This window comes from Acidobacteriota bacterium (assembly GCA_003225175.1).
In the GTDB taxonomy this organism is placed as follows: Bacteria; Acidobacteriota; Terriglobia; order Terriglobales; family Acidobacteriaceae; genus Gp1-AA112.
The window spans coordinates 57,672-115,342 of the sequence record QIBA01000037.1; the positions used below are offsets into that span (position 1 = coordinate 57,672).

At 55.3% G+C, this 57,671-nt stretch carries 49 protein-coding genes (1 of these 49 only partly in view); 20 read left to right on the top strand and 29 right to left on the bottom strand.

Annotated features, from left to right (window positions below):
• Positions 1-1,037 carry the 5' portion of a hypothetical protein gene (locus DMG62_07495; protein PYY23504.1) on the bottom strand. It extends 322 nt beyond the left edge of the window, so 1,037 of the gene's 1,359 nt are visible here — the first part of the coding sequence; it begins with the start codon at positions 1,035-1,037; its stop codon lies beyond the left edge, outside the window.
• A gap of 297 nt (positions 1,038-1,334) precedes the next feature.
• The gene (locus tag DMG62_07500; protein ID PYY23505.1) at positions 1,335-2,987 is read right to left on the bottom strand and encodes a polynucleotide adenylyltransferase; all 1,653 of its coding nucleotides are present in this window, start codon (positions 2,985-2,987) and stop codon (positions 1,335-1,337) included.
• 277 nt (positions 2,988-3,264) lie between these two features.
• Here DMG62_07500 and DMG62_07505 point away from each other — a divergent pair, with 277 nt between their 5' ends.
• From DMG62_07505 to DMG62_07545, 9 genes are all read left to right on the top strand, one after another.
• On the top strand, positions 3,265-3,756 hold the full coding sequence (locus DMG62_07505) for a hypothetical protein (protein ID PYY23506.1): 492 nt from the start codon (positions 3,265-3,267) through the stop codon (positions 3,754-3,756).
• A 33-nt stretch (positions 3,757-3,789) separates the two neighbouring features.
• A complete protein-coding gene (gene lpxD / locus DMG62_07510; protein PYY23507.1) occupies positions 3,790-4,821 on the top strand; it encodes a UDP-3-O-(3-hydroxymyristoyl)glucosamine N-acyltransferase in 1,032 nt (343 codons plus the stop codon).
• Positions 4,822-4,899: 78 nt separating this feature from the next.
• Positions 4,900-5,700 carry a response regulator gene (locus DMG62_07515; protein ID PYY23634.1) on the top strand — a complete coding sequence of 267 codons (801 nt, stop codon included), beginning with the start codon at positions 4,900-4,902 and terminating at the stop codon, positions 5,698-5,700.
• A gap of 23 nt (positions 5,701-5,723) precedes the next feature.
• A complete protein-coding gene (locus tag DMG62_07520; protein ID PYY23508.1) occupies positions 5,724-6,083 on the top strand; it encodes a hypothetical protein in 360 nt (119 codons plus the stop codon).
• A gap of 20 nt (positions 6,084-6,103) precedes the next feature.
• Positions 6,104-7,333 carry a hypothetical protein gene (locus DMG62_07525; protein PYY23509.1) on the top strand — a complete coding sequence of 410 codons (1,230 nt, stop codon included), beginning with the start codon at positions 6,104-6,106 and terminating at the stop codon, positions 7,331-7,333.
• A 234-nt stretch (positions 7,334-7,567) separates the two neighbouring features.
• Positions 7,568-8,761 carry an aspartate aminotransferase gene (locus tag DMG62_07530; protein ID PYY23635.1) on the top strand — a complete coding sequence of 398 codons (1,194 nt, stop codon included), beginning with the start codon at positions 7,568-7,570 and terminating at the stop codon, positions 8,759-8,761.
• 3 nt (positions 8,762-8,764) lie between these two features.
• Complete coding sequence (locus tag DMG62_07535; GenBank protein ID PYY23510.1) at positions 8,765-9,871, top strand: D-glycerate dehydrogenase; 1,107 nt, start codon at positions 8,765-8,767, stop codon at positions 9,869-9,871.
• 109 nt (positions 9,872-9,980) lie between these two features.
• Positions 9,981-11,462: a glutamate formimidoyltransferase gene (gene ftcD, locus DMG62_07540; GenBank protein PYY23511.1), complete on the top strand. Its 1,482-nt coding sequence runs from the start codon at positions 9,981-9,983 to the stop codon at positions 11,460-11,462.
• A gap of 103 nt (positions 11,463-11,565) precedes the next feature.
• Positions 11,566-12,498, top strand: coding sequence for a hypothetical protein (locus DMG62_07545; GenBank protein ID PYY23512.1), 933 nt, complete (start codon positions 11,566-11,568; stop codon positions 12,496-12,498).
• Between the two features lie 560 nt (positions 12,499-13,058).
• On the opposite strand, the gene DMG62_07550 is transcribed toward DMG62_07545, so the two are convergent.
• The 4 genes from DMG62_07550 to DMG62_07565 all read right to left on the bottom strand — a co-directional run bounded on the left by DMG62_07550 (position 13,059) and on the right by DMG62_07565 (position 17,267).
• Positions 13,059-14,273, bottom strand: coding sequence for a penicillin-binding protein (locus DMG62_07550; GenBank protein ID PYY23636.1), 1,215 nt, complete (start codon positions 14,271-14,273; stop codon positions 13,059-13,061).
• A gap of 826 nt (positions 14,274-15,099) precedes the next feature.
• On the bottom strand, positions 15,100-15,309 hold the full coding sequence (locus DMG62_07555) for a hypothetical protein (protein ID PYY23513.1): 210 nt from the start codon (positions 15,307-15,309) through the stop codon (positions 15,100-15,102).
• A 598-nt stretch (positions 15,310-15,907) separates the two neighbouring features.
• A complete protein-coding gene (locus DMG62_07560) occupies positions 15,908-16,309 on the bottom strand; it encodes a hypothetical protein (protein PYY23514.1) in 402 nt (133 codons plus the stop codon).
• A gap of 76 nt (positions 16,310-16,385) precedes the next feature.
• The gene (locus DMG62_07565; protein PYY23515.1) at positions 16,386-17,267 is read right to left on the bottom strand and encodes a hypothetical protein; all 882 of its coding nucleotides are present in this window, start codon (positions 17,265-17,267) and stop codon (positions 16,386-16,388) included.
• A 267-nt stretch (positions 17,268-17,534) separates the two neighbouring features.
• Here DMG62_07565 and DMG62_07570 point away from each other — a divergent pair, with 267 nt between their 5' ends.
• The 4 genes from DMG62_07570 to DMG62_07585 all read left to right on the top strand — a co-directional run bounded on the left by DMG62_07570 (position 17,535) and on the right by DMG62_07585 (position 19,921).
• Positions 17,535-18,047 (top strand): sulfopyruvate decarboxylase, encoded by a 513-nt coding sequence (locus DMG62_07570; protein PYY23516.1) that lies wholly within the window; start codon positions 17,535-17,537, stop codon positions 18,045-18,047.
• Positions 18,048-18,626 (top strand): thiamine pyrophosphate-binding protein, encoded by a 579-nt coding sequence (locus DMG62_07575; protein ID PYY23517.1) that lies wholly within the window; start codon positions 18,048-18,050, stop codon positions 18,624-18,626.
• A 65-nt stretch (positions 18,627-18,691) separates the two neighbouring features.
• Complete coding sequence (locus tag DMG62_07580; GenBank protein ID PYY23518.1) at positions 18,692-19,477, top strand: cyclase; 786 nt, start codon at positions 18,692-18,694, stop codon at positions 19,475-19,477.
• Positions 19,478-19,540: 63 nt separating this feature from the next.
• Positions 19,541-19,921, top strand: coding sequence for a hypothetical protein (locus tag DMG62_07585; GenBank protein ID PYY23519.1), 381 nt, complete (start codon positions 19,541-19,543; stop codon positions 19,919-19,921).
• A gap of 49 nt (positions 19,922-19,970) precedes the next feature.
• Here DMG62_07585 and DMG62_07590 read toward each other — a convergent pair whose 3' ends face one another.
• Entirely contained in the window at positions 19,971-20,699 is a 729-nt protein-coding gene (locus DMG62_07590; protein PYY23520.1) for a hypothetical protein, read from the bottom strand.
• 197 nt (positions 20,700-20,896) lie between these two features.
• On the opposite strand from DMG62_07590, the gene DMG62_07595 reads away from it, so the two are divergent.
• Positions 20,897-21,049, top strand: coding sequence for a hypothetical protein (locus tag DMG62_07595; GenBank protein PYY23521.1), 153 nt, complete (start codon positions 20,897-20,899; stop codon positions 21,047-21,049).
• A gap of 154 nt (positions 21,050-21,203) precedes the next feature.
• Here the strand turns inward: DMG62_07595 and DMG62_07600 are convergent, their stop codons facing one another.
• Positions 21,204-22,538 carry a hypothetical protein gene (locus tag DMG62_07600; protein PYY23522.1) on the bottom strand — a complete coding sequence of 445 codons (1,335 nt, stop codon included), beginning with the start codon at positions 22,536-22,538 and terminating at the stop codon, positions 21,204-21,206.
• 301 nt (positions 22,539-22,839) lie between these two features.
• Here DMG62_07600 and DMG62_07605 point away from each other — a divergent pair, with 301 nt between their 5' ends.
• The 3 genes from DMG62_07605 to DMG62_07615 all read left to right on the top strand — a co-directional run bounded on the left by DMG62_07605 (position 22,840) and on the right by DMG62_07615 (position 26,533).
• Entirely contained in the window at positions 22,840-24,015 is a 1,176-nt protein-coding gene (locus tag DMG62_07605) for a hypothetical protein (GenBank protein PYY23523.1), read from the top strand.
• Positions 24,016-24,287: 272 nt separating this feature from the next.
• Positions 24,288-25,427 (top strand): thiol-disulfide isomerase, encoded by a 1,140-nt coding sequence (locus tag DMG62_07610; GenBank protein PYY23637.1) that lies wholly within the window; start codon positions 24,288-24,290, stop codon positions 25,425-25,427.
• A 245-nt stretch (positions 25,428-25,672) separates the two neighbouring features.
• Entirely contained in the window at positions 25,673-26,533 is an 861-nt protein-coding gene (locus DMG62_07615) for a hypothetical protein (protein PYY23524.1), read from the top strand.
• A gap of 472 nt (positions 26,534-27,005) precedes the next feature.
• Here DMG62_07615 and DMG62_07620 read toward each other — a convergent pair whose 3' ends face one another.
• Entirely contained in the window at positions 27,006-27,284 is a 279-nt protein-coding gene (locus tag DMG62_07620) for a hypothetical protein (protein PYY23525.1), read from the bottom strand.
• Here DMG62_07620 and DMG62_07625 point away from each other — a divergent pair.
• The gene (locus DMG62_07625) at positions 27,263-27,571 is read left to right on the top strand and encodes a hypothetical protein (GenBank protein ID PYY23526.1); all 309 of its coding nucleotides are present in this window, start codon (positions 27,263-27,265) and stop codon (positions 27,569-27,571) included. The two genes, DMG62_07620 and DMG62_07625, sit on opposite strands and share 22 nt — an antisense overlap.
• A 58-nt stretch (positions 27,572-27,629) precedes the next feature.
• Here DMG62_07625 and DMG62_07630 read toward each other — a convergent pair whose 3' ends face one another.
• The 15 genes from DMG62_07630 to DMG62_07700 form a co-directional block, all read right to left on the bottom strand.
• On the bottom strand, positions 27,630-30,962 hold the full coding sequence (locus tag DMG62_07630) for a TonB-dependent receptor (protein ID PYY23527.1): 3,333 nt from the start codon (positions 30,960-30,962) through the stop codon (positions 27,630-27,632).
• Positions 30,963-31,403: 441 nt separating this feature from the next.
• Positions 31,404-32,750 carry a cell division protein FtsZ gene (locus tag DMG62_07635; protein ID PYY23528.1) on the bottom strand — a complete coding sequence of 449 codons (1,347 nt, stop codon included), beginning with the start codon at positions 32,748-32,750 and terminating at the stop codon, positions 31,404-31,406.
• Positions 32,751-32,867: 117 nt separating this feature from the next.
• Entirely contained in the window at positions 32,868-34,085 is a 1,218-nt protein-coding gene (gene ftsA, locus DMG62_07640; GenBank protein PYY23529.1) for a cell division protein FtsA, read from the bottom strand.
• A gap of 40 nt (positions 34,086-34,125) precedes the next feature.
• Positions 34,126-35,118: a peptide ABC transporter permease gene (locus tag DMG62_07645; GenBank protein PYY23530.1), complete on the bottom strand. Its 993-nt coding sequence runs from the start codon at positions 35,116-35,118 to the stop codon at positions 34,126-34,128.
• 115 nt (positions 35,119-35,233) lie between these two features.
• Positions 35,234-36,700, bottom strand: coding sequence for a UDP-N-acetylmuramate--L-alanine ligase (locus tag DMG62_07650; protein PYY23531.1), 1,467 nt, complete (start codon positions 36,698-36,700; stop codon positions 35,234-35,236).
• Positions 36,701-36,755: 55 nt separating this feature from the next.
• Positions 36,756-37,820, bottom strand: coding sequence for an undecaprenyldiphospho-muramoylpentapeptide beta-N-acetylglucosaminyltransferase (gene murG, locus DMG62_07655; GenBank protein PYY23532.1), 1,065 nt, complete (start codon positions 37,818-37,820; stop codon positions 36,756-36,758).
• A gap of 3 nt (positions 37,821-37,823) precedes the next feature.
• Positions 37,824-38,915, bottom strand: coding sequence for a putative lipid II flippase FtsW (ftsW, locus tag DMG62_07660; GenBank protein ID PYY23533.1), 1,092 nt, complete (start codon positions 38,913-38,915; stop codon positions 37,824-37,826).
• Positions 38,915-40,303, bottom strand: coding sequence for a UDP-N-acetylmuramoyl-L-alanine--D-glutamate ligase (locus DMG62_07665; protein ID PYY23638.1), 1,389 nt, complete (start codon positions 40,301-40,303; stop codon positions 38,915-38,917). The genes ftsW and DMG62_07665 overlap by 1 nt, the downstream gene beginning before the upstream one ends.
• A 36-nt stretch (positions 40,304-40,339) precedes the next feature.
• The gene (locus DMG62_07670; GenBank protein ID PYY23534.1) at positions 40,340-41,473 is read right to left on the bottom strand and encodes a phospho-N-acetylmuramoyl-pentapeptide-transferase; all 1,134 of its coding nucleotides are present in this window, start codon (positions 41,471-41,473) and stop codon (positions 40,340-40,342) included.
• A gap of 57 nt (positions 41,474-41,530) precedes the next feature.
• A complete protein-coding gene (locus tag DMG62_07675) occupies positions 41,531-42,928 on the bottom strand; it encodes a UDP-N-acetylmuramoyl-tripeptide--D-alanyl-D-alanine ligase (GenBank protein PYY23535.1) in 1,398 nt (465 codons plus the stop codon).
• Complete coding sequence (locus DMG62_07680; GenBank protein PYY23536.1) at positions 42,925-44,445, bottom strand: UDP-N-acetylmuramoyl-L-alanyl-D-glutamate--2,6-diaminopimelate ligase; 1,521 nt, start codon at positions 44,443-44,445, stop codon at positions 42,925-42,927. Before DMG62_07680 ends, DMG62_07675 begins: the two co-directional genes overlap by 4 nt.
• Positions 44,446-44,512: 67 nt before the next feature.
• Positions 44,513-46,678, bottom strand: a complete 2,166-nt coding sequence (locus DMG62_07685) for a penicillin-binding protein (GenBank protein PYY23537.1) — start codon at positions 46,676-46,678, stop codon at positions 44,513-44,515.
• A 234-nt stretch (positions 46,679-46,912) separates the two neighbouring features.
• Entirely contained in the window at positions 46,913-47,401 is a 489-nt protein-coding gene (locus DMG62_07690; GenBank protein ID PYY23538.1) for a cell division protein FtsL, read from the bottom strand.
• Positions 47,402-47,792: 391 nt separating this feature from the next.
• Positions 47,793-48,734, bottom strand: a complete 942-nt coding sequence (locus DMG62_07695; GenBank protein PYY23539.1) for a 16S rRNA (cytosine(1402)-N(4))-methyltransferase — start codon at positions 48,732-48,734, stop codon at positions 47,793-47,795.
• Positions 48,735-48,736: 2 nt separating this feature from the next.
• Positions 48,737-49,180 carry a division/cell wall cluster transcriptional repressor MraZ gene (locus DMG62_07700; GenBank protein ID PYY23540.1) on the bottom strand — a complete coding sequence of 148 codons (444 nt, stop codon included), beginning with the start codon at positions 49,178-49,180 and terminating at the stop codon, positions 48,737-48,739.
• Between the two features lie 373 nt (positions 49,181-49,553).
• Here DMG62_07700 and DMG62_07705 point away from each other — a divergent pair, with 373 nt between their 5' ends.
• Complete coding sequence (locus tag DMG62_07705; protein ID PYY23541.1) at positions 49,554-50,420, top strand: hypothetical protein; 867 nt, start codon at positions 49,554-49,556, stop codon at positions 50,418-50,420.
• Between the two features lie 55 nt (positions 50,421-50,475).
• Here DMG62_07705 and DMG62_07710 read toward each other — a convergent pair whose 3' ends face one another.
• Positions 50,476-51,882, bottom strand: a complete 1,407-nt coding sequence (locus tag DMG62_07710) for a dicarboxylate/amino acid:cation symporter (GenBank protein ID PYY23542.1) — start codon at positions 51,880-51,882, stop codon at positions 50,476-50,478.
• Between the two features lie 462 nt (positions 51,883-52,344).
• Here DMG62_07710 and DMG62_07715 point away from each other — a divergent pair, with 462 nt between their 5' ends.
• Entirely contained in the window at positions 52,345-52,683 is a 339-nt protein-coding gene (locus DMG62_07715; protein ID PYY23543.1) for a hypothetical protein, read from the top strand.
• 70 nt (positions 52,684-52,753) lie between these two features.
• On the opposite strand, the gene DMG62_07720 is transcribed toward DMG62_07715, so the two are convergent.
• The 4 genes from DMG62_07720 to DMG62_07735 all read right to left on the bottom strand — a co-directional run bounded on the left by DMG62_07720 (position 52,754) and on the right by DMG62_07735 (position 57,456).
• Positions 52,754-53,917, bottom strand: a complete 1,164-nt coding sequence (locus DMG62_07720; protein PYY23544.1) for a cystathionine gamma-synthase — start codon at positions 53,915-53,917, stop codon at positions 52,754-52,756.
• Positions 53,918-54,205: 288 nt separating this feature from the next.
• Positions 54,206-55,153, bottom strand: coding sequence for a cysteine synthase A (gene cysK / locus DMG62_07725; protein PYY23545.1), 948 nt, complete (start codon positions 55,151-55,153; stop codon positions 54,206-54,208).
• A 40-nt stretch (positions 55,154-55,193) separates the two neighbouring features.
• Positions 55,194-56,366 (bottom strand): VWA domain-containing protein, encoded by a 1,173-nt coding sequence (locus tag DMG62_07730; protein ID PYY23546.1) that lies wholly within the window; start codon positions 56,364-56,366, stop codon positions 55,194-55,196.
• Positions 56,350-57,456: a VWA domain-containing protein gene (locus DMG62_07735; protein PYY23547.1), complete on the bottom strand. Its 1,107-nt coding sequence runs from the start codon at positions 57,454-57,456 to the stop codon at positions 56,350-56,352. Before DMG62_07735 ends, DMG62_07730 begins: the two co-directional genes overlap by 17 nt.
• Between the last annotated feature and the right edge of the window lie 215 nt (positions 57,457-57,671).

Consider the following 57,671-nt stretch of genomic DNA (forward strand, 5'->3'; position numbering starts at 1 on the left):
GTGACGTCCTGGAAGCCTCCACCGAACAGTCCGGGAGAAATCCAGCTCGCGTATTCTCCGACGAAGCGAGGCTGGGGAACTGCACTCAAGTCGCGGAAATAGGTATGGAAACCGAGGACGCAGCAACTTCCTGGAGTTAGGGGCTTATTTGCATTAAACGAGTACAGGAAGGTGTTGGGCAACATCAGCGTGCTCAGGGCATCAGTGGTGAAGGTTCCGTTGTTGATTTCATTGATGAACCCGCTGCTGAACAAAGAGTTGAACAGCAGATCCAGCATCAGGACGAACCTGCTGCCATCAGGGGCAGTTCCGCTCGCATAGCCGAGTGCCTGAACGACATTGCCATTCGCGAGACGGACGTTCACAAATTTAGGAATCGTAAAGGTTACTCGGTCTACGATGTTGGGAACCAGCGTCGTGTTCCAATTCGGAGCCATTCGGTTGTAGAACTGAGCTCGATGTATAGCGTCGGCATACTGAATCTGATTTCCCGAGCGGTAGTTTATGAAGTTGAAGTTTGGCGACTGGAGCGTGAGGCTCTCGAAGGGAGCGAACGGTACAGTCGCGAAAAGGGCGCCGTCGGGATTGAGTAAATTTAAAGAGACGGTTGCGATCGGTGCCGGAATGTGGGTTGTCCCGCCCACGAGAGGGTGATTCCCCATCATCGTGAATCGAAACAACCTGCCAAGACTTGGTCCTGCCTGGGTAATAAAGGCGCCATCAAAAGTAACCAGGCCATCCATTCCATCAATTGTGGAAGTGTTGCTTCGAACAGCTCTGGCGCTGCTGCCCGGGCCGGGACCCTGCCCACCAGCGGCGTTGTTTTCGACGAGTCCTGTAGTTGCGTCGAAGACTACATCCGACGTAATGGTCACCTGTGAAACTTGATTAATGTCAATTGGGCCCACGTCACCATAGCCAGCTGTGCCACTTGCCAAGGCCGCTGCGGCTACGGGGTCGTTGGTTTGCGCGACACCAGCCATAGTCAAAGCTAGTACGGACAAAGACGAAGTGAGAAAACGTACAGAAAGTTTCATCCATTAGCTCCAAAGCTCAGATTCAGAGCTGAATCTGGCCGAAGCAAGATACGCTACTCTGCCTGGAGTGTAAACAACGCCGTTACTGGAATTCGACTTTTATCCCAGTTTTCTGCGTTTCGTGTCTTGGCGGGTGTGATCTGCTCTTGGACCGCGCGAGAGACTGCGCGCCATCAAGGTGATCATCAGGAGAGGTTCTGCGTTCAATAGCGAGTTAAGGAGTGGTTTTTCCGATCGCTCGGCCTCGCGCCCAGCGCTCCGAGCAATTGAATCCGCAGATGAACTATGAGGAACGTGCTATTTCCGTTTCTTACCCGGCGGTTTCTTGGCAGCGGACTTCGCCTTTGGTCTTGCTTTGGCGGGCGCTTTGACTGTCTTCTTTGCGGGCGGCTTCTTTGCTTCGAGCTTAATGTGGCCTTTGGTGGGTTTCTCTGCGGGTTTCGCAAGTGCTTTGGGAGGCGCCGCTTTCTCCGCCGCAACCTGCGGAGCAAGTATCTTCGTAGGCGCAGCCTGTTGCTTCGGCGCCTTCGACTTAACAAGCGCTTGGCTTTCGGGTGCGCGAGCTGGTGACGGCTGAGCGGCCCGATCCGTGGGTGCTGACGCAGCAGCAGCCGCTGCAGCGGCCGCTTTCTTCTTACCTCGGCCACGGCGTGTAGGCGTCGGTGGTGCAACCGGAAGCGGCGGTGAGTGTGGCTCGAGGTACTTCACAATCTCGGCTTCGGTCTTGAGCTTGCCGTCCAGCATCATTAGAAACATTTCCTCGAGCAGCTTCTGGTATACAGGCAGCTCGGGAGTAATGCGCATCTCGGCCATCTTCTGCAATGGCATCTTCTGACGGTACTGCGGCCACTTGGTCAGGAACGCTTTGATTTTCTGCTCGACTGCCGACTGGCGGGTGGTCACATCAAGGAACAGAATCAATTCGGGACGCGTCGACATCAGCAACTTCCATGTAGCGGACGGCGCTGCATACTCCTTCGATAACAACTGCTTGGCCAGATCCTTAGCATCGTTTTCGATGTTGAGCCATTGCTCGACGAAGTGATGTCGTGGCAGAAGCTTTTGCATCGCGTGCACTTCTTTCTCGGAAATCTTGCGCGTCAGGAAGTACATGCGTGCGGCCGCAGGATCAGATTGCACCCCAATATCAGTCAGCTGCTGGCGGGTTTTCTGCAATGCCGTGAGTCCGGCGACATCGACCTTAGCCGTGGTCCAGGCTGGGAAAAGGATCTTCATCCAGCCTTCTTTCTCGAAGGCTCTCATCACTGCTAGCGGATCATCTTCATGCGCGATCTGCTCGATCTCGTAGCCAATCGCGCGATTGGCGATGTTCTCGAGGTAATTGCCTTCTTTCGCCGCGTCGAAGCGGGCTTGCGTACGCTCTTCGAGAGTCCAGTGGAAACGCGTCATCAGGCGAAGCGCACGCAGCATGCGCGATGGCTCTTCCAGAAAGGCGTAGTTCTGCAAAATGCGCAGGTGCTTGGCTTCGAGATCGGCGACTCCGTTGAACGGATCCATCAATAATCCCCGAGAACCGGGATTGAGCGAGAGCGCCATCGCATTCACCGTGAAGTCGCGACGGCGGAGATCCTCATTGATTGTGTCGAAGGTTACTTCCGGCTTGCCCGGTTTGGGATAGCTCTCGGAGCGAGCACTTGCTATCTCTGTCCGAACATGGTTTGGGAAAAGGACGTAGAGGATGCGAAGCTCCTCATCCTCGCCTTGGATGATCGCGCCGACTTTCTCGAAATCCTTGCGGAGCTTGTGGACATTTCCCTGGATGGTGAAGTCTAGATCTCGGATGGCGAATCCGCTGATAATGTCACGCACGGCGCCGCCCGTGAGATAGACGTTCATCTCGTGCGAGCGGGCGATTTCCTGCACTTGTCCAACGACTTGGAGCTGCGCCGGAGATAACCGGCTCTCCATCATGTATATGTAATCAGCCATTCGGGTGTTCTAGCTTGTCCTTGGACGGCAGGATGTGCACAGCGAGCCAAGAGCCCAGACAATCAACCCGGGAGGGACATGCGTGGGCTGGCCGGCCCGGATACCGGAAGCCAATAACTATCTCCAATACAGGTACTTAGCCTGAAGCAGGCCTTGAAAGGTCACGGCAAACCTAGAACAATATCACAGCAGTTGACAAGTTGGCTACTGCTGAAGCCGTAACTCCAAACCAGAGTGGTAAACATGCGAGAATCGCGGTTCCAGAGCTGACGTTCTCATGCCATCGACGCACAAAAAAGTCATCGTCCGCAAGATGGATCGCGATAGCCTGACCGGCTACGTGGCCCCAAAGTTCCTCGCCGACGGCAAGCTGGAGCTGCTCACGCAGTCGGGCAAGGTGATCTTCATCGACCTACGCGAGGTGAAAGGCGTGTACTTCGTTCGCGATTTTGGCGATGCGGAGTCGCTAGGCCGCAAGACGTTCACAAGTCGTCCACGCAGCGAGGGGCTCTGGGTACGCATTGAGTTCGCTGATAATGATGTCTTGGAAGGCTTGATGCCCAATGACCTCACCCTGCTCGAAGGAGACGGCTACTTCATCATTCCGCCTGACACGCGATCCAATACTCAAAGAATCTTCGTGCCACGTTCGGCGCTGACTTCACTCACTGTTCTTGCCGTCATTGGCGGAGGCGTGCGGCGAAGAAAAGAGGAGAGAGATACCGGCCAAGTACCGATGTTCGACGAGGAAGCTGCTGGCTCGCAGTAGCTACTAACCAGTACTCCTACTAAAATTACGCGCATGAAACTGCATGAGCTTGCGCAGCGTCTTGGGGGGAAGCTTGAGAACGCCACCGACAACACTGTTGTAACTGGCGTCACTGGAATCGAAGAGGCTGTCCCGGGAGAGATCACGTTTGTCTCGAATCCCAAATATGCAGGCATGGCGCGCTCCACGCGAGCGTCACTGATCATTGTCGGAAACGACTTCCCTGACCTGCCTCGTCCTTTGCTCCGCCATGAGAATCCTTATTTAGCGTTCGCGCGAGCCATCGAGTTGTTTCATCCCCAGCACGAGCATGTTCCGGGAATACACAAGACTGCCGTAATTCATCCATCCGCCCAAATTGGCAAGGATGCCTCAATAGCTGCCTATGTTGTTGTGGAGCATGATGTGCAAATCGGGAACCACTGCACCTTGCTTCCCCACGTCGTCATTTACCCGGGCGCCCGGATTGGCAACAATTTCTTCGCTCATGCCCACGCTGTCGTTCGCGAGAACTGCATCCTGGGAGAAAACGTAATTCTTCAAAACGGCGCAGTGATCGGCTCCGATGGATTTGGCTTCGCGAAAGATGACAAGGGAGAGTGGCACAAAATCATGCAGTCCGGACCAGCTGTGATTGAAGATGAAGTAGAAGTGCAGGCGAATGCCTGCATTGATCGCGCGAGCGTCGGCGAAACCCGTATTGGACGCGGATCGAAAGTCGACAATCTGGTCCAAGTTGGTCACGGATCAAAGGTCGGGAAGCGAACCCTGCTTTGCGCGCAAGTCGGACTGGCAGGATCCACCCAAGTTGGTAATGATGTGATTCTCGCCGGACAAGTCGGTGTCGCCGGTCATTGTTCGATCGGCGACAAAGTAATCGCCACGGCTCAGACGGGTATTCCAAATGACGTGGAATCGGGAAAGATCATGAGCGGATATCCTGCAATCGACAATCGCCAATGGCTGCGGGCTGTCGCGGTCTTTAGTCGCTTGCCGGAACTGGCGAGAAGTGTTCGTCTATCAGGCAGAAAGAGCCCTGCTCGTGAAGGGACCCCCATCGAATAGACTCCTATCCCGGCGCTCGCATCCAACTCTGCTGAGGCAGGTAGCGGAATGGATGGGCCGGGACAATCCCTCACGATCATGGACGAAAAAAAGCCAGTAGCCGAGCGAGCTCCGATCCGTGTGCTTCTCCTCGACGATCACGTCGATAATCTCATCCTGCGGTCGGCGATCTTGCGTAAACATGGCTACCAGGCGATCAAGGCCGCAACCATCGAAGAGGCTGAGGCTCATCTGCACGAAGCCGATATAGCGGTACTCGACTACCATCTCGGCGCCGGTCAATTTGGGACTGAGGTCGCCAGTACTCTGCGCGAAAAACGGCCGCAAGTACCGATCATTATTCTTTCGGCGACGCTCGAGCGTAAGTTTGGCGGCGTCGAAGATATGCACCTGCTCAAAGGCTACAGCTCGGTCGACGATCTGCTCGCAGCGCTTCGTTCGTTTGAAGCAAAACGGCGAGGCAAGCCGGTGGTGGTCGATGCGCGCGACTTCTACTACTCACGCATCAACATGGCGATGGGAGACGATGTCGTGCTGGAGATCATGGATCGTGAGGGCAATTGGCAGTACGTAAACGAGACTCTGGCCAAGTTGCTCGAGAAAAAGCGTTCATGGTTTTTGGGTAAGAACATGTTTCAGGAGTTCCCCGAACTTGGGGAGGACTGGCAGGAGATCATCCGCACCGTGGCTGATACGCGCGAAACTTATATTGACCGTACATTTCGCGGGCTGCCCTTGCCGAAGAAGAGTCCGCGCTATATCTGGAACGTGCTGGTCTTCTCGCTGAAACTGCACGACAATCGCAACGGCGCAGTGCTGAGTGCGCGTATTCTCGAACGCAAAGATCCGCTGAAAATGCCGGATCCAACTATCGCCTGATCGAAGCTATTCGGAATGAACATTTGAAATCGAAGATCCTGACAGCGGTAGTTCTCTGCACCATAGCTGCGAGCACAACGACGTGTCGCTCGCACGGAGTTGACGTTACAATTCGCAACCACGGCCAGAGCGCAATCCATAACCTGGAGTTTGATTATCCTGGCGCGGCTTTTGGCACCGGCAGCCTCGCACCGGGCGCTTCATTTTCGTATCACATCAAACCTCTCTCCCGTGGTGAGGTTGGGGTGAGCTTTGAGCAAGAAGATGGGAAAATGTTCAGGCAGAAAGGGCCGACGGTAATTCCAAATCAGGATGAACGACTATTGATTGTCGTGGAACAGGACGGCAATAAACAATGGCGCGTGCGAGCCGAGCAGCGATAGTCTTTCATTCTCAATCATAGATGGCGACCATCAACAACGATCACTGGGTGGTTGCATTCCCAGGCTCAAGAGACTCTTATCAAGTTCCGATTGCTCTAAACGAATCTGGTTTGTTGCAGAGTCTGGTAACTGACTTCTATGCTCCGTTGGATCGACCGTGGTTCGCGCTCGCCAGCCGGTTCTTGCCTTCGGATATCAAATCAAAACTCAGCAGGCGGTTCGATCCTGAACTGCCCTCCGGCTGCGTCGCGTCTTATCCCACGTATGCAATTAAGAACTGGTGGAAACCTGAGTTATGGATTAATCGCGTTGGGTCATTAGGCAAGCATGCGGGCAGCGTGGCGACCAAAGAAGAGTGTTCGATCCTGGCGTACGCTCATGTAGCCACATCCGCGTTCGCTGCTGCCGGCGTGCGCTCGAAAGTGCTGATGCAGATGCAACCGCACCCCGCATCGGTGAGAGCCGCACTCATGGCAGACAGATTTTTGCCTGATTTCGAAGATCACAGCAATAACGAACTCCTGTGGGCTCCCGACATTTTCGAGACTTTTTCGCGAGAGCCGCTCTTGGCCGATCTGTGCATCGTGGCGTCGACGTATACGCGCAGAACATTGATTGAGAACGGCGTAGCACAAGATCGCATTTCTGTGGTTCCCTACGGAGTTGATCTTGATTTCTTTGCTGCTGAGCAGTCCCGACCGCGTAAGTTGTCGATGCTATTTGTAGGCCAGGCGTCTCGGCAAAAAGGACTCCATTATCTGCTCGAGGCGTGGGACAAGTTGAGATTGCCTGATGCTGAACTGCAGATTGTTGGTCACCTTCCACGAAACAAGAATTCGCTGACGAAGTACGCATCGCTCGCGCGCTTCCTCGGTCCGCTGGATTGGCGGAGACTTCGCGACGAGTATGGTCGAGCCGATCTGCTGTGTCTTCCATCTCTGGGCGATGGGTTCGGTCAAGTGGTTTTGGAAGCGCTTGCATGTGGCACGCCGGTGCTGACAACAAGTTCATGCGGAGCTTCTGATCTGATCCGAGGCGGAGAAAATGGTTTTGTCATTCCTCCGGCTAATCTGGAGGCCTTGATCGCCAGCCTGGAATGGGCGTCACGGAATCGAGACAAGCTGCGACAGATGCGAGCGACCGCCCGCTCAACTGCTGAAAAATATTCGTGGACCATATTTCGCAGAAGAATTGTTGCCGAGCTTCAGTCACTCACACCGGGTGCATTTCAGTGCGCGAAAGTTACCTGAGTAATGCCTCAATTGTGGTTTTTGCGCTTTTCCACCTCGGCTCGAACTAGTATCAGCACCATGATTGCCTGGGAAAGCTTGTAGAGGCGCAATACTTAGACGTCATCGGATGCCCTCCGAATCCCAACGCTCCAGCAGCTGTAGCTGCCTGGGGCGTTGTCGCTTTTCGGTGCTAAGTTGCACTGGAGCATCTGGACTATAATGCCCGGTTTGCCGTTTGCCGAAAAACCGCACATGGTTCCCGTTCAAACTTCTCATCCCTTGAAGCTGGCCACGCGCATGCAACGGCTTGGGACGGAGACGGCATTCGAAGTATTCGCGCGCGCCCGCGCACTCGAAGCTCAGGGGCGAGACATCGTGCACCTCGAGATCGGCGAGCCCGATTTCGACACGCCCGCCAACATCATCGGCGCTGGCATCGACGCGCTGCGAGAGGGATGGACGCACTACGGCCCTTCTCCGGGACTTCCAGCGCTGCGAGAGGCGGTTGCCGAGCATGTAACGGGAACTCGCCATACGCGGGTAAACCCCGAAGAAATAGTAATTGTTCCCGGCGGCAAGCCGATCATCTTCTTTACCATCCTGGCACTTGTCGAAAAGGGAGACGAGGTCATTTATCCCAATCCGGGATTCCCGATTTATGAGTCAATGATCGAGTTCGTCGGCGCGCAAGCTCTTCCGATTCATTTGCGGGAAGAGCGCGGGTTCGGATTCGATGTCGACGATCTCGCAAGCGGTATTTCCGACCGCACGAAGTTAATCATACTCAACTCGCCTCATAATCCAACAGGCGGAGTTCTGACGGAAAAAGATGTGCGAGCCATCGCTAACGTAATCGGTGATCGCGACATCATGGTGCTCTCTGACGAGATCTACAGCCGTTTGATTTTCGAAGGCGAGCACTTCTCGATCATCTCGATCCCGGAGTTCCGCGATCGCACGATCCTTCTGGATGGCTTCTCCAAGACGTATGCGATGACCGGATGGCGCCTTGGCTACGGCGTAATGCGGCCGGATCTGGCCAAGCAAATCTCGCGACTGATGACGAACTCCAATTCCTGTACAGCCAGTTTCACGCAGATGGCTGGAGTTGAGGCTCTACACGGCGATCAACAATCAGTCGAGAAGATGCGGCAGGAGTTCCTCAGTCGACGCGACGTCATGGTGAGCGCGCTCAACCAGATCAAAGGCTTTCGCTGTCAGAAGCCAGGTGGAGCTTTTTATGTCTTTCCCAACATCGAAGCCACTGGCTGGCCGTCAAAAAAGTTGGCTCACGCATTACTCGAAGAAGCCGGCGTTGCGTGTCTCTCGGGAACTTCCTTTGGAAGCTTCGGCGAAGGATATATCCGCTTCAGCATTGCTAACTCCATTGAGAATATCGAGAAGGCGCTGGAACGGATCAGGCATTGGACAGGAAAGCGCCTCTAGCCGATGCCATTCCGCATCTACGCCACCTGTGACATCGGTGAGCCAGCGCTAAACCGTTTGCGCGAGCGCGGATACCAAGTCGAAGTGTACCCGAATCCTGATCCGCCGCCGAAATCTCTGATTCTGGAAAAAGTGCGAGGCGGTATTGACGGCCTGATCACCACCTTGCGCGACTCAATCGATGCCGAGCTATTCGAAGCCGGAAAAGGAACTCTGAAGGTCCTCTCGCAGATCGCTGTAGGATTCGACAACATCAATCGCGCGGATGCCAATCGCTACAAGGTTCCCTTCACCAATACGGCTGATGTCCTAACCGAAGCCACTGCCGAATTCGCGTTCTTCATGATGGGCGCTGTGGCGCGTAAGCTCTGGTCCAGCGAAAAGCTGGTTCGCGAAAATCGTTGGGGAGCCTGGCATCCATTTCTTCCCTTTCTGGGCGATGAATTAACAGGCAAGACGGTTGCAATCATCGGCACCGGGCGAATCGGCTTGGCGATGATCAAGAAGTGCACCGGAATGGACATGAACATCCTGTGCTACGACCCGGCGTACGAGAACCACGAATACGTTGCTGGAATTCAGGCCTTGATGGATCTCCGACGTGAGCGCGGCATTCAGAAAAATAAAACGCAGATCAAGTACGTGAGGTTTGAAACCGCACTCGCCGAAGCCGATTTCGTCAGCGTGCATGTGCCCCTGTTGCGTGAGGGTGAATCGCCGACACCAACTTTCCACCTGTTCAACGAGAAGACTCTACGCATGATGAAGCCGAGCGCGTATTTGATTAATACATCCCGCGGGCCCGTCGTAAAGGAGGCCGCGTTGGCTAAAGCTCTTAAACAGCGCTGGATCGCTGGCGGAGCGCTGGATGTTTTCGAGAAAGAACCGCTTGCCGCCAATTCCCCCCTGCGAGATCCTGAAATCGAAGACCGCTGTCGCCTCTTTCATCACTTCGCCAGCGGAGCCAAACAGACCAGACTCTCACCCGATCCCAATATAGGAATGGCTGGTCGCTGCGTTCAGGGATTGATCGATGTGCTGGAGAAAAATTATGGCGGTGACTTCACCAAAATGCCGTACTTAGTGAATAAGGAGGCGTTCAAAAGCTAAGTACGCAGAACAGTACCGGCCAGGGCAGCCGCTGGTTGGGGATACACGTACCCCGACCCGGCGACTACCGCCGCCTGTACTGTACCCTGTAACGTGTTCTCTATCCCCTATGTCTCTCGTTGAATGTGTTCCCAACTTCTCTGAGGGCCGCGACACTGCGAAGGTCGAGGGCATTATCGCCGCCATGAAGGTCGACGGCGTCTATCTGCTCGATAAGGAGATGGATGCCGATCACAATCGCTGCGTGATCACGATAGTCGGCGATCGCGATGCGGTGGCTGAAGCTGCCATTCGCGGCGTTGGAAAAGCAGCCGAGTTGATTGATCTCACTCAGCACCAAGGTGCGCATCCCCGCGTTGGCGCCGCCGACGTTGTGCCGTTTATTCCGATCGAAGGCGTCACATTGGAGGATTGTGTTGCTATCGCCCGTCACGTAGCCGCCGAGATCTGGAGACGTCATCGCGTGCCCGTGTACCTTTATGAAGCCGCCGCGACTCGGCCTGAGCGCCAAAACCTCGAGAACATACGCCGGGGACAGTTCGAGGGGCTGCGAACGGAAGTAGTCACGAATACCGAACGCCGTCCTGACTTCGGCGAGGCAGCCCTTCATCAGACTGCCGGTGCTACTGTCGTCGGAGCTCGCAAGCCGCTCATTGCCTACAACGTCTACCTGAGCACCAGCGATGTCGAGATTGCCAAGAAGATTGGCAAGGCGGTGCGTTTCTCATCTGGCGGTCTCCGTTACGTGAAGGGAATGGGCGTTCTGGTCCGAGGTCAGGCTCAAGTTTCGATGAACCTAACCGATTTCGAGCAAACACCCATTGCGCGCGTCTTCGAGTTCGTGAAGCGCGAGGCGGCTCGATATGGGGCGATGCCCATATCCAGCGAGATCGTTGGCCTCATTCCCAAACGGGCACTCGAAGAAGCTGCAGAGTGGTTCCTGCAGGTTGAGAACTTCGATTCTTCCCTGATCCTCGAGAACCGTTTGGCGGCCGTGACGGGTGGAAAAGCAGCAGTTGGCGGAATTCGCGCTGGAGTTGAGCCGTTTATCGAGCTGCTCGCCGCTCCCACTGCTACTCCAGGAGGAGGTAGCGCATCGGCGGCCGCAGGGGCAATGGCAGCGGCGCTCGGCGGAATGGTTGCAGGCATGTCTCGCGGAAAAAAAGCTTACCAGCAATACGAGCGCGAGTTGAGCGATGCCCTGACCCGTCTCAATCGTCTACGTGAAGAGCTGAAGGCGAGCATTGATCTCGACGCCGCCTCCTACGCTGCCGTCCTGAAAGCATATAAAGACGCCAAGACAGCTGCACCGGAAGTGGGCGAGCGCGCAATCTCTGATGCGCTCAAGAACGCAACTCGCGTTCCACTTGGGATTGCGCAGAAGGCCCATGAGGTTCGAAGACTCGTCGAATCGCTCAAGCCGATCACAAGCAAGAACATGTGGTCCGACCTGGCCGTCGCTTCCGCGCTCGCACGAACAGCAATTGAAGGCGGCTTGGCTAACGTCGAAATCAACCTGCAAGAATCGAAGGACGAGACGTTCAAGGCTGAAACGAGTAAGGCAGCCTCCGTAATCACCACAGGCAACTGAAGGTCCTTCATAGGGTTAACTGCTGGTGACTTGAGTGGGAGACCTTGAGATACCATTGACCCAGAGCTGCTCATCCAAGTATTTAGCTAGAATTAAGGAGTCTATGAAGTACAGAATCCCTGCTCTTGCCGTGTTCTGTTTAGCTCCCGTTTTCAGTTTCGGATCATCGCTTGCGAGCGCGACTCGTGCCGTGATTCCTGCCGACGTCCAGCAGATCATCAATGTGGACTACCGCGGTATGGAGGACTCCCAGAGCGGACAGGCTCTAAAGACGCGCGTTCTTCCGGACCAGCTGAAAAAGTTCGAAACTGCGCTGAAGGGCGTAGGCGTTGATCCCGATAAGGACGTCGAGCAACTTACCTTCGCGTCGTTTCGCGTGAAGAGTGGATTGCAGGTGGTCGGCGTTGCGCAGGGAGACTTCGCTGTAAATAAGGTCGTCGCTCGACTGAAGACGAAGAAGATCAAGCCCACCGTGTATCGCGATTCCGCGATGTATCCACTCGACGGCGGCCTCTCGATGACGCTGCTTGACAACTACAACATGCTCTTCGGCGACTCGGCTGCGCTCAAGTCGGCGCTGGATGTGCGCGACGGTGTTGGCAGCAGCCTGAACTCGAACTCTGCAATTACTGACATGATCTCCTCGGTCGACTCAGACACTATCTGGAGTGTCCTGGACGAGAAAGGCACGCAGGAGATGATGAAGTCCGCGCTTGGCGACGCCTCGAACCTCGCCGACTACAATGCGATCAAAAACCGCATTAAGAATTCCGCTTACAAGATGGACTTCGGTAACGGAGTGAAGTTCAACCTGAACGTCAATACCTCCGACGCCTTCACTGCTGCAACTCTCAAGACTCTTCTGCAGGCCGGCGTTCTCTACAAGAAGATGAATGCCACGCCGACAGAGAAGGTCGCGCTAGAGAACTTGGTAGTGGACTCCGATAGTGGCGCGCTCAAGCTGAAGTTCGAGACCGATGACCGCAAGTTCGTCAGCCTCGTGAACTCCGACCTTTTTGCAGCGATCTCAAAATAACTCCCTAATCCTCGTCGGGCTCCGCGAGGGCCACAGCTCCATTGAGTTGTGGCTTTCGTGGCCTTTTGAGCGCAGGAACTTCCGCGAAGGCTCGCGTGGATCTGCAGGTCGACGACGTCGTTTGAGCAGCATTTTCACAGCTCTTTCGAATACGCAGCATGCAACCGCCTCATCTAGGGTACTGCAGGCTATATGCCTGATGTAATGGAAAGTTTCGACGCAATCTTTGCTGGAGGAACCCCGTCTTTTGTCAGCTCGCTTATTTTGACCCAGCGAAGCAGCCGAAGCCGACGCAGAGGAAAGCCGTACTACGGTGCCGAGTAGCGGTCCGACGATTCATTCCGCGCCGACTCTAGGGTGCCGGAATACGTCTACGATGATCAAGGTTCCGATGCCCCCATCACGAAAAGCACGCATCGCACGATGACGAAGACGACTTTCATGGCCTGACGTTACGAGAGGTGAAATAGTCTGAGAAGTCTCTCGACAAATACGGGGAGCTGCTGACAAAACAGAAATGGCCTCCCGTTGAGGGAGGCCATTCGAATACTTAGTAGAGCTTATTGAGAGACGCCAACGGCAGTCTCTCCCGCTTTCTCAACAGGGTTTTTAGCGGCGAAGAAGCTATGATCGTACAAGCCGCGATACATGCGTCCAGCGATTTCGGCAGCCTTAGGACCGTACGTCGGACGTCCGCCCTCCAGGAAAACGACCGTCACGATGCGGCCATAGCTCGTGTTGGCGTAAGAGGCAAACCATCCGTAGCGAGTTCCCGAATTGGAGCACGTTCCAGTCTTCCCCAGAATCTGCTCCTCTGAGAAGTTGACGCGCAGCGGACGTGCCGTCCCGTATTGAACTGCCGCTGCCATGCCATCGCTCATCTCAGGCAGGTAATTGGCGATTTCGAGCGTGCGCTTTACTTTAGGCTGGAAGTTCAAGATCTCTTCCGGAGAAGTGGGGTGCTGCAGATAGTAAAGAGTGCCACCGTTGGCCATTGCCGCGACCATAGCTCCCAGCTGCAGCGGAGTCATCGAGATTCCATCGCCAAAGGAGCACATGCGGCCAACACCGCCGAGCTTCGCGTCGAGCTCTTCGTCTGGATAGACGCCCAGATGTTCGCCTTCAATGTTGTAACCAGCCAGCTCGCCCAATCCGAACTGAGTCGCGTAGCGGTGAACGCGCTCGAATCCCAGCTTGCGTCCCAGTGCCTCGAAATACAGATTGTTCGACTTCGCGAGCGCCTCGGTAAGCGTCATGTACGCACGTGGACCGATCTTCACAGGCGTGTTGCGTGTGATGATGCCTTCGCTCAATGCCGCGAGTCCCACAGATAACTTGATCGTCGAACAAGGAGTCCCGCCTTCGGAAAGAGCCAGCTTCTGGTTGACCATTGCCAGAATGCGTCCGTTAGTCGGATCAATCGCCACCACTGTTCCGTTCATGTTGCCCAGAGCATCGATCGCCGCTTGGCGCACCACCGGGTCCTCACCTGCGTTAAAATCACCGCTCGTCAAATCGCTCGTCGCGAAAGAGTTCGCGGTGAAGCGCTCGTAATAACGATGACGACGCCTGCTCCTCCGCGTATAACCCAAACGGCGGCTGTGGCGCAGGCGACTTATCCTCGCTTGGGTCCGGTTCGATTCATTTACTTTGCGCGCTGTGCGCTTGGTGGTACTGCTTCCAGAAGTGGAGATTTTGGCGGCAAGCGCCGTTCCGGCGCCCACGAGAAGGACTATGACTACTGCAAGATACCGGTAGGCCTGACTCTTCTTCATTCGATCCCTGTCGGAGATGGTTTGCTCCGGAACCAGCAACTCTGCTGTGTGTTTCCACGGCGTTAGTGCTTGGTTCTATTGGCTTTGCCGATGTTAAGTGAGCTCCTGCTCGATTGCAAGCTGATTCCAGCTGACAAAAAGAGCTACTCCTGCAAACCCGACAACAGGTGAGATGCTGCTGTCCCAAGTTGCGGTTCCCTACTTTTGTGCTCGGGCTGAGCAGGTTCAACTGCAAGAATTGCCAGACTTAAGTCACTGTCATCAGAGAATTTAAAAAAGGGGAGTGCCCACTTTTAGGGCTGCGTGCCTCTGTGCAATCTTTTGCGCATCGTGGGACAAAAATCTAAAACGGTTTCTGGAGCTGTGTCGCATATTTTGACCAACCTGTTCCAATTGCGTGCACTTGGGCGGATCTCGGGTGCTGCTTTGAAAAACTTGGCTACGTCCTCAAATTCCATGAGCCCATTCACAGCGCACAATTCTTGAATTGGAACTCGTGCCGAAAAAGAACGCCATCAATCTTGCTTAAAAATGTCCTTTCTTCAACGGATTAAGGTCCTCATTCGCCCGCTTAGTACCACTCAGGCTGGATACTTAGAAAGCTTAGGAAGTTCCCCTAATGTGAGCAGAGTAGATGCGTCCGTAGCTTCCCCTAATGGGACTGGTCGCGGCAGCGGCCAGCCAATGTTAGCGGAGGCTGAATGCGACAGAGCGTTTTTGTACTTTTTTTATTTTTTATTGGGGTGATCGTTGGATGCGGTGGCTCCGGCGGATATAAGAATTCCGCAGGAACCTTGAGCAGCACAAATCTCGCGGCCGGCAACACTCAGCTGCCTGGCACGACCACGGCCGGGGCGACAACGCCTCCGAGCTCGACCGGCTCCGCTTCGAACACGACGCCAACCAACCCGGCGACGCCTTCCTCCTCCACCTCGGCAACGGAGGTCGTAATCAGCTCGCCGGTTGAAGGGGCGACTGTCGGCTCACCAGCCCAGGTCGCTGCCAGCGTAGTTGGACCTACGGCAATCGCATCCATGCAATTGTATGTAGACGACGCGGTGACCTTCCAGTCCGCCTCCTCGCAGATCAACGCCGCAGTGCAGCTTCCGACGGGTACCCATACGATGGTTGCTCAGGCTTGGGACCAAAACGGGAATGCCTACAAATCGGTTCCTGTGCATGTTCTGGTCCAGGCAAGCGCAGTTCCGGCCGCGCCGCCAGCTCCGACTCCAGCGCCGCCCACTTCAGCGGCGAATGCCTCTCAAATTCAGACCCAAGGCGGCTGGGACAATTGCGACGTCTGCGCCGGAGATGCCGGTAATGGCCCGAGTACCGCACACGCGATGGTCGAAGGCGTGAGCTCCCCTTCACTCAGTGGATCTTCCGCTCGCTTCGACATCGGGGGTACCCCCTGGGGAGCTGCCCTGTTTTGGCGCGAGCTTGGCTCACACGACGAAGCACAGAACCTCAGATACGATCTGGACTTCTACGTTGACTCTATCTCCAGCGGCCAGGCTCTCGAGTTCGACGTGAATCAGACCACTGGCGGCAGCAAATATATCTTTGGAACGGAATGTGACTTCCGGGGATCAGGAACATGGCGCGTCTGGAACGCTCCCGCCGCCACCTGGGCTTCAACCGGCATTGGCTGTGCGGCGCCGAGTGCCGGCACTTGGCACCATCTCACCTGGGAATTCCAGCGCGGCGGAGGGCAAACCCACTTCATTGCTGTGACACTTGACGGCAATCGCCACGATGTCGGAATCAATTTTGGCGCCATCGGCCAGAGTGGAAGCGGTCTGGACATAGCCTTCCAGGCCGACCTCACAGCCTCCGGCAGTAATCAGTCCGTGTGGCTCGATAACGTCAGTCTGTCCTGGTAAGAGATAGGGAAGAAACAAGAAGTATCCGTTTGAACCACTGTCGATGAAATTAACATCGTTAAAGGTCGTGCCTTGGAAGTGCACCGTGAAATTGGCGAAGGTCGAGCCCCCTGGGAGAACGACTGCGCTGCCAAGTCCATTATTCGATTGCATCCCGATGCCAAATGTTCAGATGCAGACATGTTCAGCCAGTTGGCTACCGGCGCCGGCGCCGAACTGTCCCTAGCTCTTACTCTGGAATCGTGAAGTCATAAACCCGGCCTGTGGTTGCGCCTCCTGCACCTTTGCCTGCCATCTGTCCCGCGGTCGCGGACTGTTGGCCGGTGCCCATAAAGAACGCATACTCTCCGGGCTTCAATTCGGAACTGAGGAAAACTCTGTAGATGCGGATGCCGATGTGGTCGGCCTTGAAGGCAATTTCTTTCTCGCGCACGACTCCAGACGTCCCTCCCAGCCAGCCGCCAAATGTACCGATTTGGAACTCTCTGCGGTCGCCTTTCTTGTTCAGCTTCAGCAGCACATAATCGGAGGCGCTGGCTCCATCGGGCACGTAAAAGTAAAAAGTAGGCCGAAGCTCGCGCACACGGTTGATCGACGTATTCCCATTCAGGAATGCGTCCCAGTGCACGTTCTTAATTCCGTAAGTAAAAACGTTTGCGGCTTTTCCTCCGACTTTCGACTGGCTGATCGCCTGTCCCTGAAGGAGAACGAAATTGCCGGCATCCTTCCAGTACACTCCCACTTCGGGAGGTGGAAGATTCGGACCTACCGTCGCCGGACCAGCCAGGGTTACGACAGTCGGCGCAGGAGGCATAGGATCAATCATCGCCTTCACGATCGAATCGGGAACATTGGCCGTCTTCAACGCCCTTAGGCCCTCAACGCTGGTGTCGAAGCTGATAGCGCCCGTTCCAGCCGCGCTAGTAGTCCTGATCTTGGCAAGGATCACATCTTCAGAAATGCCCGAACCCACCATGGCGATCACGTCCTGGTTTGTGAGCCTTCGCTTGACACCCGAACCGTCTTCGCAGAACGCGGACGAGAGAAGAAGGAAACCGAAAACGAACACCAGAACAACTGACCCGATCCGATTTTCGCTGATAAAGCTCATAACTGAGGCCCCACATCTGAAATTACTGCAGTCAAACGGGCCGGCGGAGAAGAGACTCTCCGGGGCTTATCTTAAGCGTACTGCTATTCAGCCCCTGCAAACACAGGTTTTTCCCTGAAGTTGGCCAGCAGAATGCCCTGTGAGCGGTTTCCCTCTCGGTTCTGCCTCGTTCTTGGAGTGGCTGTTCCTGTCCCCGGTAACCTGTCCCCTATTCGTAGTCTTCTCCTGTATCTTATGTCGGACGTAATTCAGGCCACTTTCTAGACCATGCCCGTCTCGGTGAATAGTTCGAAAGCCATTTACGCGGCGCTAAAGGCCTCAGGAATTCGTCTGCTTTCGGCGTTGCCCGAGACATGGCTGCTTCACCTGATTCGGATGGCCGAAGACGATCCAGAGATGACTCTCGTTCGTCTCGCGAAGGAAGAAGAAGGCGTGGGAATTTCGGCCGGCGCGCACTTTGCCGGCGTCAGCTCCGCCATGTTGATGCAGAACCACGGATTTCTCGCCAGCATTAACGGCATCGTCTCATTTGCGCTCTTGTATCGAATTCCGCTGCTGATGCTGATCAGCTACCGCGGCAGCTTCGGTGAGAGGGATCCATGGCAGACCCAGGGAGGCAGCGTGACCGAGCCTCTGCTGCGCACTCTTGGCATCCCCTATTTTTGTCTGCAAACTGCCGAATCGGTTCAGCAACGGATCGCCCACGCGCAGACGCTTTGCGCCAGCAGCCTGCAACCAGCCGCGCTACTGCTCACTCGCGACCTTATGTGGGAGGAATGATTGCTACGGCTCGACTGTCTGCGGTCGATTTACTCGCAGTTGGAAAAGTGTGTAGTCGTCACCATTATGGGCGCAGTCTCGGCAGAGCTCCAGTCCATCGGACATCGTCCGAATTTCTTCTATCTGCAGCACGCTATGGGACTCGCTTCTTCCACAGGCCTCGGCATCGCGCTCTCTTTACCGGAACAAACCGTAATGGTGCTCGATGGCGACGGATCTGTCCTGATGAACCTCGGCACATTCAGCACCATGGCGCGATATCGTCCACGCAATCTTCTCCACATTGTGTTTGACAATGAGAGCCTGCTCTCCGTCGGCGGTTTTCCGACCGCGACGTCGACCGGAACGGATTTGGCTCAAATCGCCAAAGCAGCCGGCGTTCCCCGGACGGAGATTGTCAATGATTGCACCAGCTTCGTGGAAGCAGTCAATAAGGGCCTTGCGGCCAGGGATCTAACCACGATCGTGGCCAAAGTAGAAGCAAGCGGTCCGACAAAATACGTTACAGATTTGAACTTGCTCGAAAATCGCTTCGAGTTCAGCCGCTATTTGCGTTCGTTAAAGAGGCCACAACCGTAGCGCAGTACTGGTGCACACCAGGCCCCGCAGCGGGCCTTGATTTCGCGAGAGACGGAGCCGGTTCCATGTCAAACCTCCTGATACAAGTCATCGAACAGCTCAACCGTGGCTTACTTCAGGTCATTGATCTGACGCAACCCCTCTCCCCCGACACTCCTATCCTCCCACTGCCTCCGCAGTTTCAGAATACGCCCCGATTCCGGATATGGGAATTATCGCACTACGACGACCGCGGGCCGGCATGGTACTGGAACGCATTTGAGACCGGTGAGCATACCGGCACGCACTTCGACGCGCCGGTCCACTGGATCAGCGGAAAAGACCTGCCCAACAACAGCGTCGACCGCATCCCGCCTCGACAATTCATCGGTCCAGCTTGCGTGTTTGACATCACGGAGCTGGCGTCGCGCAATCCCGATCATCTCGTGCTTCCGGAAGATATCCTGAAATGGGAATTGCAACACGGCCGCATTCCCGCCGGATCCTGGGTATTACTACGCACTGGTTGGTCGCGGAAAAAGGAGCCCTATTACATTAACCTGAAGGACGACGGACCCCATACACCAGGATTCACCAAGGAAAGCTCCCAGCTGCTGGCCAGGGAGCGCGAGGTGCTGGGAGTAGGAGTCGAAACCGTTGGTACCGATGCCGGCCAGGCAGCCAAGTTCGACCCGCCATTCCCCAATCACTACATCATGCACGGCAGCGGCAAGTTTGGCCTGGCAGGTCTAACTAATCTGGATCAGCTGCCAGTCACTGGTGCTATTGTGATCGCAGCCCCACTAAAAATCGTGAACGGCTCAGGAAGTCCCGTGCGAGTGATCGCCATCGTGCCAAGCCCAGGGCGGTAGCTGCTGGGTTCCCATTTTCCCAGCGTACGGCGTATCGTTGAATGTTCCGAAGGAGCGAAGCCCATGAAAAGCGCAACGGCAACATTGACTATCCTTGGTCTCGCCACAGCAATGTACCTGACTGCCGCTGATAGTTCGACGGTGACGGTGAAGGGCTTTGTTCTGGATTCCGCATGCGCCTTCACCAAAGGTCTTACCAAGCCCGCGAGCAAACAATGTGCGATCGACTGCGCCAAGGGAGGCTCGCCGCTCGTCATTCTCGCGGACAACGGCGATATTTACTGGCCGATCGCCGACAGCATGCCGGCAATCGGACAAAACGCGAAACTTCTGCCGTTCGCCGGAGATTTTGTCACGGCCACAGGGAAGATCTATCAACGCGGCGGATCCAAGGCGATCGCCATCGAGAAGATCGAGCTTCAGGCAGCTCCCAATCGCAAGTAATTCTCGTTTCCCCCCAAAACGGAATCAGCTCAAAGAGGGACGAGAATGGCTAGTTCCCTCTCGCGTAGTCTCCAGGCATGCGCTTCTGCATCGCGTTTGCTAACTGCTTCTGGCGTTTGGTGAGCAGCGCTTCAATTTCGTGATGAGTTTGTGCGCTGATTGCGTGGATTTGTGGCGCCAGGTCCTGCCATGAGAGTGTCGGATTCTTATCGAGCAGCGCTTGAATCTTCTCGTGGTGCTCCTCCAGCAGCGGTTTGATGTTTTTTTGCTGTGTCGGAGTGAGTTCGAGATCTTTCGTTAGATGGTCGAGTTCCTGTTGCACCGTTCGCGGACTCCGCTTCCGCTCTGTGCCCTCTTCCCTGTCCTCCGTTCCCTGATTCGTCCGGGACAGATCCTGCGCCAGCATGTCATGCCAGGCGCTCAGCACTTCGAATTGCATTTGCGCCAATTGATATTGCTCCGCAGTTATCTGCTGTCCTTGATCACTCGTGAGCTGCCCGCTATGTACTGCGTTGGCAATCGCGGCCACCTCGTCACCAAACCTCTGGGTAATGGCAGACATTTCTGCTTCATAATCATGCAACAACTCGCTCGGCCCCCGAGGTACACCGCTTGGGACGCCGAGAACATTGCTGACTTCCCTACTCTCCATTCCAGAAGCCGGTGCGGCGATGGCAGCGGTCTCAAGATTGTCATCGCCGGAGGTGGTCCGCGCGGATAATGTGAGTGCAGAGATAGAGATTAATGAGAACACGATGAGGATCAACCTGACTTTCATTTACTCGCTTTCTTTTCTTCCATCTGTGTTGCGAAGTTCTAAATAAGTAGACGAGGAGCGAAGCCTCTTTTGTGTAAATTTGACGTAAGGATGTGTTAAGAGGACCATCGCTCGCTGACTGCGTCGACGTTGAGACTGTCCCACTAACCCTTGGGCTGTCCCTGGCATCCAACACCGCAGATATGGAGGAACATACTATGGCCAAAGATCCCGTATGTGGAATGGATGTCAACGAGAGCCAGGCGAAAGCTAAGTCGCAGTACAACGGCCAGACTTATTACTTCTGTTCAGACGGCTGTAAACAGAAGTTCGACGCAAATCCGCAGCAGTTCGCCAGGAAAACAGCATAGCCGGAACTCCCTGAAGTCAAGCGAAGCTGTCAGCACGTCCTCTACTCCAGCCCACCGATTGCGTGGGCTGAATTTTTGCTTCTAGAGCATTCCAGGCATTAAGTGCGCCTGCCGCGAGTTGTCTGCATGCAGCAGCAGCAACTTCACCTACCTGCTACCGCAGGCGGTTCCGCTCATATCGGCGTAGCAGCTCTGCCAACTGCTTCTTTTCTGCCTGCGAACGGCTCTTCAGTCTCTGGAGCAATGGGAGCCAGCGGCCTCGGATTTTTGCTCCTGCGGCAAGTAGCGTCTCGAACACCGCAGCGAAGTCGGTGTCGGGGGCACCGTGCTCGAAGCCCCACGCGGCGTGTTCCAGAACGGTCCCACCCCATTGATTGATCTCTTCCAGAGGAGCGCCGCGATCGAGTAACAATTTGACGATGCTCAGGTGTCCACCTCCCGCGGCCCAGTGCAGCGCGGTTGCGCCGCTGTCAGCGCGATCAAGCAGGTCGGCGCCGTGATTCAGGAGATATAGGACTGTGTCTTCGCGGCCGTACATGCAGGCCCAGAGAAATGCTTTCTGCAACTGTTGTTTCGTTGCGCGCGCGTCGAGTTTGTCGTCGCAATCGAAATAGGACTTCACCACGTCGATTCGGCCGAGTCCGGCGGCGCTCTCAAGATCGAGTTGTGCGCCTTGGGCAGCGAGAAATTCTGCCGCACGTGGGCGTCCGTTTGCTAGACAAGCGGTCAATGCTGTGTGCTGATTGCCTGCGAGATTTGGCTTTTCGATCGCGGCGCCGTGGTCGAGTAAAAGCTGCAGCAGCGCGTCCTGCACCCCGGCAACTTCGGGATGAACGCTTGTGGCTGCCAGCCCGAGGGTCGTGCATCCGCCGCGGTAAACATCGGCTTCGGCGTCCACTTCGGCGCCGGATTTGAGCAGATGTTCGGCAATCTCTACGATGTTCTTCGGTGTCTTCTGCCGGTATCCTTCAACGCCATTTGCTGAGGTGTAATGGAGAAGCGTGGCGTGATGCTCGCGCGTGGAGCGCTGCAGTACCAACTTGGGATTTTCCCGCAGAAGCCGCTTGAGTGTCGGCACATCGCCCGCGACGATGGCGTCGGCTGCCTCTTCGAATTGCGCTACCGGCGTGCTCCTTCGCGAGAGTTGCTCAATGTGCTCGGCGAGCCTGGGCCAGCTTCTGAAGCCATGCGAACGGGCAATCACGAGTTGCGCGCTGGTTAAGCTGCAACGTCTTTTCTCAGAAAGCAGTTTGAGAGTGGCGAATTCTGTGACTCCGTCACTCCAGCTTCGGCTTTGCGCCGGCAGGTTCGGAGCAACTTCGATCTGGCTGAGACGGACAAGATGGCCGATCCATCCCGAAACGAACTCGCGCAATGCTGCGCGGTTGCCGGCTTTGCAGACCCTCACCAACTCTTTCGCGAGTTTTTTGTACTGTTCGAGATTGGGCCGTGAGGGGAGCGGAAGAGAGTCCTGAGGGTTGGGAAACATACGAATCTCCTCTCATCGCATGCCTGGAGTCCGCACGAGTCAGGCTGAAAGAAGGTTCGTACCTTCAGTTGAGTTTCAATGGGTGGGCACTGCCCTTTCCGCGGACTGGATGCGCCCCTCGCGCTGAGAGACAGCGTAATGCGGCCATCGCAGAAAGACAAGCGTTTGGCATTTCGGCTTTAGCTATCGGCCAAGAGCAAGCGAAAGGGCGAAAAGACCAACAACTCACACAGATGAACGCGAATGTTAGGCGTTCACGCAAATCTTTGGGAGGCGCACAGCGAAACCAGGATCTGCGCTGATGCCAGAAATCTGCGTGCATTTGGGTGAGCGGTTGATTTGTTCCTGGCTGCCGTTACCCATTCATCCGATTACGCCGCGCTACCACAAGCAGCACTGCTTGCATCCATACCTGAGTATGAAACGTTGCGACCTGCGGGTAGTCTGGCTCCCGTTGCTGTTGGCGTTTCTGCTTGTACCCTCTTTGGGCGCGCAGCAGAGGACGGAAGCGGACTTTGTGATCCGCGACTTCTTTTTTCGCAGTGGAGAAGTACTACCTGAGCTGAAAATCCATTACGTGATTTTGGGAGTTCCACAACGGGATGCCGCTGGGCATGTCTCGAATGCGGTGCTCCTGCTGCATGGTACCGGCGGATCGTTGAATGGGTTTTTCTCGGAAAATTATTCGGTGCTCTTTCAGCGCGGTCAGGCGCTGGATTCGTCACGATACTTCATCATCATTCCCGATGGCATTGGTCATGGGCGATCGTCAAAACCGAGCGATGGGCTGCGCACGCGCTTTCCGCAGTATGACTACGCCGACATGGTTGAGGCGCAGTATCGGCTGGTGACTTTGGGATTGCACGTCGATCGTCTGAAGCTGGTAAGCGGCATCTCCATGGGCGGCATGCACGCCTGGATGTGGGCCGAGCAACATCCGGAGATGGTGGATAACTTTTTCCCGCTGGTGTGCATGCCCGTGGCGATTAGCGGCATGAATCGCCTGTGGCGCGATTTAGCTATTTATTTGATTACCAGCGATCCTGATTATCAAAGTGGGAATTACCAGTCGGAGCATGGGATCAACCAGGCGATTGCCATGTTCGAGTTATTGATGGATGCGTCCTCACTGGTGCAGAAGAACGCAGCCGACCGCGACGTGGCGGACACCTTGTACAAGATATGGATGGGGGATTCGGGCAAGAAGCGTGATGCCAATGATCTGGTGTATGCACTGGACGCCTCGCGAAATTACAATCCGGAGCCGAACCTGGAGAGAATACGGGCACGCGTAATCGCAGTAAACACGGAGGACGATTTCATCAACAACAGCGATGCGAAATTGATGGCGACGCTGATGAAGCGCGTGAGGCGTGGACGCTTTGTCCTGTTGCCGGAAAGCGCCGGTACGCATGGCCACAGCAGCGGTGGAGATCCGTCGTTGTGGAAACAATACCTCGAGGAATTAATGCGGTAAGCAGGCAATAGGCAATACGCGATAGGCAAGGGCAACCCAGGAATACCCGTGCCGGTTTGCGCTCGCGTTCTTTAGAATCGGCTTTCATGGCTGAGCTGAGATTCCGAAGAGAAGCAGTTAGGGGTGCAACTGCGCTTTTTCTCATCGTCAGCTTGTTTCGCTTTCATGGCTCAGTGTTCGCGGCTTCAGGGCCTCCCACGTTCTACAGAGATGTTCTTCCGATACTGCAGCAGCATTGCCAGGTGTGCCATCGCGCGGGCCAGATTGGGCCGATGCCACTCGTCACCTTTACGCAGGCCCATGAATACGCGCAAAAGATGAAGCACATGACAGGCATGAAGATGATGCCTCCCTGGTTCGCTGATCCGCGCTTTGGGGATTTTTCCAACGACAATTCGCTCACATCGGAGCAGATCGCCTCGATTGCGTCCTGGGCCGATTCGGGCGCGCCTGCCGGCAATCCCAACGATGCTCCGCCGGCTCCGCATTGGACTCACGGCTGGAACATTCCCAAACCGGACCTGGTGATCGGAATGCCGAAACCGGTGACGATTCCGGCGCATGGCGATGTCGAGTATACGTATGAGATCGTGCCTACCAGATTCACCGAGGATAAATGGGTGCAAGCTTCGGAGATTCGTCCCATGAGCCGGGAGCATGTGCATCATGCGGTTGTGTACATTCGCCCGCCAAACTCGAAATGGCTCCGGAAGGCGCCGATCGGACATCCATTCTCGGCATCGGACATGACGACCGGCGAGGATGTTCGGCAGGCGCTGTTCACCGATAGCGACATGTTGCTTGTCTATGCTCCTGGCAGTTCACCTGACCACTGGCCGGATGGGATGGCGAAGTGTATTCCTGCCGGATCAGACCTCGTCTTCCAGATGCACTACACGACAAACGGCAACGCCGTGACTGATCAAACAAGTATCGGATTGGTCTTTGCGAAGCAGCCGCCGAAGCAGCGCGTGCTGACTCTGCAGCTGGCTAACCACAGTTTTGTGATTCCTCCTGAAGCCGACAACTTTCGCGTGGAGGTTTTTGGCACGCTGCCGAATGATGCCATCCTGCTGAGCTTCTTCCCTCACATGCATCTTCGTGGCAAGCGCTTTGAGTACGACATCGTGAACCCTGACACGATTGAGACGCTGCTTCGCGTGAACTACCACTTCCATTGGCAGATGAGCTACAAACTCGCGCAACCAAGGTTCCTGAAAGCAGGCACGAAGCTGCAGGCAATCGCGTGGTTCGACAACTCCCGTAACAATCCTCACAATCCCGATCCGGAGCAGACCGTGCGCTGGGGTGGGCAGACCTACGAAGAGATGATGGTCGGCTTCTTCGATCTTGCAGTGCCAGCGAACCTCGACAAGTGGCAATACTTTGTGCGCAGCGAGCCAACCCGCTGATTCCGCATTTCAGTCAATAGGCCCCGCCCTTAAAGCTGTCACAATGACAGGCTCTAAGCGATACGCGTGGACTAACCTGTCGAGGCGGGACAAAACTCCCCAGCACATAATTCTCCGCAACTTCAGCCTTAAATTCGCGTCTATACGATTAAGAAAAGGAACAAGACCAGCAACTCTCGATTGACGTGTTCGAGGGGGACCCATTTGTGCGTCGCAACGGCGAGGTCGCACGTCTAAACTGACAGATGCTCCTGCGTAATACTTACAACCCACTTTTGTCCCGAGCTGCTCCACAGCTCCGCTCTGCCATTCTCTTCAGCTGCTTGGCTTTGTTGACCTCCTTTTGCACGCCCCCCGCGCATGCTCAGCGTGGCGAAAGCAATTTGGTCAAGGACGCTCCCTCTGGGATCTCAGTGGACGAGATCATTCGCCGGTTCGCGGCCAAGGAGAAGGAATTTCAGGCCGCGCGGGCTCACTACACCTATCGCCAATCGAACATTATTCAGACTCTGGATGGCGCCGGTGTCGATGGTGAGTACCGGCAGGACTGGGACGTAAATTTCGACAGTCATGGGAAGAGGTCGATTGCAGTGACTTACGCACCAGCCCCGACGCTGACGCGCATCTCGATGACTAACGAAGATACCAATGACCTGCAGAACGTCATGCCCTTCGTGCTCACGACCGATGAGATTCCCGACTACAACATTCTCTACGTCGGACAGCAGCGCGAGGACGAGCTGCAAACATACGTCTTCGACATTTCTCCGAAGCAGATCGACAAGAATCATCGACGCTTTGAAGGCCGCATTTGGGTCGACAACCACGATTTCCAGATCGTGAAGACGTACGGCAAATCTGTCCCCGATCTGCACAGCGGCAAAGACGAAAACCTCTTTCCTCGTTTCACTACCTACCGCGAGCAAATCGACAACGTGTACTGGTTCCCCACTTACACGACGGCGAGAGACACGCTGCACTTCAAGGGAGGCGATGTCGATATTCGGATAATCATTAAGTACACGGATTACAAACGTTTCGGCTCGGAAACGAAGATCCTCTACGACGGGAAGCAGATTCCGGATTCAACGCCTCAACCCAAGTGACGCGGCAAGAATCCGGAGAGATTCCCCAAATCAAAATCTTCGCAAATGTTTGCGCCCGGATAGAATCATCCTCGGATGATAGAACTTCAGGGTCGCGGCGACTTCTTCGCTTCATCGCACTGTTCAAATTAAAACAATCCTGCTGATCGCTACCGGCATTGACGCGCTCTGCGGTTCAGGGAAGGGCACGGATTTATCCCCGTCTATGGAGTCCGCTCGGCTTCGTTCTGTCCGGAGCAGCCATCGCTCAGCACCGACCCTGCCTCAGCACCGAACCTGCCTCAACACCGAACATAGTTCGGTGCTACCACGAGTCAAGATTATGAGTCAACGAGAAATGTCATTTTGGAACTCAGGCGGCTGCGGGAGAGTGCTCGTCGCAAGCACCCGACGCTGGCGCGAGCAACGGATGCGAATTTCACAATTCACTGCTTATTCACTGTTATTCACTGTTCTTGGTGGCGGGGAAAAATTAGGAATTTCGATAATGCCCGACGCAGCAGAGGGTTGCACGGAATCGTCCGTTGCTCGCCGCCCTCTTGTGAAAAAATTCGCTGTTAAATTCGCTGATAAATTCGCTGTTCCGCGCGCACCAGTGAATTACGCCAGGTTCAAGCTGCATCCGTTGCTCTACCGACAACTCATCCACTTCATTGACATAAACCTGATGCAGTCGGCGGAGAATATGGTCGCAAGTATCACCTTGATCCTGGAAATCACCATGTCGCGCTGGCGCTCGAGCCCACCGCAAACGTCACTCCGCGCCAGCTCCACGAGTTGGGGGTCGTGGCCTTCATCTACGCGGCGCTGTTTCTCTTGGAAGGGATAGGTTTGTGGACGCTAAGACGCTGGGGAGAGTGGCTCACCGTAATCATCACCGGCTCGCTGCTGCCGTTTGAGATTCACCAGCTTTGCCGTCCCCCCTCATGGGCGAAACTAGCGATACTGGCGCTCAATTCTTGGATATCTGGTGCGCAGGCTGAGAAAAGGTCGATGATGCGCTCGCACGCAGATTCAAAGTGGTCACTGAGCAGGTGAGAAAGACCGAGTAAAGATGATTTGTGCAACATCTCTACTCGGTTTCCCATTTTGCAACTCAGAAAATGATTTTTGCCGCCAGTTGCATATTGAAGGCTTCACCCGGTCCGATTCCCGGCGCGCCGTTGAAGTCACCGATCGTGTCGTTCACCAAACCTGACGAGTAATCCACCGACCCGGGGCCAGAGGCAAGATTGATCCGATTAAAGAGATTAAACATCTCCGCTCGGAGCTGTACTTTCACCCGTTCCCGAACCGGAATCGTCTTGAGTACAGAAAGATCGACGCTTCCATAGCCCGGGCCGTGGAATTTATTGCGGCCAACGGGTTTGCCTCCAGCGCAGGAATTCGTAGCGCTACGAACACAGAACGCCGCGGGATTAATCCACACAGTTCCTCCGTTTGCCGCCGAGAACTTGTGATCAAGTCCAGCAAATGGATCCTTCAGCAGGTAAAAGAACTGCGTAGTCGGATCAAACGGGGATGAGGAATCTCCGAGTGGCAATGTTTGGTCGAAGGGCTGCCCAGTGTGGAAGTTGGTCAAGCTGCTCACCTCCCAGCCGTGCGTCAGAATCCTTGGGCCGTGTGAAGAGCCAGGAATCTGATAGTCGAAATTCAACGAAAAAAGATGCCGCGTATCAAAATCACCGTTGCCGTAATCGACTTTGATACTGCGCAAATCATCCGCAATCGTTGCGCGATATTCGCTGATCTCGTCGAGTGCGTGTGCCCAGGTGTAGCTCGCTTGAGAGCTTAGGCCGTGAAAGTTGCGAAGTCTGACTGTGGTCTGAAGTGCATTATAGTTGGATGTGCCGACGCTGTTGAGCTGAATAATGGAGCCGAAATTCGGGAACGCATTGTATTGGTTGATGTTGGAGACAATATTCAGCTTTCGTGACTGACTGCCAACATACCCAACCTGCACAACTGCTGTCTGCCCAAGTCCTTTCTCGAGTTGCAGATTGTAATTAGCGAAGTGGGGCACACGGAAGTTCTGGTTTACCGAAAAGACATTCTGTCCTGGAGCGTTCGTGCACAAAGGATCGCCACACACCTTTACTCCGGGAAAGATGGAGGCCCCACCGGCCAACGCAGCATCCCAGTTGTAGGCATTTCTGGCGTACGTCGAAACAGCGGACGGTCCGATAGGATTTCCTTGCAAACCCTGCGCGGCAGTGATCGGTGGACGGAAATCCAGGAATGGATTCATGTTGATCTGATCGAAGAAGATGCCAACTCCGCCACGCACGACGAAGTCGCTCGTACCCGTGGGCTGATACGCAAAGCCCAGCCTCGGCGCAAAGTCGTTGTGGCTCGGCGGAAAAATGGAATCGATCCCAGCTCCCTGGATGAGTAACCCTTTCCCTGGAACGAATACAGCGAGGTCCTTTTTGTCACTATGCAGCGGGCCAAAGTATTCGTAGCGAAGGCCAAGATTCACGTTGAGATTGGGGGTCAGCTGCCAGGCATCCTGCCCGAAGAAATTGAAGGCGTTCACAACAACGAATCGCTCTGGATTACCCACCGCTATGGTCGACTTCACAACATCGCCGGCCATATAGTCGGCCAATGCCTTGGTAGCGGAATCGAACGCCGCGTCTGCACTCCATGGCCCCTGAGTTCCATCGAACTTAAATTGTCCAGTACCACGCCGGTGATAGAACTCATTCACGTGCGCCTGACGGACTTCTCCCCCGAATCGGAATTGGTGCCGGCCAGCGACATAGGAAACAATGTCCGTTAAGTGTCCCGTCTGATCGCTACGGCCTTCCGGAGGAGTAAGCCCGATCTGCTCAAATCCAGAGATGACAACGTTCGGAGCTCCCAGAATGGGCTGCCCGTGATCGGTGGCATCGGGACTGAGGAATAGACCGAGGGCCTTGGTATTAAAGCTGTTGTTGAAGTCGTGGAAAAGTTGGTTGAAGTAGTTAACACCGAACAGCACCTGATTCGTGAGATGCGTCGTCAAGACTGAATTTAAAACCAGTGAGTAATTGTGAACATGGAGGGGCGCAACTTCGAAATAATCTTTCAGGTTTGAGCTCGCCGTTCCCAAAGCTGTACTACTGCCGAGAGGTGCGGTCTGGCTGCCCTGTCCGCCGAACCAACGGGCCGAGAGGCGGTGCTTCTCGTTAAAGTTATGGTCCAGCTTTATCACCCCGTTATAGCTGTAACCGGTGGAAGCAATCGGGCTGAAAAAGTTATTAGGCGTCGCCGGCAAGCCGCCGATCAGATTCCGGGGCCAGAAGCCACCTGGACCAATCAGCTTTGTGGAGAGCGGGCTGGCCGTCACATTGTATTTCTTCAGAACAGCCAAGGCATTATTCACATAGGCATCTGAAGGTTCGGTGGCCAAACCTGACAACCCAATGATGTACTGCTGTTTCTCGTAGGCCACAAAAAAGAACGTCTTGTTCTTGATGACTGGGCCGCCGACAGAAAGTCCGTAGTTTTGGTTGCGAAGCTTCGGAGCTCTGGGATTACTCGCAGTGGGAATGAAGAATGGTGAATGAGCTCCATAGAACTCATTCCTATTGTAGTAATAAGCCGAACCATGCAGGCTGTTTGTTCCCGATTTGAGAACGAGGTTAACCGTCCCCCCGGCATTGCGTCCGGCTTCAGCGCCCGATTGCGTTTGTGACGAAAATTCGTCGATCGAATCAATAGGAAGTACGACGCCAGCGATGCCAGAGACGCCACCCTGGTTGACGGCAGGAATGTTGTGCCAGAAATCATTGTTGTCGACACCATCTATCTGCCAGTTCATCTGGTTAGGACGAGTCCCGTTAAGCGAACCAAAGCCGCCCACAGCGTAGCCTCCATAGCCTGGAGCTACCGCAATCAACTGCGTGAAGTCCCGTCCATTCAGCGGAGTATCTTGTACGACATCGGAGGAGATCGTCATGTTTTGCGTCGGGGTCGTTGTGTCAAGAGCGAGCGCCGCAGCGGAAACCTCGACAATTTGTGTTTCCTGTCCGAGGGCAAGCTTGATTGGCAACGTATAGATATTGCCAGCGGTTACCTCCACTTTATCTACGGTGCGTCCGGCGAAACCTGGAGCGATAACGCTCACCTTGTAGAAGCCGAGCGGAATATCCTGGAAGGCAAACTGACCCTCAGCCGTCGTCACCGTGCTGTGTTCCACGCCAGTTGCAACCTCCGTTGCCTTCACCTGGGCTCTCGGGACTACGGCTCCGCTCGGGTCAGTGACGGTGCCGTTAATTGCCCCACGAAAAGTCTGTGAATCTGCCGACATCGCAACAAAGAGCACAATCACCGTGGCCAAGATAAAACGTCGCATAACGCACTCCCTAGGTTGGAATTGGAAACAAAATCGCGCGAATGCGCGGAGACAAGTACGGCGACTCGGAAAATAAGCTGTGTACCGCATTCAGAGTCCCAGCCTCAGTTCGGAATCAAACTGAGTTCATAGCCAAAATCCCTTGGCGCAGAAACTAGGCTCGTTTCGATGACTGAAACTTTTACTCTCTAGCCACTTTTCAAGTCAAGACAATAAGTTGGATAAGTGGCATAAGCAAAGGTGACATCTACCTTGTCAGTGGACAGTTCTTGCGTAAAGCCAATGCGACTGTATACGACCGAGGGAAGAATAAACTCTAGAGAACCAACTCAGTCACAATTGTGGGTCTAATTCGGTCGTGGAGATAATTATGTCGTGAAGCTCCTATTATGGTTTGCCACTCGAAATCGAGGCGACTTCGAATATTGTGGCAATTCGGCAGTTCGTAAGTGATGGTCGAGCGCGCGTGCTGCACTTCGAACAAACCAAGCTGCCGCAGTCTTAGAAGCGGGCAGTAGCCTAACGCAGCGCTCAGTTTTCGGCGCGCTTGCGGATGAATGCGGGCACGTCGAGATCATCGCCGTCAATGCCGTTTACGCTATTGCGTACCGCCTCCAAGGAGATCGAATCTCTTACCGGCACTGACGTTCGCGATGCCGCCGACATGGTTGAACCTGCCGGTGAAGCCCCGACACCGACACCCACCGGCTCCGGCACTTCACCTGCAAATGCGTGGTCGTTCTGCAGGCGAGAGTCGACCACGGCAACCGGAGCGGATCGCTCACGTGTCGTGCTTTCTGGCGCTGGCACGTAGCTCGAAATGGCACGAGCGCTGGAAACCGCCGCGGCGGCGGCTCCCATGGAGTGCTCGCGCCGCCCCAGCTGTTCGTCTTTGAAACCGGTGGCAATGACAGTGATCTTTACGTCGTCCTTCATCTTCTCGTCGAGCACGGCACCGAAGATGATGTTGGCATCTTCATGGGCGGCGTTCTGGATGATGGTCGAGGCCTCGTTCACTTCTGCCAGCTTCAGCGAGCTTGAGCCCGTGATGTTGATGAGGATGCCGCGCGCGCCGTCGATCGCTCCAGCTTCCAGCAACGGAGAGGCAATGGCCGCTTGCGCCGCTTCGACGGCCCGGCGCTCGCCACGTCCCGTGGCAGTGCCCATGACGGCATAACCCATACCTTGCATAATCGTCTTCACGTCGGCAAAGTCGCGGTTGATGATGCCTGGAATGGTAATGATGTCAGAGATGCCCTGCACCGCCTGGCGAAGAATGTCATCGGCAACTCGAAAAGACTCGAAGAAACCTGCATTCTGCGCTACCGCGAGCAGCTTCTCGTTCGGAATCACGATGGTCGTGTCCACCGATTCGATGAGTTCATCCAAACCGCGATCGGCTTGCGACTTCCGTCGTTTGCCTTCGAATGCAAATGGCTTGGTCACCACAGCGACAGTGAGGGCACCCATTTCACTGGCCAAGGAGGCGATAATCGGAGCCGCGCCCGTGCCCGTGCCGCCGCCGAGCCCGGCAGTGACGAACACCATGTCCGCACCTTCGAGCGCCTCGATGATTTGATGGGCGTCCTCGAGCGCTGCCTTCCTCCCCACTTCGGGATTCGCTCCCGCGCCTAGTCCGCTGGTCAGCTTTATGCCGAGCTGAATCTTGACTGACGCCTGCGACATCTGCAGCGCCTGAAGATCAGTATTCGCCACCAGGAATTCAACGCCTTCCACTTTGGCGTTGATCATGCGGTTCACGGCATTACCGCCGCCGCCGCCCACGCCGATCACCTTGATCTTCGCGTTGTTGCGTGGATCCTCATTGAAGCTAATGCGGATGTCTTCGGAACTGCCTTCGGGTTTGCCTTTTGCCATTACGTCTTCTCCCTTCAGACCTAGGTTGTTTCCGACAGTGCCGTCCGCAGTAGCGGATCGGCGAAGTCGGCTGCATCCACCTGCTACCGCGGGCGGTACTGACTGACCTCATTGCTCTCATGCTCCGACAAATAACGTCCTGAGCCTTGCCTTGAGAGTCTGTTGCTCCTCCTTAACTCGGCCTACGCGGGCGCGATGTGTGTACATCAGCAAGCCAACACTACTGGCGAAGTCGGTTAGCGCCAGGCTCGTCGGCATTCGCGGAATGCCGTTCACGTGTCCAAGGCGAGCTGGACAACGCAAGACCTGTTCCGCGATCTCACAGATGGCAGGGAGGCGCGAAGCGCCGCCGATCAGGACGCAACCTGCGCCCAGTCCTTCAAACACTCTGGCTTGGCGAAGTTGATCGCGCAGCATTTCAAACAATTCGCGCCCGCGAGGCTCCAAAATCTCTGCCAAAGTCCGTTGCGACATCAGGCGCGCTGGGCGCTCGCCTACAGATGGCACCTCGATTTCGTGCCCCTCAGGGATACTGGTCACTACGGCGGAGCCGAACATTCGCTTGATTTTGTCAGCCTCAGCGAGCGGTGTTCGCATGCCAACTGCGACGTCATTCGTGAAGTGATCGCCGCCAATTGGGACCACGCCGGTATGGGCAATGGCTCCCTCATAGAAGACGACAACTTCAGTCGACCCAGCGCCAATGTCGATAAGACAGACGCCGAGTTCGCGCTCATCGGCATCGAGCGTAGCGTCGGCGCAGGCCAGCGGCTCGAAGACGATATCGTCAACGTGAATGCCCGCCTTATTGGCGGCAGTCACTAGATTTTGCGCAGCTCCCGTAGCACCGGTCACGACGTGCGCGTTTACCTCGAGCCGCATGCCGATCATTCCGATGGGATCCTGAATGCTGCCTTGCTCATCGACAATGAACTCCTGCGGCAAGAGATGAATCGTCTGTCTATCTGGAGGAAGGGAAACCGATCGTGCCCGCTCCACTGCCTGGCGAACATCGTCGCGATTAATCTCTCGCGGTCGTGAGCCGAGATTGATCCCTCCCCGGCTGTTGAATCCACGGATATGAGGACCGCCAATACCAATCGTCGCGCGCTCGATCGGCATCTGAGCAGCAGCCTCAGCCTGTTCCACAGCGCGCTGGATTGATGCTGTTGCTTTGTCGAGCTCGACAATGACTCCTTTGCGCGAGCCCCTGGAGTCGGCGATGCCGTGCCCGCGATAACGCAAACCAGCGTCAGTCACTTCCCCAACCAGGACGCAGGTCTTCAGAGTGCCTACGTCAAGAATGCAGATCGTGTTGTTGCTTACCTTTGCCATGCTAAGAACCCGATTTCATGACGATTTCGATTGACCACCATCACCGCCTTGCTCCGCGTCTCCGTATCTCCGTGCTGAAATTTCTGGTCGCCGCCTGTTGACCGCCGTCTGGGTTCACGATGATCTGTCCCTCGTAGCGCAGATCGACTGAATCGAGCTTTTGGAATTGCTGCCGCCATCCCGCTGCATGTGAAAGATAAATCTTGAACCGCGACAGAAATTGGTCGCTCCCTAGATGGACGAGGACGGCTCCTGCAGGATCGGCTACCGTCACTTTCATATCCTCGGGATCGCTCACATCAACTTCGCTTACATCGTTGGAATAATGGTTCCCTCCCGCGTCCAGATCATTCATCAGCTGCGAACACATCTTCATCTGCGCGCCCCGAGCCGAGAGCGGATCGGAGTCGTTCAACCCGAACACAACCGGAAATGAATAGTGCGACTTCCGTGTAGGCTCCATGATCACGCCGTGAGCGTCCACGAGATGAATTCGGCCGTTGATACGAGCAAACGCTACTGGAGTGCGCTCCTGAACTTCGACAGAGATACGGTTCGGCAGCAGACGCATCACACTCGCTGATTCAATCCAGGGAATCTCTTCGAGCTGTTTTTTGCGCTGCTCCAGTGGAATGAAGAAAACGTTGCGCCCCATATCACCTCCGAGCACTTCCATAACCTGCGAGCGCGGCACCTTCTCCAGCCCGCTGATAGTTATGTTGTCGCTCGAAAGCACACGAAAGCGCCAGCTTCGCGTTCCGTAGCGATAGACGGCACCATACGCGAGAGCCGCAACCGAGAATATGGCGAGCATGCCGAGCGCAATTCGTATTCGGCCTGCAGTCTTCTTCGGGAGCGCGCCCTTGCGCACCACAACCCGGCGAACTGCGCGGCGAAATTGTGGTGCAGGATTGGTTTCGGCAAGAGACGACTTCGCATCGAACTCCGAACTGAGTTCGTCGTCGCCAACGGGAGCGACATCGACGCGAGTGGAAAGATCCAACTCTTTATACTGAACGTCGTTTCGCGGCATTAATCGAATTTCAGAAAATCGCCGTACTCGCAACTATAACCGCAAATGGCGAAATTTCAGAGCAGGAAATCGAGGCTGGAGAAAGTTTTTTGAATTGAGTTTTCGGCAGATCGGGTCATCGAATGATCGGGTGATCGGGTGATCGGACTTCGTCGGATGAACTCATGGAAGGATCACCCGATTTGTGAAGGGCAGTTCTCTTCTCGAGCTCTCGCAAGACCAATGGCCCCACTTGATGCACGCTGCCGGCACCGAGCGTCAGGACGAGATCTCCGTTCTTTGCATGAGAGACAGCCTGACTTGCAGCTTCAGCAAATGAAGCCACGTATTCAAATTGTTTTCCAGTAGAAACTATGCGCTTCACCAGTGCCTGTGCCGTAATTCCAGGAATGGGCTCTTCGCTGGCCGCATAGATATCGAGCAGTTGAAGCGTGTCGGCGTTTTCGAAAGCGGTCGCGAATTCTTCGGCTAGATCGCGCGTTCGGGTATAGCGATGCGGCTGGAAGATAACGTGAATCTTGTCGAATCCGCATTGCCGCGCTGCTGCAAGTGTTGCTCGAATTTCGGTTGGATGGTGCCCGTAGTCGTCGACCACACTTACTCCGCCGATTTTGCCTTTAAACTGAAAGCGGCGATCTACGCCGCGAAATTCTGCCAGCGCCTCCGCGATCTTCGCCACAGGGATATCGAGTCCAATTCCCGCCGCAACCGCGGCAGTTGCATTTAGTACGTTATGGTGGCCGGGTACTCGGAGATCAAATTCTCCGAGCTTCTTTCCGCGGTTCACGACTTCGAATCGGCTGTGTGGGCGTCCATCTTCGGAGCGGCAACGGTCGTCCAGCAATTGGGCGCAAAATGCCGAGGCGTCGCTCGTCCCATACGTGATCACGCGACGCTCCAGTCGTGGAAACAACCCACTCAGGCGCTCGTCGTCCTGGCAGGCAATGACTACACCATAAAAGGGAACCCGATTCATGAAATCGACGAACGCCTGCTCCACATCATCCATATCGCGATAGCAATCCATGTGCTCGCGATCGACGTTCGTAACGATCGACAAAATCGGCGAGAGCTTCAAAAACGACCTGTCGCTCTCATCGGCTTCGGCAACCAGGTATTGCGACTTTCCCAGCCGCGCGTTCGATCCCATGGCATCAACGCGGCCGCCGACAACGACGGTAGGATCCAGTCCGCCTGCCGCCAGCACAGCGGCAACCATCGACGTTGTTGTGGTCTTGCCGTGCATGCCGGCGATAGCGATTCCATATTTCAAGCGCATGAGTTCGGCAAGCATCTCGGCTCGGGGAATCACTGGTATGTGCTGCGCTCGGGCAGCCTGAATCTCTGGATTGTCGCGCGTGACGGCAGAGGTCGTGACAACTGCTTCGGAGCCGGTGATGTTCTCCGGACGATGCCCAATAAAGACGATGGCCCCCAGACTTGCGAGGCGCTGCGTCACGGACGACTCGCGCAAATCTGAACCCGAGATCTTGTATCCCAGATTAAGCAGTACCTCGGCGATACCGCTCATACCGATACCGCCAATGCCTACGAAATGAATGCGCTGAACTTTGGCGAACATGCTAGAAACCAAGTTGCAGAGAACAGGGTACAGGAGAACAGGCGGCCAAAATTGGTTACGTTCCGTTCTTAGCTATACGAGCAGCTAACTCCGCGATCTCCTTTCCTGCATTCGGGTGTGCAAGCGATCGCGCTTTGTCTGACATGCTGGCCAGTACCGCCGGATCGCCTAGCATCTCTGCGACGACTGCGCTCAGCCGAGCGGGGTTGAGCTGCGACTCTGGAATCAGGCGCGCGGCACCGGCGCTCTCGAGTGCCTGAGCGTTCTTAAGCTGATGATCATCAGCAGCTAACTTAAACGGAACGAAAACTGCGGGTTTTCCAGCGGCGGTGATCTCTGCCACAGTACTCGCCCCAGAGCGACATAGGACCGCATCCGCCTCAGCAAATGCGGACGGCATATCGTCGATAAACCGGTTCACCTGCACTTGTAAGTCTGCCTGCGTATAAGCAGCTTCGACTCTCTCGAAATCGCGCTCTCCGGTTTGATGGCGAATTTTAATTCCGAGCTCGCGCCATTTTGGGATGGCGTCGATCATCGTCTGATTGAGGATTCGAGCACCTTGACTGCCTCCGAAGACAAGCAGTGAGCCAGGGGGCGAGAATCTGCGCTGGGCGATGCTGAAAAATTCTTGCCTCACTGGCACACCAGTAACCCGAGCATTACCGAAAAACTTCTTGGTCTGCTCAAAATGCACCGCGGCCGCACTCACGTAACGGGCTACAACTCGGTTGGCGAATCCCGGGACGAGATTAGGCTCGAAGGCCAGAGTGGGAATACGCATCAGCAAAGCCGTTAGCATTCCGGGACCAGAGGCATATCCACCGACTCCGATCACAACTTGAGGGCGAAACTCCGCAAAGATTTTGCAGCATGCGAGGAGCGCACGCGGAATATCGCTCAGCGTTCTGGCACGGCGAGCAAGGCTGACGCCCTTTAGCTGCCCAACTTGCACCAGCCGCAACTCGAAGCCGCTTGGGGGAACGAGGCGAGTCTCGATTCCCCGATTGGTGCCCACGAAAATGATTTCCGCCGCGTAGAGGTGACGCAACTCGCGCGCGATAGCCAACGCTGGAATTACGTGACCGCCGGTGCCTCCGCCTACGATCGCGGCACGCATCGATTAGTCTGCCTGCTGACTGATGTTCAGCAGTACACCTACGCAGGCCAAAGTGATGAACAGTGAACTACCGCCGTAGGAGATGAATGGCAGCGGAATTCCCTTAGTTGGGAGCAGGCCCAGAACGACGCTGATGTTGAAGAAGGCCTGAATGGCAATGGTGCCGGTGATGCCGATCGCGAGAAAGCGACCATACAAATCCGATGTCCGAATCGCCGCGCGCATCCCGCGATAGCAGAGCACGCCAAAGAGTCCAACTACCGCCATCGTTCCCAACAATCCGAGTTCTTCGGCGATAACGGCAAAGATGAAGTCTGTGTGCGGCTCCGGAAGATAGAAGAGCTTCTGCTTTCCTTCCATGAGTCCAATGCCGGTAATGCCACCAGTGCCCACCGCGATTAATGACTGAATCATGTGGAAACCGGCGCCCTGCGGATCGGCCCAGGGATTCACAAAGGCCAGCATGCGCTGCCGGCGGAAGCCGACATCAAAGAGGAGGTAATAGAGCGCTGGCAAGCTGGCCAGCACGCCGTAGCCGAGATATTTCAACTCCATACCTGCGACGAAGAGCACTGAGGCAGTCATGGCCATGCACACGAGAGCGGTGCCAAGATCAGGCTGCTTCACAATTAGCAACGAGAAGATCAGACTCGGTAACACGGCAGGCACGAGCGTTCGTCGCCAGTCGCCGATGGCAGCAGTACGCGTTTCCAGGAAGAAAGCCAGAAAAAGGATGAGAGCCGGCTTTGCGAGTTCCGATGGTTGGAACGAGAGCACGCCGAAGCGTATCCATCGATGAGTATTGTGTGAGCGGTCGAGGAACAGCACCGCGACGAGCAATACTGTCGTTACTCCAAGTAACGTGAAGACCACGGCTGGATGTTTGTGCTTGCGGTAGTCCACACGCATGAGTACGACCATCGCGAGCACTCCGGCAAATGACCAACCGATCTGGCGCAGGACAAACGTGTATGGAGATCCAAAACGGTCTTTGGCAATCACCGCCGAAGCGCTGAAGACCATGACCAATCCAAGAAGAACAAGAAGGAGAGTGCCGCCGAAGAGCCAGCGATCAACGCTGACGCGCTTCGCCATCAGCGGCGCTCCTGCCCTGCGGCTGCAGGGCTCGCGAATTGCTCGACCAGGGCCCGGAAGGTGCGTCCGCGGTGCTCATAGTTTTCGAATTGATCGAAGCTGGAGCAAGCAGGAGCTAGTAAGACAACGTCTCCAGGCTGCGCGAGATCACGCGCATGCTCGACGGCGTTGTCGAGTGTCTTGCAAGGCAACACCTCGACTGCCGACTGCACATGCGAGCGAATCTTCTCGGCCGCTGCGCCGATGGTGTACACGCGCTTGACGCGCTCGCGCAGCAGGTCGTTCATCTGCGCGTAATCGCTGTCTTTGTCTTTGCCACCGAGAATCAGGTGGATATTGCCGGGGAAAGATTCGATTGCCTTAATGGTGGCATCAACATTCGTTGCCTTAGAATCGTTGTAGTACTCCACTCCACCAACGGTAGCGATGTACTGAAGGCGATGATCCACCGCTTTGAAGTTTCGCACTGCGTCCCGAATAGTGGTCCCATCGCAACCACAAAGACGGCCAACAGATACAGCGGCCAATACATTTTCGAGGTTGTGAGCGCCTTTTAGCGGAATCTCTGAAACCGGCATGATTTTGTCTTCGCGTTCGAAATCACGCCAATAAATTTCGCCTTCTCGCACAAATGCTCCAACCTGTTCCCCGCTGAGTTCCCGCTTGCGGGTGAACCGGCAAATCTGGGCCTTCGTACGCGTTTCAAGCCCGGCGCTGCCGGAATCGTCGAGATTCAACACGGAGTAGTCGGACGCAGTCTGATTCTCAAAGATTCGTGCTTTGGCGGCTGTATACGTCTCCATGCTGCCGTGCCGATCGAGATGATCAGGCGTAATGTTCAGAACGACGCCAATTGAAGGATGGAAGGTTTCGATCGTCTCGAGTTGAAAGCTCGAAACTTCGATTACGTTGACGGTATCATCCGTGGAATCTTCCACCAGCAAAATCACTGGTGTTCCAATGTTCCCGCCGATCAGGGTTCGCTGACTGCCGCTGGCTATTATCTCTCCGCAAAGAGTGGTTGTGGTGGTCTTACCGTTGGAGCCGGTGATAGCAACGATCTTGCCCCTCAAAAATCGCGTTGCAAGTTCGATCTCTCCGATCACGCGAATCCCTTGAGCGCGAGCACGCGTTAGCTGTGGGATATCGCAGGGTACGCCCGGACTCACCACGATCAAATCCTGATCGCGAAATGTGCGCTCGCCGTGGCCGCCGGTTTCGACAGCAATGCCACGATCAAGCAGAGCAGGAATCTGATTCTTCAGCTCGTTTTGGCTGCGAGTATCAGAGACAGTGACACGCGCGCCCCGAGCGGCAAGAAACTGGGCGGATGCTACGCCGGATTTTCCCAATCCCACGACGAGCACGCGTTTTCCTTTTACATCCATCGCCATCTGCCATTCTGCCATGAGTTATTGGAAACTTCATCGGAGTTTGAGCGTCGTAAGAGCAAAGAGTGCAAACACGAGCGCCGCAATCCAGAAACGCACGATCACCTTCGACTCCGACCAGCCGACTAATTCGAAGTGATGATGGAGCGGCGCCATTTTGAAGATGCGTTTTTTGCGCAGCTTGTAAGAACCTACCTGTAGGATGACCGAGAGCGCTTCGAGGACAAAGACTCCGCCGATGAAGGGAAGCAGAAGCTCCTGTTTGATAATGACTGCCACCGTTCCGATCGCGCCACCAAGAGCGAGTGAGCCCACGTCGCCCATGAAGATTTCAGCAGGATGCGCGTTGTACCAAAGAAATCCAATACTGGATCCCACCATCGCGCCGCAGAATACGGTGAGTTCGGCGACCTGAGGCATCTTCTGGAGTTCCAAATATTCCGCGAAACGTGAATGACCGCTTACATAGGTCAGGACCGTCAACGCGGCCGCTGCAACGATCGTGCAGCCGATTGCAAGGCCATCCAGTCCGTCTGTCAGGTTCACTGCATTGCTTGATCCCACAATCACCAAAACAACGAAAAAAATGAATGGCAAAAACGCGACGATCCACAGATGCGGCATCTGCAGCAGTGAGCCAATTGCGAGGTCCGGTCGAAAGCGCTTTATAAATGGAACCATCAGGTGTGTGGAATATTGTCCGACTGCCTGCATGGCGACAAGCACAACCGCAATGATCACACTAACGGCGATCTGCAGACCAAGCTTCGAACGCCCGGTAAGGCCAAGATTGCGATGGTGGACGATCTTTAGATAATCGTCAGAAAAACCAATCGCAGCAAACGCCAGCGTCGAGAGGACGACCATCCAGATGTACCGGTTGGTCAGATCAGCCCATAGCAGCGTAGGAACGATAATGGCTACTACGATGAGGACTCCGCCCATGGTCGGAGTCCCTGCCTTCTTCTGATGGGCTGCCGGGCCTTCTTCCCTGATGTATTGCCCAATCTGAAACTCACGCAATTGCCGAATGATCGCCGGACCTACGATCATCCCCATGAACAACGCGGTAAGGCTGGCAAAGGCTGTGCGGAAGGTGATGTAGCTGAAGATGCGGAAAGGAGGAAAGAGAGTGTGCAACTTCTGATACAACAGCCAATAAAGCAATCTTCCTCCGCGCTAATCAATATCGATTAAGAAGGGCGATCCCACATCGGCGCCAATTCAAGATGTACCCGCCGGACTCGCGAGATGCAGCCTTTCGTTTAGCTGTTCAAGCGCCCGTTCCAGCCGAACTCCACGAGATGCTTTTAGCAAGACCACATCACCAGGCCGGAGATTATCCGCAAGCCAGTCTCCTGCCTGTTCTGGCTCGGCGAGAAACGTCGCACTAACTCCACCGGATGCGGCACCTTCCACTATAAGACGTGCCTGCCCGCGCACTCCGATCAGAATATCGATCTTGCGTTGTGCAATGTGATTCCCACATTCGCGGTGCAGTTCGGGAGCCGTAGGACCAAGCTCCAGCATCTCGCCTGCCACAATAATGCGACGCTTGGCAGGTGACGCTGCCACAACGTCCACCATGGCATCCAGTGCTTTGGGATTGGAGTTGTAAGAGTCATTGATGACCGTAGCACCGGCGATCTCCGTAACCTGTCCGCGCTTGTCCGGAGCTTTGAGCGACACCAGTGAGGCTGCTACTTCCGTTGGCGTGATACCAGCCTCCAGCGCGACGGCGATCCCGGCCAAGGCATTCATGACGTTATGACGACCGAGCAGCGGCAACTCCAGCACAGTGTTCACGCCGCTGGCCGCCAGTTGAAAGCGCGATCCGCCAGGACCAAGATCTTCAATCCGCTTTGCGCAAACATCAGCGGGATGTTCAATCCCAAACAAAATCACTTTTCCATGAAAATCGCGCCCAAATTGCGAGACGTAAGGATCATCAGCATTCAGAATGGCCATGCCCCCAGATGGCAGGGCGGCGATCAGCTCGTACTTGGCACGGGCGATGCCGGCGATTCCTTCTGGGAAGAATTCGAGATGAACGGGAGCGACGGATGTGATCACACCCCACTCCGGCTTGGCGATTTCACACAGCGCGGCGATCTCCCCGGTGTGTGACATGCCCATCTCGATGACTGCGATGTCATGCTCTGATTCAAGCCTCAGAAGTTGTAGCGGCAATCCGAAATGGTTGTTGAGATTGCCCAGGGATTTAAGAACCCGAAAACGCGAGGTGAGCAGATGCGCGATGACATCTTTTGTCGTGGTCTTCCCGGCTGATCCAGTGACACCGATCAGGCGCTTGCCCCAAAGCCTTCGAACTGCGGCTCCCAAACGCTGAAGCGCAGCAAGCGTGTCATTCACGATGAGGATTCTCGATTCGCCGGCAAAGCGCTGAGCTTGATCTTGCGCGATCACAGCAGCAACCGCGCCGGACTTGAGCGCCCCGGCGGCGAAGTCATGACCGTCGAGCCGTTCGCCTTTGACCGCGAAAAATAGATCTCCCGGTTGAATTGTGCGAGAGTCGATCGAATAGCCGGAAGCCACCTGCTCGCTATCGAATTTGCGGGAAGCTTCGATGAACTCTGCAACCCGCCACAAAGGCAACTTCATGCGACCGGCGCTCCTTGACGAACGAGCGTCTTGTAGCCTTGATTGATCAGGTTCTCTTTGGCGATCTGCACCTCTTCGAAAGGGAAGGTGCCTTCGCGCGTGATCTGATATTTCTCGTGACCCTTTCCGGCGAGCAGAACTATGTCGCCTTCCCGGGCTTCGCTGATGGCAAGCGCGATCGCCTTGCGGCGGTCGGGCTCGACCGCGTGCAGAGTTCCGGTTTGCAACAGCCCCGGCAGAGCGTCGGCAATTATGGCTTGTGGATCCTCGCTGCGAGGATTGTCGGACGTAAGCACGACAAAATCGCTGCCCTCTCCCGCCGCACGTCCCATCAGGGGACGCTTCGTGCGATCGCGATCGCCGCCGCAGCCGAAGAGTGTGATGATCCGGCCTCGTGTCTTCTGCTTATCGCGCAGCTGACGCGCAATGCGTGCAAGATTGCGCAGGGCATCGTCGGTGTGCGCATAGTCAACCACGACGATAAAAGGCTGTCCACAATCAATAAGCTCAAATCGGCCCGGCACTCGCTGGAACGAGGCAGTAGCGTTGCGAATCTGCTCGAGGGTACATCCACGAGCGAACGCCGCAGAAGCCGCGGCCAAGACGTTGTAGACATTGATCTCGCCAAGCAGTCGCGATTCACACGTGACGCACTTTCCTTCAAGCCGCAGACGAAAGCGAGTTCCAGTAGGTAGATACTCGATGTTTTCTGCCGTCACATTGCAGGCGGGGTTGAGACCATAGCTGACGAGTTCAGAACCGCTGCACTTCGCGGTTTCATAAAGCGTGCGGCCAAACAGGTCGTCCCCATTGATGACCGCTACCCGAGGTGGAGCACTGCTATTCGACTCAAATAGTTTTCGCTTTGAGGCGGAGTACGCCTCCATGGTGCGGTGATAGTCGAGATGATCTCGTGTCAGGTTCGTAAACACTGCGACGTCGAAGTGAAGTCCGTAGACGCGCGCTTGCTCCAGGGCGTGCGACGAGACTTCCATGACCCCTTCGCCGGCACTGGACCGCACAGCTTCGTCGAACATCTCGTTCAATTCCAAGGACTCCGGTGTCGTGTGAAGCGCAGGGATGACCCGACCCGCAACGTGATACTCGATCGTTCCGATCATCGCCACGGATTTCCCGGCGCTCCGCAAAATGTGCTCGGCGACGAAGGTTGTCGTGGTTTTACCATTCGTGCCTGTCACTCCAGTCAGCTTCAACTTTTCTGCGGGTCGGCCATAGAAGTTGGAGCTAATTCGCGCCAGTGCCTTGCGTGCGTGTGCCACCCTGGCAAGCGCGATGCCAGCATGCGGAGTCGCATCCTTCGACTCCGAAACAATTGCGACAGCGCCTGCACGAACCGCGGCTTCAGTGAACCGATTGCCATCGTTGACTTCCCCGCGCATGGCGACAAACAGGAATCCGGGACGAACTTTGCGCGAGTCGTAGGCGACACCTTGAATATCGGCATCGCCGACGATTGAGACCGCCTCGACATCGCGCATGATTTCTCGGAACTTCATTTGAGGCGATTATAGTGGGGTAGATTCCATTGATTAATGAGGTAAAGACCTAGAAAAAATCAAAGGTCTAGCGCGCAAATTGCACTGTCACGTGCCCGCCAATGGGCAGGCGCGCTCCTGGCGGAGGATTCTGCTGGCGTGCCACGCCGGAGCCGAAGATATCGACTTCCAGTCCTGCCTTTTCGCTTTCTTCAATCACTGTGCGCACTGGCTTGCCAACAAATGAAGGGACCGTTCGTGTGGATTCGACATCGAGCACAACCGTCCCGGTCTTCGGCAGTGCAGCCGGAGAAGCGTCTGCCCTGCTTGAATCAGCGTCATTCGTTGCGCTGGGCTGCATTGCAACCGTGGTTGCGGAACTATACGCAGCAGGAATGACTCCATAGCTCGGCGTCGCAAATGCGACAGTAGCGCCTTCATCCTGCTGATTATCATTGTCCGCGACCTCCTCGCCCACGTGGTCTGGCGAGCCTTCCATTTCTTCTTCGGGTTTAGCTTTGGCGCGAAGCAGCATGCGCTGCGGATTCCTTACCTCGATATCGTGTGGAACATCGAGATACTCGAGTACCTGCTGGGCAATGCGATTGAAAATTGGCGCTGCCACGTCTCCTCCGTGATGCGCGCCAACCGGTGAATCAAGGATTACCGTGACCGTAATCGCCGGATTGTTTACTGGCGCAAAGCCGGAAAACGAAGCGATATGCTGCACACGATCATAGCGATGGGTGACTGGATTGATCTTCTGTGCCGTGCCCGTTTTTCCAGCGGAAGTGTACCCGTCCAGGATAGCCTTCTTTCCTGTGCCCTGCAGCACCACTCCCTCCAGCATTCGCTTCATCTGAGCGGCCGCGAAAGAGGAAATAACCCTGTGTTGCTGACCGGGTCGAAAGACCACCGTTTGTGGTGGTCCTGTGGGTCCCTGCCAGACAGGAGTGCTTCCGGCAACGATGCGAGGCGGCGTCCAGATCCCATCGTTCGCAATGCTTGAAGTCATCGAGACCAACTGCAATGGCGAGACGCCGATCTCCTGTCCCATCGAGATCGCGCCGATGCTCATCTTCGACCAACGGCTCACAGGCTTCGTAATGCCACGGGTTTCGCCGGAAAGTTCAATCCCGGTTTGGGAGCCAAAGCCAAAGCCGCGGATGTACTTGTACATGCGGTCCTCACCCAAGCGCATAGCGATTTTGATGGCGCCTACGTCGCTAGAGCGTTCGAGAATCTCACTGACGGTAAGAAGGCTGTAAGGTTTCCAATCGTGAATACGAACCCCACCGACAATGATTGATCCCATCTGGCAGTCAAATACTTCATTGGGATTGGTGATCTTCTCTTCCAGAGCCGCGGCAATCGTTACCATCTTGAACGTCGAACCCGGCTCGTAAATATCGCTTACAGCGCGATTCTTGAGGGATTTGAGATCGAGTCCTCGCGAGTTATTTGGATTAAACGTAGGACGATTGGCAAGCGCCAGGATCTCTCCTGTTTTGGGATTCTGAATTACGACAGTGCCGGCTTCAGCGTGGGTCTTTTCCATCGCTGCCTCAAGCTCCTTCTCGGCGATGTGCTGGATGTCCTCGTCGATGGTTAAAACGAGGTTCTGGCCTGACTCCGGATTCTTCTCTACACGTCCGAACCAGCGATGGCGGGCATCCATCGAGATAAGCATTTTCCCAGGACGTCCGCTCAGGCGTTGATTGAATGAGCGCTCGATCCCCGCCAGGCCATCATCGTCCATCCCTACGTACCCGATTACCTGTGCGGCCAACTCATTCTTTGGATAAAAGCGCTTCGGTTCTTTCTCGAAGTAAATCCCCTTCAGGTTCAGCGCGCGAAGTCGTGCTGAGACGTTATTGTCGAGCTTGCGCGCGATCCATGTGAACGAGCGCGACGACTCGAGCTTCGCCAGCATCTCCTTGGGATCAGCTTTGAGAATGTGCGCCAGCAACCTTGCCGTGCTCGCCTGATCGGGAATTTCGGAGGGAACTGCGAAGACGGAGTCCACCTGGATGCTCATTGCCAGCTCGCGTCCCTTCCGGTCGTAAATGATGCCCCGCGGGGGAGAGACTTCGATGCTTCGTTGCTGCTGGCGGACCGCTTTTTGCGTCAGGAACCCGTAGTCAAGGACTTGTAACCAAAGTAGGCGCCCGCAGATGGCGAGAATCCACAGACAAAAAAATGCCGCAAAGAGCGACAGTCGGAGACGGCCTTCATTCTTTGCGGTTGCAGTCATGCCGTGGTCACCAGGGCAACGCAATAAGCGGTAGGAGATAGGTAACAGGCCAACTGAAGACCTGCCTTATCGCTATTGCCCTCACAAACGTGAGTGGCGGCCCGGTTGGTTCTCCAGGGCCACCACAAAGCCGCGGGTCAAATCCCGCGAAAATTGAACTGCTAAGCAGTAGGCAGTAGGCTAAGAATGCAAGGTCCGGGTTTTCGCCTGTTGCTTATTGCGTGATTGCCTGAGTTACTGCCAATTGCTCTCAACAACCTGAATGCCGGATGCCCGCGCCATCACCGGAGCTGTTGGATCAATGGTCGCTTCGAGGTGCATGACTTGACCCGCCTGTGGAGCCACCAATCCCATTCTGGCTGCGAGTTGTTCAATACGCTCAGGATCGCGCAATGATGCCTCCTGCAGACGCAATGCACGGTTCTGCTCAAGCAGGCCATCGCGCTCAATTTTCTGCGCTTCGATCTTGTAGCCGCACTCGATCGAGCTGAGGTGCTGCCACGCGTAAATCATCGTGAAGAGAAACAGCACGGCAAGCGAGACCGAGAACATGGCCACTTCGCGCGCTCGCTTTGGATCCGCAACTTTCACGAGACGCGAATTGTCGATGGCCTTATTGAAGTAGATCTCGGGCGTAACTCCGCCCCATTTGCGCGTCGATCGCCGAGCCGGGCCAACCGGCTGCCACATGCGATAGCCGCCCGTGATTGCCTGGGTTGCCATTTACGCTACTCCAGCATGGACGTGAATATAGGAAGCGTCGTGTAGCTGAGCATGGTGAAGGAACTGCTCAATGAGTTCTTCTTCGCGGTTGATGTGCGCTTCAACCTCGGCGCGCTGCACGCTTTGGATCAGCTCGTCAATCAGTCTCCCTGTGTACATCGTCGACCTCCTTTTATTCACTTGCCCAACTTCTAAACTTGTTTAACCGGGACAGCACCGCTCGATGAGGTAGGTGTGCTGTGGATTCCTTCTTTCGCCCTTAAGTCCATCCGGTAGGACGATGCTGCCCGGCCAACCTCCTTGGGATACCCAAAATTCTTCGGGGCTAAAGCCCAAGTTTCATTTCGGATTACTTGCGGCACGGCTAAAGCCGATGCCCTTCCCTAAACCTCTAAACCTTCTCCGCGGCACGCAACTTCGCGCTGCGCGCTCGCGGGTTGCGATCCACTTCCGCTTCTGAAGCTGTCACCGGCTTTTTCGTCAGCAGCCGATAGACGCCGTTCTTTGCTCCCTCGCGCATCGCATCTTTCACCATGCGATCTTCCAGCGAATGAAAGCTAATCACCACCAGCCTCCCGGTCGAAGGGAGGAGAACCTGAGGAGCCGTCTCAAGCAAACTCCTCAGGTCCTCAAGCTCGCGGTTTACGAAGATTCGGATTGCCTGGAAAGTTGTTGTCGCTGGATGAATGCGCTTATGTTTCATTGCCGGGAGCGCGGCCGCAACAATCTGAGCTAAGTGAGCTGTGGATCGTATCGGCCGTGCCCGGACAATGGCTCTGGCGATTCTCCGCGACCTCCTTTCCTCACCGAATTCGTAAATCACATCGGCGAGAGTTCTCTCGTCGAGGTGGTTTACCACTTGATCGGCGGTACGTTCGCTGCGCGGGTTCATGCGCATGTCGAGCGGCCCTTCCGCCTGAAAACTGAATCCGCGTGCTGCGTCGGAAAGCTGCAAGGAGCTGATTCCCAGGTCGGCCAGCAGACCGTCTGCGCTTGTCGCCGCGATTCGCTGCCCAACTTCCGCATACGATTGGTTGATCAGCGTGATTCCGGGAGCCTCGCCGCCAAGTTCGGCTGTGAGGTCCCCGAGGCGCTTGCGCGCCAGCTCCAGCGCCTTCGGATCCTTATCGAAGCCAATCAAATGACCCTGTGGGCCGAGGCGCTTTGCGAGTTCGTAGGAGTGGCCGCCAAGCCCGAGGGTCGCGTCGATATAGGTGCCGCCGCGCCGCACGTTCAGAAAATGGATCGCTTCTTCTAAAAGAACTGGAACATGACGTTGCCTTCCACTATCCTCGCCATGTTCGGCCTCCTGGGAGGCCTTGTTGTCTTCCACCGCTAGATGCCCAGATCAGCGAGCGTCTTCTCATCCTCTGGCGTGATCGGATTGTCTTCGAGGTGCTTGCGGAAGAGTTCTGCGTTCCGCACTTCCAAGTAAGTCAGATTCCCGAAGACCAGCACTTCCCCTTTCACGTCCGCTGACTCGCGCAGCAACTGCGGAATCAGCAATCTTCCCTGGTTATCGATCTCCACCATTTGGCCGTAGTAATTCACTCGATCCAGGAACTTCTTCTTGGCTGGATTGAAGTTCGACACCTTTGCCAGCTTCTCTTCGATCCGCTGCCACTCCTCAAAGGGATAAATCTCGGCAACCTTCCCATCGCGACTGGTGATGTAAAATTGCCCGCCACCATAGCTCTCGTCGATAGTGCGCTTGAACTCGGCAGGCACCTTGAGCCGTCCCTTTTCGTCCATGCGGGTTGGGTGATTGCCACGAAACATTGATTGACCGTCTGGCCTTGGCTGGCTATCGCCAGAAGCGCGAAGGAGGCTGAAGCAGCGAAGAATCGGGTCTTAGAGGTTATTTTTCTGTGGTTCGCCGGATTAATGAATCGCATTCGCATCCGCTGCCACTCTCGACCACTTTGACCATCAATTCTACTGGTTCGACCACTTTCAACCACTTTGGACCACATCCTACGCCGAAGTGGTTGGATGTCAATGGCTTTTTTGAGGTGCTCGGCAGGGCGGGCGGCGGTAAGCCGCTGGGCAAGTGTCCCCAGACGCTAGCCGCAACGACAGAGTCCTACATCCAACATTGACGCACTCGGCGGCTACCGCCGCCCGCACTGTTCCGGGTGCTATCCTCCCAAAAATGTATCAGCGGTCCAGCGTTATTCGTTTTGCAGAGTACGAAGCTGATCTGCGCAGCGGAGAACTTCGGCGGCAGGGGCACCGTCTCAAGCTGCAGGACAAACCTTTTCAAGTCCTGGCCGCGCTGCTGCAGCGTGCGGGAGAGGTGGTCACGCGCGAAGAGTTGCGGCAGAGCTTGTGGGCGGCAGATACGTTTGTCGACTTCGAGCATGGATTAAATACTGCTGTCAACAAGGTACGCGAGGCGCTTGGCGATTCGGCGAACAATCCACGATTCATAGAAACGCTGCCGCGGCGGGGTTACCGTTTCATCGGGCCCATTAACCATTCCGGAATGACCGAAGCGGCTCCGGAGTCCCAGACAGAGGGCAAACATACTGCGCCTCTGCCGTCCCCACCGCCCGCCTCGAAGGTACCTGACGGAGATCTACCTACAGCGCCACGCCCGGCGGCTCGCGGACTTTTGCTGCTTATCGAAGGCGCGTATTTAGTTTCTTACGTCAGCGCACTTCACTATCTTATCTGGGTGAGGATGCTGGCTCGCTTCAGTTTTGGGCCGACCCAATCGTTTACAATCACTTCGCTGATTATCGTTTGGTCTGCATTAGGGTTGCCGTTGCGCTTCTACCTGTGTTCTGGCCTGGTCTTCGACTATCAGTTCTTAGGGCAGAAGTTTCGAAGAATTTTTCCCTTTTTGCTGCTGATCGATGAGGTCTGGTCAGCGATGGCGATCTTTATGGTTCCCAAAATCGGACTCGGGTTTGCTTTCGCGCTATTCGTGCTTGCCGTGTATTCACCGTTTGCTCAGCGAATGCTGGTGCGGATGGCATATCCGACGCAGTACCCGTCCGCGGTAGCGGCTGCTTGAATATTTAGCAGTGTTGAAGACGTTTCACTCCTCCGCTAACGCGCAAGGTATTGACCTACTCTATCAGCGCCTCGACCACGACCTCAGACGGCATTTCTTTCCCAAACTCGCCTTCCCATTTCGCGATTACAACGCTAGCCAGACAATTGCCGACGACGTTCACCGACGTTCGGGCCATGTCCATAAGCGCATCAATGCCGAGAATGATGTATACGGGCCACACTGGCAGGTTGAAGCTGCTGAGCGTTGCCATGAGGATCACCAGGCTTGCGCGTGGAACACCGGCAACGCCCTTGCTCGTTAGCATCAGCGTCACAACCAGGAGTATTTGCTCGGCCAGCGAGAGCGGATGATTGGCAGCTTGCGATACGAAGATTGCCGCTAGAGAAAGATAAAGCGTGCTGCCGTCGAGGTTGAAGCTATAACCCGTGGGAATCACAAAGGCGACGATCTGGCGAGGTACGCCGATCGCTTCCATTGCTTCCATCGCCCGTGGGAGTGCTGCCTCCGACGTGCTGGTCGCAAACGCGATGGTCGCCGGCTCTGCAACCGCATGCAAGAAACGACGCAGCGGAACGCGTGCAATCAGCGCCACCGGCAGCAGTACGAAGACAATGAATGCGATCAATGCCAAATACAACGTGCTCAGAAGTTTGAGTAAATTCGAGAGCACGCCGACGCCGAGTTGTCCAATCGTATAAGCAATCGCGGCCCCCACCGCTGGAGCCGCCAGATACATCACGATGTTCGTGAACTTAAACATCGTCTCGGAAAGGCTCTCAAAAAATGTCAGCAGCGGTCGGCGTTTTATTTCGGGAAGCATTCCCAAAGCCAGTCCAAATATCAGGGCGAAGACGACCACTTGGAGCACCTGTCCTTCAGCCACTGACTTCGCGATATTCTCCGGAAAAACGTGCAGGATCAGATCGCTCGGCGTTTGCTTCTGCGGAACTGTCACAGTTGCCACTTGATCGGATGGAACGCGAACTCCCACGCCGGCTTTGGTGATGTTGATTGCGCTCAGGCCGATTATGAGCGCCAGCGTTGTAATTACCTCAAAGTAGATGAGTGCCTTCAGCCCCATGCGTCCGACCTGCTTGAGATCTGAGTGCCCGGCGATGCCGACGACCAGCGTGCTGAAAATCAGTGGGGCAATGATGGCTTTAATCAATCGCAAAAAAATCTGTGTGATGACCTGCAGTGCGATTGCCTGTCGAGGAAACTCATGGCCAAAAATGCCGCCGATCACCATGGAGGCAAAGATCCAAGTCATGAGAGACCGACGCAGGGACGCGTAGATCAGCAGTGCTCCAACGAGCGCGCAGCGAGTGCTGCGGAGCAATGCTTCCGGTAACGGGCGGGCATGCGATATCAGAACAAAAATGAGAGCGAGGGCCGTCAAAACCAGCACCGTCGCAAGCCAGATGCGTTGGTTAAAGAGGCCTTTCTTAGCGGTGGACATCGAGGTGAAAGGTATCACGCGGAGAAGCTTCTAAGCTGATAGCTTCTGTGCTTGTAAGCTAAACAACAACTGCTAGATGCAAGAAACGCATCCCGAAACAAAGGAGCGGGACTAAATCGCGGGACAAACCATCCTCACGTTAAGGCACGCCGGACGACAATCACTCCGCCGCTAAACGGTGTTCGCGGAGAGCGACTTCAGAAATCCCTTCCCGAATCCGTCCATGCGTTAGATCTGTGGATGCGAGGTTCTGATTTTCGTTTTGCTCTAATGCTCAGCAGCTTAGCCGCTCAGGAGCTAGAAGCTTCCTTTCGTGCTGCCTGCTACATGCACCTTGGTAATTGCCTCTTCTGAGTCGGACCCACCGAACCAGCCATGACTCTGGCATAACTAGCCTGTCAGAACCCGGGAAAGAAGCGCCACTCGGGCAAACCGAGAGGAGAGGAAGAGGCGATAAATTCCATGAAAAACAAGCTCATTGCGATTGCAATCACAGGACTGCTCACCGCCACAGCATTTGGTGACACCCCGTCCACAACCAAGAAACCACTTACCATCCAGCAACGTAAGCACGATCAACAGGCCCGCATTCGCCAAGGCGTAAAGAGCGGCGAGCTCACCAAGAGCGAAGCGAAACATCTCGAAAAACGAGAGCATGCTCTCAAGAAAGAAGAGCGTGAGATGCGCAAAGAGAACGGTGGCAAGCTAACGGCCGCAGACCGCGCAAAACTCAACCGGCAGCAGAACCACATGTCGAAAGAGATTTATAAGGACAAGCACAATAAGCACAAGCACGGATAACTTTCACCACAACAACCAAAGGCCTCCGCTTGCGGAGGCCCCTGTCATTTAACCCTCCTCACATTCGAGCTCAGATCGCGTTCAACGCCTGATCTAGATCAGCCACGATGTCTTCGACATCCTCGATTCCAACTGAAATGCGCACCATACCATCTGAAAGACCGATCTCCGCACGTCCTTTTTCGCCCAGAGCTGCGTGAGTCATCGTCGCGGGATGCGAGATCAGTGTCTCCACTCCACCCAGCGATTCGCCCAGCGAGCAGACGCGCACCTTACGCAGCATATTCTGCGCGTTCTGAAATGAGCCGGTCTCAAAAGTGATCATAGCCCCGAAGCCTGTCATCTGCTTCTTGGCCAGCTCGTGCTGCGGATGATCTGGCAGTCCAGGATAGAAAACTTTCTTCACCTTCTTGTGCCGATTCAGGAACCCAGCCACTTCCCTGCCGCTGCGATCGTGCTGGTCCATCCGCACAGCAAGCGTCTTCACGCCGCGCAACACCAGCCAGCACTCGAAGGGAGAAAGAATCCCTCCAGTACACTTTTGAACAAACGCAAATGTCTCTCTGTGTTTTGGTTTCGTGCAGACGAGCACACCACCAAGTCCATCGCTGTGTCCATTGAGGAACTTCGTGGTGGAGTGCATCACGATATCTGCGCCCAGCGCGATTGGCTTCTGGAAGTAGGGCGACATGAACGTATTATCCACTGACAGTTCGGCGCCATGAGCATGCGCGATGTTCGCAACCGCTGCGATGTCGGTAACGGTCATCAGAGGATTTGTAGGAGTCTCGATGTGTACAAGTTTGGTGTTGCGCCGAATCGCCTTTTCAACAGCCTTCGTGTTGGACGTATCCACATAGGTGAACTCGAGGCCATAATTAGCCAATACCTGATTGAAGAGCCGCGGCACGCCGCCATAGACATTTGAACCACAAACGATGTGGTCACCCGTCTTCATCATCGTAAGCATTGCGGTGATCGCCGCCATCCCGCTGGCGAAGACGTGCGCAGAAGTTCCCCGTTCGAGCGCTGCCAGGTTTTCTTCCAGCCGCGTGCGCGTCGGATTGGACACGCGCGCGTATTCGTATCCTTTGTTCTTGCCGATCTCTTCTTGAACATAAGTAGAAGTAGCGAAGATTGGAACCGTGACAGCGCCAGTGGAAGGATCGGGTTCTTGTCCAACGTGGATGGCGCGGGTAGCGAAACCGCGGTTGGGATTCTGGTTTTTGCTCATCGGGTTTCAGAATAGCAGGCAAGAATGAACGAACACGGAGCACATGGAAGTCTCAGAGGAAACTCAACGGGACGAACACGAATTCAAAGGATCTAACGATTTACAGATCCAGATCTGGGCGGTTTCGTAATCAATTGATCGGCGGATTGCAGTGATTCCACTGCAAAACCGCAGCGGTCATCAACCGACGAAACACAGATTCATGTTTCATCTGTCCGATCCATCGTATCCGTTCAATCTGTGTTCGAGCCGTTGACCTTCCCTCTGTTTCCTCTGTGTCCTCAGTGTTCAAATTCCGCCATCGAAGATGTTCTTCGAGAGGTATCGCTCTGCGGCGTCGGGGATTACGGTCACCACGCGCTTGCCCTTGCCGAGCTGCTTAGCGATCTGCATGGCTGCAAAGACGTTTGCTCCTGAGCTCGAACCGCCCAAAACACCTTCCTTGCTCGCGAGGTCGCGTACCGTCGCGAAGGCATCATCATCGCAGACCATGATGATGGCGTCGCAGACCTTACGGTCGAAGGTCTTAGGAATGAAGCTCACGCCGATGCCTTCTACTTTATGCGGACCGGGGGGATTACCTTGCAGGATCGACCCCTGCGTCTCGACAGCGACAGTCTGAATCCTGGAATTTTTCTGCTTCATGAAGCGTGAGACACCGGAAAACGTTCCTCCAGTGCCGACCCCGATCACGACTGCGTCGATCTGGCCCTGCATCTGCTCATAAATCTCCAGCGCGGTGGTTTCATAATGGAACGCAGGATTAGCCTCGTTTTCAAACTGCAGAGCGATGAACGAGTCCGGGATCTTTGCGGCGATCTCGCGCGCCGTGGCGATGGCTCCTTGCATGCCTGCCGCGTCCGGCGTGCGAATCACTTCGGCCCCAAGCGCCGCCATCACTTTCATCTTTTCTTCTGAGAATCGCTCGGGAACGCAGACGATAACTCGATATCCCTTGTTCACACCGATGAGGGCAAGCCCAATGCCAGTGTTTCCCGCCGTGGCTTCGATGATCGTGCTACCTGGGCGCAACCTGCCTTCACGTTCGGCGCGCGAGATCATGCCGATGGCGGCACGATCTTTCACACTGCCACCGGGGTTCAGGTATTCGAGTTTCGCGTAGATATCGGCGCCGCCGGGCGGGGCCATTCGCCGCAAATGCAACATGGGCGTTTCGCCGACGAGCTCAGTGATATTTTCCGCTACACGCAGGTGGACGGCCTCAGTTGTGCTCATCTGGTTTCATCTTAGCGCAACCGAGAGTTGTGAACGGGTCCTACTTCGAAGCCCGTGTCTGCTGTCCGGCGTAGTAGCCACTGCGCGTGCGAACTTGCAGGCGACCGTAACCGGGAGCATGGGCATCGACCTTCACCTGGCGGAATCCTCCCTGCTCTTGAGGACGGGTTGGACGGTAGTAGATGGAATATTGATTGCGGATATCGCGGGCGACAGCGCGCGCGATCTGGTCGACTTCGCCGAGATCTTTGGGAAAGAAGGAGACGCCACCAGTATGCTGCGCCAGCGAATCGAGTGCGCGTCTCGCGCGTTTCTCACGCTCACCGCCTAGAATTCCGATGGTGTAAACCACGGGTCCGCTGTCATCCTGTACCCGGCGTACGGCTTGTTCGAGCGTATCTGTGCTCGCGTTGTCTTCACCGTCGGTGACTACGAGCAGAACCTTCTTTTCACGACGTCCCTTCTTCGCGAGGTAATCGGCGGAGGCAACAACCGCATCGTAAAGTGCAGTTCCACCTCGGGAATCCACTTGCTGCAGGCCTTCCTGCATCTTTGCAACGTCACTTGTCAGGTCAGTGTCGATGATGGCTTCATCACTGAAATTCACGATGAAAACTTCATCTTCGGGATTGCTGCCTTTTACGAGATCCAGCGCAGCGGTATTAACCGCTTGGCGCTTGTCCCGCATCGAGCCGGAGTTGTCGATGAGGATTCCGAGTGAGACGGGAATATCTTCGCGAGTAAAACGCGTGATCTGCTGAGGTTGGCCGTCCTCATACACGGTGAAATCGTTCTTGTTCAGGTTCGTTACTAAACGCGCGCGCTGATCAACGACTGTCGCGTGAAGCACCACTTCCTGCACCTGAACGCCAATGAGGAATCCACCATTCTTTGTTTTAGTGACTTCTCCACTCTTCTGGTTGGGGATATTTACGGTCTCGGATCCAACGGAGGGATTCACTGGAGCAAGCGCAGCTTCCTGAGAAATTGACTTTCCGGACTGGTCTTCCAGCGGAATACCCGCAGCATCGACGAGGATGCTATCTGTGCCCTCGCGGTGCACACCACTCGGTGCACTGGATTGAGGGTGCGCAGCCTGATTCTGCGCGGCAGAAGGCTGAGCCGGCCGGCTCTGCTGCGGGATCGCCAGCGATGCAGAGAGAACCAGCAGGAACAGGGCTGTCGCGTAGGGCAGCTTATTCCGTAGAGGCATAATATCCAGTTTTAGCATGGACGGTGAGCGGCGGCAGACCCTTCGGTGCATTCAGCTTAACTTTAATTTTGCGCCACTTGCCATCGTGAGCTGCATTGGTTGGACGGTAACCAAGCACATATTGGTTGCGCAGCTCTACTCCAATCTTTGTCGCAACATCGGCCAGCTCATTCACATCGTCCACGCGGAACATGCGTCCGCCGGTGACGTCGGCTATTTCATTGAGAAGATAAGGCCCATAGCGCTCTTCCGGGGTGGCAGCGCCGTTGTCAAATAACCCGATGGCATAGACCTCCACATCGGCCTCTTTGACCAACGACTTGATCTCGCTGTCAGTATATCGGCTGCGGTTGTCACCGCCATCAGAGATGATGAGCAGCGCTTTCTTCTCGTGATGCGCTGACTTCATCTTCTTCATACCCATGTAGATCGCGTCGAGAAGGGCCGTTCTTCCCTTTGCATTTGCAAACACGAGCTGGCTCTGAATATCTTCGATCGAATTAGTGAAATCCACCAAAAGTTCAGGTTTATCCGAGAAGCCGATCATGAAGAATTCGTCTTCGGGGTTCGCGGTCTTGAAGAACTCCACGACAGCCTGCTTGCTCTTTTCGATCTTGTTGCTCATGCTGCCGCTTAGATCGAAGATCACCCCAAGAGAAAGAGGCGCGTCTTCGCTGGAGAATGAGCGAATCTGCTGTCCTTGACTGCCTTCTGATAGCAGAAAGTTCTCGCGTTCAAGACCCGTTACAAGACGATTCATTGGATCCGTGACGGTAACGGGCACAAGCACAAGATTTACATCGACCTTGATACGGCGATCCGTCGTCTTTAGACCAATCGAGGGTGTACCGACATCTGGACTTGCGACTGCGCTCGCAGGCTCTGCCTTTGCGCGAGGAGCGATGTGAACATCCGTGATATCGCCGGTGCCTTGGGCAAACGCTACAGCCGCGAAAACTAGAAGTAGTGCGAGAAAAGTGAAATGCAGCAGGGTTTTATAGGTTGACGCGGCGGCAGAAGGCGCCTGCCAATTGGTCGAACGCTTGCCGATCAGGGAAACAGAAACTGATGGCCCGCTGGTCCCGGGCATAAGGTCAACCCCTATATTTAGGCGAATAGTACCATAGGCCCGAAGCCAAATTGTCTTCGGGTTAGTGAGCAATTCTCATTACTTAAGATGTGCTTCTCTCCGTAGATGGTTACCTGTCATCCACGCGCCGAAGTTCGCCTGATTGTTTTCGCCGTACTGATAAAATTCAACTGTCATAATTGACGAGTGAGGAGTTTTAGGGTCAACCGACCCGA

What these genes read in the sequence shown, in the direction of transcription:
- DMG62_07650 (PYY23531.1), bottom strand. Translation starts at nt 36,700, where the DNA reads ATGTTCGCCAAAGTTCAGCGCATTCATTTCGTAGGCATTGGCGGTATC.
- DMG62_07530 (PYY23635.1), top strand. Translation starts at nt 7,568, where the DNA reads ATGGTTCCCGTTCAAACTTCTCATCCCTTGAAGCTGGCCACGCGCATG.
- DMG62_07715 (PYY23543.1), top strand. Translation starts at nt 52,345, where the DNA reads ATGAAAAACAAGCTCATTGCGATTGCAATCACAGGACTGCTCACCGCC.
- DMG62_07685 (PYY23537.1), bottom strand. Translation starts at nt 46,678, where the DNA reads ATGACTGCAACCGCAAAGAATGAAGGCCGTCTCCGACTGTCGCTCTTT.
- DMG62_07590 (PYY23520.1), bottom strand. Translation starts at nt 20,699, where the DNA reads ATGAAAGTCAGGTTGATCCTCATCGTGTTCTCATTAATCTCTATCTCT.
- DMG62_07610 (PYY23637.1), top strand. Translation starts at nt 24,288, where the DNA reads ATGCCACTCGTCACCTTTACGCAGGCCCATGAATACGCGCAAAAGATG.
- DMG62_07635 (PYY23528.1), bottom strand. Translation starts at nt 32,750, where the DNA reads ATGGCAAAAGGCAAACCCGAAGGCAGTTCCGAAGACATCCGCATTAGC.
- ftcD (PYY23511.1), top strand. Translation starts at nt 9,981, where the DNA reads ATGTCTCTCGTTGAATGTGTTCCCAACTTCTCTGAGGGCCGCGACACT.
- lpxD (PYY23507.1), top strand. Translation starts at nt 3,790, where the DNA reads ATGAAACTGCATGAGCTTGCGCAGCGTCTTGGGGGGAAGCTTGAGAAC.
- cysK (PYY23545.1), bottom strand. Translation starts at nt 55,153, where the DNA reads ATGAGCACAACTGAGGCCGTCCACCTGCGTGTAGCGGAAAATATCACT.
- DMG62_07545 (PYY23512.1), top strand. Translation starts at nt 11,566, where the DNA reads ATGAAGTACAGAATCCCTGCTCTTGCCGTGTTCTGTTTAGCTCCCGTT.
- DMG62_07735 (PYY23547.1), bottom strand. Translation starts at nt 57,456, where the DNA reads ATGCCCGGGACCAGCGGGCCATCAGTTTCTGTTTCCCTGATCGGCAAG.
- DMG62_07675 (PYY23535.1), bottom strand. Translation starts at nt 42,928, where the DNA reads ATGAAGTTGCCTTTGTGGCGGGTTGCAGAGTTCATCGAAGCTTCCCGC.
- DMG62_07600 (PYY23522.1), bottom strand. Translation starts at nt 22,538, where the DNA reads ATGTTTCCCAACCCTCAGGACTCTCTTCCGCTCCCCTCACGGCCCAAT.
- ftsA (PYY23529.1), bottom strand. Translation starts at nt 34,085, where the DNA reads ATGGCAAAGGTAAGCAACAACACGATCTGCATTCTTGACGTAGGCACT.
- DMG62_07710 (PYY23542.1), bottom strand. Translation starts at nt 51,882, where the DNA reads ATGTCCACCGCTAAGAAAGGCCTCTTTAACCAACGCATCTGGCTTGCG.
- DMG62_07730 (PYY23546.1), bottom strand. Translation starts at nt 56,366, where the DNA reads ATGCCTCTACGGAATAAGCTGCCCTACGCGACAGCCCTGTTCCTGCTG.
- DMG62_07550 (PYY23636.1), bottom strand. Translation starts at nt 14,273, where the DNA reads ATGAAGAAGAGTCAGGCCTACCGGTATCTTGCAGTAGTCATAGTCCTT.
- DMG62_07705 (PYY23541.1), top strand. Translation starts at nt 49,554, where the DNA reads ATGTATCAGCGGTCCAGCGTTATTCGTTTTGCAGAGTACGAAGCTGAT.
- DMG62_07700 (PYY23540.1), bottom strand. Translation starts at nt 49,180, where the DNA reads ATGTTTCGTGGCAATCACCCAACCCGCATGGACGAAAAGGGACGGCTC.
- DMG62_07535 (PYY23510.1), top strand. Translation starts at nt 8,765, where the DNA reads ATGCCATTCCGCATCTACGCCACCTGTGACATCGGTGAGCCAGCGCTA.
- DMG62_07525 (PYY23509.1), top strand. Translation starts at nt 6,104, where the DNA reads ATGGCGACCATCAACAACGATCACTGGGTGGTTGCATTCCCAGGCTCA.
- DMG62_07585 (PYY23519.1), top strand. Translation starts at nt 19,541, where the DNA reads ATGAAAAGCGCAACGGCAACATTGACTATCCTTGGTCTCGCCACAGCA.
- DMG62_07615 (PYY23524.1), top strand. Translation starts at nt 25,673, where the DNA reads ATGCTCCTGCGTAATACTTACAACCCACTTTTGTCCCGAGCTGCTCCA.
- DMG62_07630 (PYY23527.1), bottom strand. Translation starts at nt 30,962, where the DNA reads ATGCGGTACACAGCTTATTTTCCGAGTCGCCGTACTTGTCTCCGCGCA.
- DMG62_07680 (PYY23536.1), bottom strand. Translation starts at nt 44,445, where the DNA reads ATGAAGTTCCGAGAAATCATGCGCGATGTCGAGGCGGTCTCAATCGTC.
- murG (PYY23532.1), bottom strand. Translation starts at nt 37,820, where the DNA reads ATGCGTGCCGCGATCGTAGGCGGAGGCACCGGCGGTCACGTAATTCCA.
- DMG62_07565 (PYY23515.1), bottom strand. Translation starts at nt 17,267, where the DNA reads ATGAGCTTTATCAGCGAAAATCGGATCGGGTCAGTTGTTCTGGTGTTC.
- DMG62_07595 (PYY23521.1), top strand. Translation starts at nt 20,897, where the DNA reads ATGGCCAAAGATCCCGTATGTGGAATGGATGTCAACGAGAGCCAGGCG.
- DMG62_07570 (PYY23516.1), top strand. Translation starts at nt 17,535, where the DNA reads ATGCCCGTCTCGGTGAATAGTTCGAAAGCCATTTACGCGGCGCTAAAG.
- DMG62_07515 (PYY23634.1), top strand. Translation starts at nt 4,900, where the DNA reads ATGGACGAAAAAAAGCCAGTAGCCGAGCGAGCTCCGATCCGTGTGCTT.
- DMG62_07665 (PYY23638.1), bottom strand. Translation starts at nt 40,303, where the DNA reads ATGGATGTAAAAGGAAAACGCGTGCTCGTCGTGGGATTGGGAAAATCC.
- DMG62_07720 (PYY23544.1), bottom strand. Translation starts at nt 53,917, where the DNA reads ATGAGCAAAAACCAGAATCCCAACCGCGGTTTCGCTACCCGCGCCATC.
- DMG62_07500 (PYY23505.1), bottom strand. Translation starts at nt 2,987, where the DNA reads ATGGCTGATTACATATACATGATGGAGAGCCGGTTATCTCCGGCGCAG.
- DMG62_07690 (PYY23538.1), bottom strand. Translation starts at nt 47,401, where the DNA reads ATGGCAACCCAGGCAATCACGGGCGGCTATCGCATGTGGCAGCCGGTT.
- DMG62_07560 (PYY23514.1), bottom strand. Translation starts at nt 16,309, where the DNA reads ATGCAATCGAATAATGGACTTGGCAGCGCAGTCGTTCTCCCAGGGGGC.
- DMG62_07645 (PYY23530.1), bottom strand. Translation starts at nt 35,118, where the DNA reads ATGCCGCGAAACGACGTTCAGTATAAAGAGTTGGATCTTTCCACTCGC.
- DMG62_07555 (PYY23513.1), bottom strand. Translation starts at nt 15,309, where the DNA reads ATGGATGCGATTGCCGTAGGTCCAACTACGCTGGCAGCGACCTGGGCT.
- ftsW (PYY23533.1), bottom strand. Translation starts at nt 38,915, where the DNA reads ATGGCGAAGCGCGTCAGCGTTGATCGCTGGCTCTTCGGCGGCACTCTC.
- DMG62_07580 (PYY23518.1), top strand. Translation starts at nt 18,692, where the DNA reads ATGTCAAACCTCCTGATACAAGTCATCGAACAGCTCAACCGTGGCTTA.
- DMG62_07605 (PYY23523.1), top strand. Translation starts at nt 22,840, where the DNA reads ATGCCAGAAATCTGCGTGCATTTGGGTGAGCGGTTGATTTGTTCCTGG.
- DMG62_07505 (PYY23506.1), top strand. Translation starts at nt 3,265, where the DNA reads ATGCCATCGACGCACAAAAAAGTCATCGTCCGCAAGATGGATCGCGAT.